Source organism: Paucisalibacillus globulus (assembly GCF_900184735.1).
Lineage (GTDB): Bacteria > Bacillota > Bacilli > Bacillales > Amphibacillaceae > Ornithinibacillus > Ornithinibacillus globulus_B.
Map to the genome: position 1 here is coordinate 1 of NZ_LT855390.1, position 55,634 is coordinate 55,634.

Sequence of the window (55,634 nt, forward strand, 5' to 3'; positions counted from 1 at the left end):
ACCGCCAAAATGGGTAAATCTAGTTTAGGAAATGGAAATGATTTCAAAAAACTGGTTCCAAGCAATTTTCAATCGCTTAGAACCAGTTTTTTATTACTTTCTGGCTAGTTTTGTCCCAGCCTCTTTTGTTTAGGTGCCTGTGTTTAGGTGCCTGTCACTCCCCGGAAAAGCTCGCTTTTTGTCGAACAAAAGTTGTTTGGATGCTTATATTAGACCATGTTCATTCGACAAAAAACGGGGAGTGACAGGCACCAGTAGAAACAGGCACTAATAGAATAATAAAGATAGCAATACGATACGATTATCATTATAATAAGAGATAGATGAATGAAGAGGAGACTAAACTATGTCCGAGAAAAAGAAGCTTAGTACCAGAGAAATTGTACAACAACAGTTGGAGCGTAAAAAGCAGGCTCAAGCAAATAATAAAAACTCTAAGCATGGTAATGGCTCAGCGAAGAATATGCAAAGCCAACTTGCGAAGAAACCAAGTATGACTCGCCGTAAAATGGGCAGTTAATCATTGATTTAAAAAAGCATCTTACTATCATAGTGGATCACTTTATATAACGGACTAATAGAGACATGGATTCATGTCTCTATTTTGTTATTCTGTGTTAGCTCCCTCGTATAGAGGGCCTAAGTATTTATCTGAATTCTGAAGCTATAATCGGTTTAGGCAGTTGGGAAACCAAACTAAACATGCAATTAATCATCTATCTCAGCCTTGCCTTCTTTCCGTAACTTTTGTAGAGATGTAAGCATGAGATTGATTTCTTCATCGGAGTGTCTTTCCCATGAACCTAATTCCGCAATTATTTTCAATGGAGACTTGGATCGATAAGAACGTGTTGGGTTTCCGGGAAACCTTTTGTCTGTTAAGTTCGGATCATTTTCAAAATCCCCTAATGGTTCTACAATATAAATTCTTTCTTTTGAGCCAGAAGTTGCTAATTCTGCTCCCCATTTAGCAGCATCTAATGTTGCAGTAAAATAGATATAGTTTGATCTTTTATCCTGGTAATTGGATACATACTTCGGTTCTAATAGCTCTCCAATTTTCAGTTCTGCTTTAGTACCATGAAAAAAAGGCCCTTTATCTAAGACGTCTTTATTGTCGTTCATACGGATACACCTCTTTTTAGATTTGTGTATAACAGTATAGTATGGGAATGATAAAAAAAGTAGTCTATAAATAACTTATTAATAGTAGTATAATATAAGTAGAGAGAATAATATCGAACTAACAAGAGTTACACAAGGTGATCCAGATCCAGGGGGTCACCTTTTTATTTTTATCCAAAACATACCTATATAAAAGTGCTAATAAGGAAAAGGAGGAATGAAATGGAGGAGTATTATTGGGATACCCAGCTGGAATATCTTAAAAGAACAAGAGACTTATATTACAATGATGACTATCTGGAGTTTTTAGTAAAGAGCGTTTGGAAGATTTCAAAACCAGTGCATATGATTGATTTTGGTTGTGGTTTTGGCTATCTGGGGCTTAAGTTATTACCCCTTTTACCAGAAGGATCGAAATATACAGGAATAGATAAAGGGCAACAACTTATTAATAAGGCGAAAGAGTATTTTCGTGATTTTCCTTATGAAACGGAATTTTTTGTAGCGGATACAGAAGCGATTGAATTAGAGAGCAAGTATGATGTTGCAGTGTGCCATGCTTTTTTACTGCATATGTCTAAATCCAAAAGTATGCTACAAAGAATGGTGGAATCTGTAGTTAACGATGGAAAAATAATATGCTTTGAACCTCACTGGATTTCTGGTATGTCTTCATATGAGATTAGTGGATACAACCAGTCACAACTTGTTCCACTTGGAATTCTACAAAAATTATTTGAAGAGACATCCAGAGGTGGTAAGGATGGAAATGTTGGAGTGAAAGTGCCACAATACCTATCTGAACTGGGCGTCAAGAACATTGAGTGTAGAGTTAGTGATAAGGTTAACTTCCTCCATCCAGATAAAAATCAACAAGAAAAGGAACAATTATTTTCTTCACTTAAAGAAGAAGGAGTAGGTGCAAAGCCAGTAAATAAAGATCAGTTTATGGACAGTTTGATAAATTGTGGGGTTACGTTTAAGCAAGCAGAGCAACAATATGAGGCTGAACTTTTATTTTCACAACTATTTAACATGGAGTCTTCTTTACTATACGCACCTAACATGAAAATAACTTATGGAGAGATAAAAAGGAGGTAATTGAAATAGGGAATCTAAAAAAAGGTTATGGATTAGATTCTAATGGCTTTATTGTAAGTGATGTTCATAGAGACAAGATTGAAGATGTCTATATGAGTTGCATTCGTGAAACTGTTGAGAGGTTAAGAAGTTTATTTCCCTTTGAGTTACATAGTGTTTATGTGTACGGTAGTGTGGCTAGAGGAGATGCGGTTGCAAAGAAATCTGATTTAGATCTTATCGCCATGTTCCATACCAAACTTAGTTCTGGTAAGTTAACGGAATTAAAGAATCTTGCAAGTGAACTTTCTTATAAGTATCAATCATTAGTACGAGAAGTGGGAATTGCTGTGGCATATTATGAAGATACGGTTGACCCTGCCAATTATTACGAAAATGCATTTATAAAGGAACTCAGTGTTTGTGTATATGGAGAGGATTTAGGTGTACGATTTGGTCCTTATAAACTGACATCAGAAATAGCTATTAGTTTTAATGGCGATATTGAAGCAGCGCTTACTAGGACGATAAAGAGGATGGAATCGGCCTCTAAGGAAGAGTTTAAAACATACACTCAAGGCTTCGCACGTAAACTAATTCGGACCTACTATTCCATGGTTATGGTACGTTCTCAAGTGTGGTCGACACGACTTCACGAACAGACTGAAGTCGTTGTGCACCACTTTCCAGAAAAAGAATCTACTATTCGTACGTTACTAGATTGGATAGAAGACCCACCGATTGACCGTGAGACCGTTAGCCACCTGTTTATACGTGAAGGCAGATGGGCTAGTGAAAACTTTATAAAAGAAGCCAAAATTCAAGGTTAGCCAATTGGTTAAACTAGGCCCTTTCATCTGATTAGATAAGATCCAATATTTCACTAGGCGTAGACACCTGATAATCTGGTTTTTCTTTCTTTACTACTTCAATAGAATCATAACCCCAACCAACCCAGATAATTTTTACTCCAGTTTTTTGACAAGCTAGAATGTCTCTTTGTTCATCACCGACATAGATTACTTCCGATGGGTTTAGGTTATGTTCTCGAAGATATCGGTTAAGAAGCTTATCTTTGCCAAGAATGCTACTGGAGCAAAGAACGTTATCGATACTTGTGATATTATTGCGCTTTAAAAAGCTTAGAATATTTTCTCGAGAATTAGAGGAGATAATACTAGTTTGGTAGCCTTTATGATCAAGTTGATGCAGCATATCTTTGACACCATCGAATAACCTTAACTCATGTAATGATTTATGGTAAAGGTTGTATAACTTTGGTGCGATGATCGGCACCTTATACATCGAAAAATCTAATTGTTTAATTCGTTGCTTAAGGGAAAGTTTCTTAAGGATCTCAACATCTGAAGGTTGAATCTCTTTTAAGTTATATTTCTTGGTAAGCGAATTCCAACTCGATACTAGAATTTCTAAGGAATCCACAAGAGTTCCATCAAAATCAAAAATAACATGTTTTATCATTTTACAAGCACTCCATTCAATTACATCAAAAGAAGGAGAATAATGATATCCGTCTCCTTCTTGTTTACCTTACCATATATGTGAGTTATGCAAAATTGTTTACTGACTTATTTGAGATAAAATGTGGAACCATCTTGTACGGTAACATCGTCACGTTTTTTCACTTCCTTCATCAATTGAAAAAGGGCCTTGTCCTTTTGCTTTGCCTCAATCATACAGTCTAGTTGAGGAACTGATCCTTTTATCTCATTTAGAAAGCTGAAAAACATCTCAACATCGACAAAATCGGAATGATGGCGGAATTCTTTCTCACTTTTTGGACTGGATATGTGCATTTTAATTGGAAGTGGTGAGTGCTCCCAGGTTTGAACAACAGAATCCCAATGCTGTTGCCAGTTCGAATCTTGATGATGAGCAAGATGATGATGATAATCGAAGACCAATGGGATATTAAGCTTCTGACAAAGGTAGAGCGTATCCTCTAATGTGAAAGAAGTATCATCATTTTCCAACATAATCATCTTTTGAATCCCTTTTGGAACATCCATCCAAGCATCGACAAATTGCTCCAATGATTTTTCTGTATCTTTATAGTTTCCACCAACATGCATGACCGCCCGGTGCGTTGGGTCTATGCTCATTCCTTTTAGAATAAGATAGTGCATCTTTAAGGTTTGTAGGGAGTTTTTAAAGACCTCTTTCTTAGTAGAATTTAATAGTACAAAGTGGTCTGGATGGAAGTCCACTCTTACATCATGTTCCTTGATGAAATCCCCCAGTTCCCGAAGTGACTTCCTCAATGGCTTTATATAATCCCAATCAGGTATTTCCTCATGATTGGCTAACGGTATTAATCGGGAGGTTAACCGGTAAAAATGTATTTCGGAAGCTACATTATGTTTTAATAACCGCAATGTATTATGTAAGTTCGAAAGTGCAATCCGTTCCAACTTTCGAATAGCTGCATCTCGGTCCGTTAATTTTTGAAATTGGGCAAAGGTCATGGTCTGTGATGGGGATGCATTTTGTAATTCCATACTCATCGCAACATAACCAAGTCTTACAAGTGTCAAGGCCATCAACCTCCAGTTGTTAATACTCTACAGATGCCCCAGATAACCGTTTTACACCACGAATCTTCGCAATATCTTCCACCAATTGGAGCATGGCCAGGTTTTTCTGTTTTGCTTCGATCATGATGTCAAAATCTCGATTCAATTCTTTAGCTATCTTTAAAAAAGGTTGGATAAACACCAAATCAACGTAATCGGCATGTGAACGAAAGGCTGATGCTGACTTTGGTGAAGATATATGAACCTTTGGTGGGATGTCTCGATGGCTCCATGTGTTAAAAATTCGTTCTAAGTAATTCTCAAGCTCGACCTCCCCTTTATTCGCCATATAATGATGATAATCCAGAGTCATGGGAACTTTCTCTTTCTCACTAGCCTCCAACGTTTCTTTTACATCATAGGTCTTATCATCATTTTCCAGTGTCATATAATACTGTACTTTATCCGGCAACTCTTTCAAATTCTCGTGAAAGCGTTCTAATGTCTGTACCTTATCTCCATATGCTCCACCAATATGGATGTTCATGATAGAGGTGTTAAGGACACCCATTGCTTCAAGCATACGGTAATGGTATTCCATATCCTGTACAGCGTTTTTGGTAACTTCTTTTCGTGGGCTTGTAAAAAGCGTATACTGCCCGGGATGGAAACTTGTTCGAATTTGATATTTTTTTATTAGCCTACCTAATTCCTTCCACTCCTCTTTAAACGGAGTAATATAGTCCCAGCCAGCCTCAGGATGAGTTGCGAGAGGGGCAAGCATGCTTGAGAAGCGGTACAGCTCGATTTCATGGGCGATATTGTAGCAAAGTATTCGTTTCGTATGATGTAAATTTTGAGCGGTTACTGTTTTAAGGGTATCCAAACGTTCCTCCTTAGGGAGCTTGGAATACCGTGCGAAGGTTAATGTTTTAGAAGGACTTGCATCCCATAAGCCAAGTGCATTCGCAACATAGCCAAATCGTATCTTCATCTAGGCAGCCCCTTGATTTGGATGATTGATAATGAATATCCTTATATTTTGTTAGCGAATAATTTCTTATACGTTGTTTCGCATTTCCTTTCTATAACTCGTAAAGGTCTGGAATAGTAACAGGGATTCAGTAAAGAATAAAATAAGTAATTTTGGAATGGAGGTTAATACATGAAACAGAGAAAACTACCAGCATTATTAATAATATTTCTTATACTAATTCCATTAACTACTCAGGCTCATGTGAAGTGGTTTACAGAAGTAGTACCACAGAAAGAATCGATAGAAAATATTCTCTCTCCGTTCTTTATGTTCGTTGCGTTGCTTGTTTCTGTGTTATTAGGTATCCTGCCTCAACTACTCCCTAAAATTATGGAAATCCCTTACGCGAAGAATGTTGATAAGAAGCTAGATAATTACCGGGTTTATTCAAGAGATATATTAAAATATGGAACAGCATTAGCATTAATTATTCAGGTTTTTTCTCATACGCTTTTTGCACCTGAGTTCGAGCTAGTAGAAACATGGGAGTACATAGTAGTTTGGGCTGCTATTATCCTGCTATTGATCCCTTTCCACTATGCTACAAAGGTGGGAGCGTTTTTAGTGCTACTTCTATTTATTAATGTTGTAAATGATGTCGGTATCTTTCATATGCTTGATTATGGATTTTACTTGGCCATCATATTCGTATTAATTATAGGGAAAACAAAGTTGGAAAAGTGGGGGTTCCCTTTTCTTTATTTAGGAACAGGGCTATCACTTTGCTGGGTTGCGGTAGAGAAATGGGTCTACCCTTCGATGAGTCTAGATATTATTCATAATCATGGTGTTCCAACGTTTGGATTTCCACCAGAAGCATTCATCGTCTTAGCGGCATTTATCGAATTTGTAGTTGGATATTTATTAGTTGTTGGTGTATTAAATCGAATACTAGCGTTTGTTTTGACATTAATCTTTTTCTCCACAACAATGCTGTTTGGTTATACGGAAATTATTGGACACTTCATGATTCATATTGTGTTAGTCATCTTTATCATTGAGGGGGTTTCGTTTTATAACCCACCTATTCGAATACATAAGTCCATTATTGATCAGGTAATCTTTGTATTCTTGAACTTCATCTTTGTTCTGGCAACATTTATCTTAATTTACTATAGATTTGCCTAGTGTTGAAAGATAGTACCCGTTAAAACTGATCAATCAAATTGAAGCGCGTAGAGCAGTAATTGTTTAGAAAAGTGCAGGGTCTACCTGCCTATTGAATAGCTGACTAAAGTCAGGGGCATTTCAAAAAAATGCCCCTGTTATTTAGTTTTTGAATGCCTTCTCTACCGGACACTATACATGCCTTTATTAACCAGGGTATTGATTAACTGAGCCATTTCTCTAGGGGATTGTGTCATCCCATTTTCCATCCACATTTTGAGCACTTGAACACTGCCACTGACAATGAATGAGCTGATATATGCTAATTTTTCTTTGTCAGAATCGTATACTTCCATCCAGTTCTTTATAATAAACCCTTGCGCAACATCCATCACTTTTCTGTGGAAAGAAGAATCTCCACTTTCATTTAGTAGAATCTGGCATTCCTCATGCTTTGTAGCAAAGTATGTCAATAGTCTTTCTGCCATGTGGATTGCTTCATCTTCATCTTCCTCTTGTACATTTAACTCACTTAAATATCGATTCAAATCGTCAATAAGTTCATTCTCAATTTGTGTGAGTAATGCATACTGATCTGTGTAATGAGCATAAAAGGTCGAGCGATTCACATCGGCTATCTGACAAATCTCTTTGACTGTAATTGAGGAAAGCGGCTTTTCCTTTAATAACTTCAATAAACTATCCTTTAGAACCATTCGTGTATATTTCTTTCTTCTATCCAATTTATCAGAAGCCATGATTTACTCCTCCTAAAATTTTAGTAATCCAACATGATTATATAAAGTGTTGGGTAATGTACTTAATTTACAAAACTGTTTGTTGTAAAAACAACACCGTGTTTTATATAATAATATAGTGGATTTTTTGTTTAGGCAAGAAGCATAGCTCTAGGCGCACCTGCGCTTTTCGTAATGAAAGGGTGAATAATGATAGATATTGCAGCACAGATCATAAAACATAAAAAGCCCATCGTGATTTCCTTTATTCTAGTTACATTAATCAGTGTTATTGCACAATTTGGCGTTTCTGTTAATTACAATATGGTTGATTATTTACCAGAAGATGCGCCATCAACTACAGCACTGGAACTGATGGAACAGGAATTTGATGGGTCTGTTCCAAATACTAGAGTCATGGTAAGTGATGTGACGATACAAGAAGCACTGGACTATAAAGATAAATTAGATTCGATTGCTGGTGTTTCTGATGTAACCTGGTTGGATGACGCCATCGACATTAAGACACCTATCGAAATGGCCGATAAGGACACAGTCGAATCGTACTATAAAGATAATAATGCCTTATTTACTTTCAGTGTTGCTTCAGGAGAAGAAGTGAAGGCAACAGATGCTATTTATGAACTGATTGGTGAAGAGGGTGCCATTTCTGGGGAAGCATTAAATACCGCTACACAACAAAAGATGGCAGTGACGGAAACCATGTATGCAGCAGCATTATTGGTACCAATTATTGTTCTAATTTTAATTCTATCAACCACGTCATGGATTGAACCGGTCTTCTTTTTAACCGCAATAGGTGTTTCAGTCCTTATTAACTTAGGGACCAATATTTTTCTCGGTGAAGTCTCCTTTGTTACTCAGTCGGTTGCACCGATATTACAGCTCGCTGTTTCACTGGACTATGCAATCTTTCTCTTGCATAGCTTCTCCGATTACCGACAAAAGGTGGAAGATCCCAAAGAAGCAATGCGTTTGGCAATGAAGCGGTCCTTTCCGGCAATTATTGCCAGTGCATCCACTACCTTCTTTGGATTTATCGCTTTATCGTTTATGGAGTTTGAGATTGGTTCAGATTTAGGGCTTAATTTAGTAAAAGGTATTGTCTTAAGCTTTATCAGTGTAATGGTCTTCTTACCAGCTCTGACGTTAATGTTTTACAAATGGATTGATAAAACACAGCATAAACCACTACTTCCTGCATTTAGAAATATTGGGAAGCGGGTCGTTAAGGTAAAGATACCAAGTTTACTGATTGTGTTTATTCTTATTGTTCCAGCATTCTTAGCGCAAGGTCAAACCAACTTTATTTATGGAATTGGTGAACAACCAGAATCAACTCGTGCTGGCAGTGATATTGTGAAGATTGAAGAGGTATTTGGTAAGAGTACCCAAATGGTACTACTTGTACCTAAAGGGGACTTAGGAAAAGAAGAGAATCTAGTTCAAGAATTAGAAGGACTAAAGCCCGTAAAAAGTGTACTTTCTTATGTCAACACAGTAGGTGCCGCTATACCTCCAGAGTACTTGGAAGAGTCCATAACCGAACAATTCTTTTCAGATAATTATAGTCGAATCATTCTACAAACTAATACAAAAGCAGAGGGTGAGGAAGCCTTTGCATTTATTGAAGAAGTTCAGGCAATTGCAGAAGGCTATTATGGTAATGAGGTCTATTCACTTGGAGAAGCTGTGACACTGTACGATATTAAGAATGTCGTCCAAAAGGATAATTCGATTGTTAATGTACTAACGGTTGTTACAATTGCTTTTGTGCTATTGATTACTTTTAAGTCCATCACATTCCCGCTCGTTCTGTTGCTTACAATACAGTCAGCGGTATGGATTAACTTATCGGTACCATACTTTACGAATTCTTCTTTGGTTTTTGTAGGCTATTTGATCGTCAGTACGGTGCAACTTGCAGCAACAGTGGACTATGCAATACTATTGACCGAAGCATATAAAGAAAATCGAAAAGAAATGCCTGCCTTAAAAGCAATTAAAGTAACACTCGATGAGAAGATATTCTCGATTGCTATATCAGCTTCTATATTATCAAGTGTTGGTTTTATTCTATGGATTACATCCTCTAATCCGATTGTATCTTCTATTGGATTATTACTTGGAAGAGGTGCTTTACTGGCATTTATTATGGTCGTATTCTTATTACCGGCTATGCTAGTCGTGTTTGATAAAGTCATTGAAAAGACAACTTGGAAAGCAAACTACTATAAGGGGAAATGATGATGAGGAGAATGAAAAAGATACTATTTGTATTACTGGCTGTTATCCTTGTGTTGCCGTCATTTCTTGTAACTGCTAATACAAATGGCAGTAACTCAGATAATGATAAAGTCCAAGGAGAAGGAAAAATTGCTTCTAAGGATGAAGTCGTATACGCAACATTAGATGCAAGTGGGAAAGAACAAGATATATATGTCGTAAATTCATTCGATATTACGAAAGCTGGTACAGTAACAGATTATGGTTTCTATTCCAACCTGAAGAACCTAACCGATTTAGATGAATTAGAACAAACGGACAATGCGGTTCAATTTACTGCATCTGAGGGCAAATTTTATTATCAAGGAAATATTAATGAAGCAACACTCCCTTGGGATATAAAGATTACTTATTTCTTAGATGGTAAGGAATTCTCTCCAGAGGAGTTAGCTGGGAAAGATGGCCAAGTTCAAATCCGAATGGAGACTAATGCCAATAAGCAGGCAAACCCAGTGTTTGGTGAAAACTATTTATTGCAAATCTCCCTTGCCCTTAATTCAGATATCTATAGCAATATCCAAGCTGAAGACGGTATGATTGCAAATGCAGGAAAGAATAAGCAAGTAACGTTTACGGTAATGCCAGAAGAGGAAGCCGTACTAGTGTTAGAAGCGGATGTCACAGAGTTTGAATTAGATGGTATAAACTTCACTGGAATTCCATCTACCATGCCTATTGAAGCTCCAGACATGGATGAAATGACAGGTGATATAACCACATTATCTGAAGCAATAGCAGAAATAAATGATGGTGTTGGAGAATTAAATAATGGAGTCTCCGAACTAAATAGTGGTGTTACAGAATTAGTTGATGGATCGAAGCAATATCAAAATGGTATGGTATCACTTGATCAGTCTTCAGGTGAACTAATTAGTGGGTCAAAAGAGATCAATCAAGCATTAGAGATGTTGAATAACTCCCTCAACACGACTGAGGAACCGGAATTAAGTGGGATACAGGACTTAATGGGAGGACTCAAGCAGCTATCAGATGGTCTTGGTGAGGCAGCTTCAGGATTGGAAATTCTTAAACAGAACTATGAAGACTTAATTCTACAATTAGATAACGCGATGAAGGCAATCCCAGCTTATGACATTACAGAACAAGATATACGTGATTTAGAATCCAGTAATGCAGATCAAGAAATTATACAACAACTTCTTGATACCTATGAAGCAGCAATGACTGCAAAAGAAACCTATGCAGTTGTTGGACCAGGTGTAAAAGGCCTGAATGAACAACTAGTACTTGTAGTTAAGTCGCTCAGAGAGATGGCGGCTAATGTAGACCTGATGAATGATGAGCTTGCTTCTTCTCTGGAAGAAAATGATATGGAAGGCTTAGTTGCACTGCAAGAAGGAATAGCAAAGTTAGCTGCTAATTATGATGCATTCCATTCTGGCTTACTAGGTTATACAGATGGTGTTAGTAAATTGTCTGACTCTTATCAAGAACTACACAATGGTATAACAGTATTGTCTGGAGGAACTAGCGAACTGGAAAGTGGTGTTAGTGAGCTTCATGACGGGACAAATGAGTTACATGAATCAACTAGTAATCTACCAGAACAGATGACAGAAGAAATTGATGGTATGATAGCGGAATATGATAAATCAGATTTCGAAGTGGTATCATTTGTCTCCAGTAAAAATGAAAAGGTAAATTCTGTACAGTTCGTCTTTAAAACAGAAAGCATAAAATACGAAGAACCAGAAGTTGTCGAAGAACCAATTGAAGAAGAAAAGGGGTTCTGGGATTTATTTTTGGATCTGTTTAGATAAGAAGGTAATGGAGGTGCCAGTCCTATCGGATTGGTACCTTTTTTCCTTTGTGTCTGTAGAGTACCCAATGAAAATATGAAACTTTTTATAATAGGAAAGAGTACTATAGTAAGAAGAACCGTTACTTTATCCTCATAAAAATTGAGCGGATTGAATAAAAAAAGAAAGATAAACTCAAACAGGAGAGAGGTGAGTTAGTTGACATATAAGCGGGTTTTCATGGTCTTTTTATGCTGTACACTATGTTACGGTTTATTGATGCAACTGGATGTAATAAAAAAGTTGGATCTTCTTGTTAATAAATGGTCCTATACCCTCTCCAATACCGTGACTGATGTTTTTTGGCGATTGTTTACTTGGTTAGGTGATACAGAAACACTAGCTCTTTTATCTGTATTGATGATTATATTTCTGTTTTTGCAAAAGAGAATTCAAGAAATGATACTATATATCTCCGTTATCACTTCAGGAGTGCTGATTACATTTCTTCTTAAAGTTATCATACAAAAGGAACGACCAGGAGAAGTCGAGTATATCGATTTCTTGGGGTTTGGTAAGGAGACAATTTCCTATAGTTTTCCAAGTGGGCATGCAGTAAAAAGTTTATTATTGTTTGGATTTCTAATCTGGATGATACGGAAAAACTATCTTAAGAACCAATACACCATAAGTTTAACATTACTTTTGCTAATAGGAATTATATTCTGTGGCATCGGACAGATTTTTCTCCATGAACATTATCTAAGCGATGTAATAGGTGGATATTTAATTGGTATTACAATTCATTCCTATTCATTATGGTTGTATTATTGGTGGAGAGAGAAACAGAAGCAATCTACTTTACCATATAGAAATGCACAGTAAATATCGGACATGGAGGTGAGTGCCACCTCCATATTTTCTATTTTAATAAATTGTTAATAATTTAACAAGAGTTAATTTAGAAGTACACCGTAAAATAAAGATGGAGAACTCGGAAGATGGTGGTGAATAATAATGACCATTAAGAAACGTTTACTCATATCGAACATCGCTATGATTATTATACCTGTACTGTCATTTTTCGGTATCGAAATCATATTGGGTTATTTGATGTTTTATATTTTTGATGGGATGACAGAAGGAGAAAAAATAAATATATTTCTTTCTACGAGATTGATTAGTTTATTAATTGTATTAATTCTTACCAATGGCCTATTAACCTACTTTGTTGCCAAAAGTATTATTAAACCAATTCAACAACTATCAATGGCTGCAAAGGAAATTGCCGGTGGAAATCTTGATTTTTCTGTAGAAGTAAAGGGAAGTGATGAAATTAGTCAATTAGCTTCATCATTTGAGACCATGCGTAAAAATCTAAAAGAAACAGAAGCCATTAATATCAACTATGAGAATAATCGAAAAGAATTAATAGCCAGTATTTCACATGATCTAAAAACGCCAATTACTTCGATTAAGGGGTATGTAAACGGAATTCGAGATGGTGTTGCCAATACTCCAGAAAAAATGGATAAATATATGGTAACGATTTCGAGGAAAGCAGATGAGTTAGATCATTTAATTGATGAACTATTTATGTATTCAAAACTCGACTTGAATAAGGTACCATATCATTTAGAACGACTAGACCTCCATGCTTACCTAGATGATTATGTAGAGGAATTACGCTTCGATTTGCAAGGGAAAGGTGCCCTTATCCGATTCCATGTAGATGAACAAGAGGATTATCTGGTGAAAGCTGACCGTGAAAAGCTGAATCGAGTAATTGCGAATATAATAGTAAATAGTTTAAAGTATATGGATAAAAAGACACAAGAACTTGATGTATTCCTTTCCACTACTCCACAATTTATTCAAATTCAAATAAAAGATAATGGAAGCGGAATTAACACGCATGCACTTCCCCATATCTTTGATCAGTTTTACCGTACAGATGCATCAAGAAATTCCTCCACGGGTGGAAGTGGAATCGGATTAGCAATTGTTAAACGTATAATAGAGGACCACGGTGGTAAGGTTTGGGCTGAAAGTGAAGAAGGAATTGGGACTAGTATATATGTTACACTTCCCAAAGTAGGTGAGGAATCATGAAAAAAATATTAATTATTGAAGATGAGACAAGCATTGCCGAATTGGAACGAGACTATCTTGAGGTTAACGGATTTGAAAGCATTATTGCATCTACAGGTGAAGAAGGGCTTCAAAAAGCACTGTCCGAAGATTATGATCTAATATTACTTGATCTTATGCTCCCAGGTATCGACGGATTTGAGTTATGTAAGCAAATTCGTAAAGTGCGTGACATTCCCATCTTAATGGTCACGGCAAGGAAAGCAGATATTGATATAATTCGTGGATTTGATCGCGGGGCAGATGACTATATTGAAAAGCCATTTAATCCGAATGAGTTAGTTGCACGTGTAAAAGCGCACTTAGCTAGATATGAAAGACTTGTTAAACAACATCAACCAAAGAAGGAAATTCAGTTTAGAGGCCTATCTATTGATCAAAACGCACGTCAGGTATTTATTCATAACAAAGAGGTTCAATTAACGGCCAAGGAATTTGATTTATTATTGTTTCTAGCTATGAACCCTAATCGGGTGTTTAGTAAAGATGATTTATTCGAACGTATTTGGGGTATTGATTCCGTTGGAGATATTTCCACCGTAACCGTGCATATACGAAAAATCAGAGAGAAGATTGAAGTTGACCCCTCTAATCCAGAGTTTATCGAAACCATTTGGGGTGTTGGGTATCGATTCAAGTAGAGATTATCAATTTATTTATTTGTTTGCCTCCTCATGTTATAATGAGGAACTTGAGATAATAATAGCTTTTACTATTAATAGTACGGATGCCAAGAAAAGTCTCCGCCTATTGGTAAAATAGGGAGTGTAGGATAATGAATAAACGATGGTCAATCGATAAAATCAAAGAATTTGTTGAGAAGAATTCAGATAGTAAGCTTCTTACGACAGAATATCATGGTTTTTCTCAAAAGTTATTGTTTAAATGTGCGTGTGGTAACAACTTTGAAAAAACGTTTAAGAAATTCAAAGATAACAAACAACGTAAATGTGAAGTGTGCCAACCTCCAAAAGCATCACGCTAATGATATGCAAATAACAAAAGTGCCTTTTTCCATAAGGAGAAATTGGCACTTTTATTATGCTAGAATATAGAATGGAATTATTGTTTCCAATACAATGGATAGAAACTGCGCGGTAACCACTGCTAATCTCCCAAATAATTAATGGGTATAGTGGTATGATTCCGCTCCGGCAGAATACTCCGCTTTCCGCGGGCCCGGCCTCAGCCTCCTCGAGGAAAGTTCGCCTCTGCGGGGTCTTCGGACACGTGCTATTCCCGTAGGACAAGGAAGGCTTCGGCAGCATAATCATCGCACGAAGAAAATTGCTCTTTATTTTCGAGGAGTCTCCGTATTCTGCCTGCGCTAGTTTAGGTTTTCTATTTATAGATAGTTGTTGCATTATGTTTTTTTGATATGAATACTGTTAATATATAACATTCTAATCCAGCGAAGGAAATACACGGAGACTCCTGCGGGAGGATAGGCATCGGTGAGACCCCGCAGTGCGATAGCGCGAGGAGGCTCACCAGCCGCCCGCGGAAAGCGGAGTGTATTTCCGTAGCGGGTATGATGCTCTATCCAAAATGCTTATCTTACAGCACAGTTTCTATAAAACGTGTATTAATGCAAACTAAATTTACGAAGACGGATAGTCTAATCTAAATTATATTAAAAGTGAGGATTTACTATGATTGCAAAGACAAAAGAGGATATTAATGGTTTAAAAGAAATTGGCAAGATTTGTGGAGCGATTCGAGATGAATTAGTTCAAAATACAAAACCAGGAATTACCACAAAAGAACTTGATGAAATAGCTGCTACAATGTTTGAAAAAGCAGGTGCTCAATCAGCACCAAAAGGGGAATATGATTTTCCAGGCTATACATGTATTAGTGTGAATGAAGAAGTTGCACATGGGATTCCAGGGACTCTAATCATTCAGGAAGGAGACCTTGTTAATATTGATGTATCAGGTTCTAAAAATGGGTATTTCGCAGATACAGGCATCTCCTTTGTTGTAGGAAAAGGTGAAGATATTTTACAAAAAATATGTGATGTTGCTAAAGAAGCCTTTGATGCTGGACTAGAGAAAGTACAACCAGGTTCGAGAACAAGTGCTCTTGGGAAAGCTGTAGAAAATGTAGCGAAGAAGCATGGCTTAACTGTGATTAAAAATCTTACTGGACATGGCGTTGGCCGTTCTATCCATGAAGCACCAGATCATATCCTCAACTACTTCTCTCGCTGGGATGACGAAATCTTAGAAGAAGGTATGGTTATTGCGTTTGAGCCGTTTATTTCCACATTGGAAGAGGAAGTCTTTCTGTCTGAAGAAGATGGCTGGACCTATCTAACTGATGAAAGTGCTGTCGCTCAATATGAACACACAATCATTGTTACGAAGGAAGGACCGATTGTTACTACATTGTAAGAGAAAATAATAGTAATAGGGAATGGTGATTTTTTTTCACTTTAATGAAAAGCACGAAGAATGTTTTCAAATATATCTTCGTGCTCCCATTATATTTATTTAAGGAAAGGGATTAATTGTCCAGGATAACATAAACATCACGATTAAAAAGAATCCTAAATAAATACCTAAGCTTAGACCCCATAAGCCAAGGGACCTGCTATTTTTATTTATGGTTGAGATTATTCCAAAGGCCAAAGTAATACATAACCAAAGCGAGATGTTACTTCCTATTGGTACATTTAATCCCCATAATAGTGATAGGTTAAGAAACACCAAGGAAATAAGCCCCGTAATTATGCTTAACCAGCCCATCCACAGGAACACTCGTTGTTTTACCGTTGCCAATTCCATAATTTCACCTCACCAAGTTTTATATGACGTACTATTTCCGAATTCTTTAATTCCTCAATTTCACTCTTTGGCCCAGTGACCACCACACCATAAGTTTTAAATCCATTTTTCTCTATATAATCAATCCGTTCTTCTAATTCAAGGTTTTTATGGGGGGAGACTTCAACAGCTATGTCTTCATAAGGCTTGAGTTCTTTTAACATAGTTAGAAATGTTTCTTCATGTGAAACTGAATCTCGAAATGGAGACCAGTTTGTTTGGTCTGGCTGAACAGGATATCCGATTGGGGAGACAACGTCTCCATCCTTGCTTAGCATAGTTTCTTCTGTTCCTGTATAGATTGCTGCCCAAGTCAGATCTATATTGCTCATCGAATTTTCTACTTGATCAACTGAATATAAATCTGTTAAAGAGATATATGCCTCAACTACAGTTTCCTCTGGTAAACCGGAAAGCACACGCCACTCCTTTTCACTATTGAATTCTACTAGCTGTTTTGGATGTGCTAACCACTGGTTAGTTTCAGTCGGGTATTTAGGGTATATCTTATCTAAATGAGAATAAGTTCTATTTTTTACTAGGTCATTGAAAATAAACTGTAACTCATAATCTTTTGCTGGATAAAATTCATCACCAATCTGTTTGTGTTGTTCGAATGTTAAGTTCATGGAGAAAAGGGAAAAATTCATATCAAATTCCATTTCTTCTAAAGTAGTATTTGGTTCCGTAATATAGAGAGTTTTACTTGTGACATCCATCAAGGTAGTTGATTTAGTTCCAAATGCATAGTAGGCATACGTCATCATATAGCAGGTTGGAACGATTAATAGGAGTACGGTTAAGGTGGAAAGTATTAACCTCCATTTGGATGATTTAATTGCACGTTTTAGGGTTTGTGGCCCTTTTTTAGTTTGTTCTAACCCATCTTCTTTAGCTTTTTGGATTAATTTTTCATATGGATTCATTTGTTTCCTCCTTTGTTAATATTTCTCTCATCTTTTTTCTTCCCCGTGTTAAATGGCTTTTTAAAGTATTTAATTTTAGATTTAAGATATTTGCTGCTTGCTGATATGTACAATCGTGTAAGTCACAAAGTAGTATAGCTTGTTTCTCTATCGGTTTAATATGATCTAAGTATCGCAATAACTCCATGAACGAGTCTTTTTGAACCATAACATCTTCAGGATTGTTCCAATCAACCTGGTTAATTTCTTCGGACACTACATTCCTTTTTTCTTTTCTGATACGATCAACAAAAGTATGATAACCAACCTTAAATAGCCACGGCTTAATTTCCTTAATATCGTGTGTTAATAACATTAAGTGGGCTTTAGTAAAGGTTTCTTGAACCAAATCCTCTGCTTCAGAATGGTTTCGTGTTAAGGAGAATAAATAGCGATATAAGTCATGAAAGTACGTTAAGTATATTTGTTCAAGTTCCATCACTTCCCACCTTTCATTCTACCCACGTTTAACAACTCTAAAAAGTTGCAGAAACAGGCAAAAATCTTCAACGGTAATTTTCGATAGTTGATATAAATTATACTAGTAAACTAGTTTTATTTCATTTTGATGAAAAAACATCGGGAATCACTGATTTAAGACCTTTTTAAAGCATTCTTAATAAATCGTTAAGAATTAACTAAGAGTCTGTTTAGAAAGAGATTGTAATCTATATGTAGCGAAAGAAAAGGAGTTGTTGAAAGTGAAAAAACAATCACTTACAAACGTTAATAAACTAGGAAGATTACTATATCTCATTCTCATAATGGTCTTCTTTTTATCCATTATCACTCAGTTCTTTTTGGCAGGATTATCCATATTTGTAAACCCGGTTAATTGGGTAAAGCATACAACTTTTATCCATTTGTTTGGCTTTAACATCCCTGTAATCTTACTTTTACTCGCATATATTGGGAAGCTTCCTAGATGGGCATATTGGCATATTTTTGGTCTCTTAGTTGGGGTATTTGGAATGTACTTTACCGCCAATATTACTGCCATCTATTCTTGGGTGGGTGCCCTACATCCAATCATTGCCATCATATTATTTGGAATCTGCTATCAAGCAATTATGAAGACAACTAAATTGATTTTTAACAAACAGAAGGAGGAAAAGTAACATGAGAACATTTATCGCAATCATTGTTGGACTTATCGGAGGTTTTATCTTAGGAATTGCTTTATCAAGCATTATTGGGGTCACTGGAATTATGTTTTTGGATAAACCAATTGGGATTAAATATTTATCCTACTATACAGCAGTAACCTGTGCCATTGTTGTACCGATAATAGATTCTAAAAGAAGTGTATCGAGGTAAATTGTTTTAGTTTTCATTGGGACTGAAAGAAGGAGCTTATTTATAAGCTCTCTTTTTTTTGCCAAATGGATTATCCCTTCTGGAAAGCACGGATAATAAATTTACAATTGTAATCATTGAAAAATGTTATGATTAACCTAGATTATAATAAACGGAAAAAGTACTAACAATATGATGGCTTAAATTATGACCCGGGATGAAGGCGTATCATGATTATGCCAACTCATCCGTTTTACCCCTAAAAAACGATATCAATCTATCATTAAATACCGTCCAAACTTTTAAAACCCATATACCTCTATATCAATTAGCTACCAAGTAATTACTCCAGAATCTTAATCCGAATAAAAAATGAATACAATATTCCTCTAAAAGGGATAAATCTGCTTTATCTTAATTTAAGTCAATGTAAGGATGATGTTTAAAAGTAAATTAATATAAAGATGGAATGAGGAGGATGGAGATGAAGGCAATCATTTCAAGTAAATACGGGGGTCCTGAGACCTTGGAAATACAAGAAGTAGCAACACCAGAGCCTAAACCAGATGAAGTATTGGTAAAGGTTTGTGCAGCTTCTATTAATTTTGGAAATATCGTGTTACTAAGAGGAAAACCAGCGGTAGCAAGATTGGTGTACGGGCTTAGGAAACCAAAATACCCAATTCCAGGTGGCGACATCTCAGGAATAGTTGAGGCTGTAGGCAATAAAGTAACAGCGTTCAACATTGGTGATGAAGTATATGGAGACCTTTCCAGTAGTGGATGGGGTGCTTTTGCTGAGTATGTTACAGTTCCAGAAAAGGCAATCGCACATAAACCTAGTAATCTATCGTTTGAGGAAGCGGCGGCAGTACCAATGGCGGGAGTTTCGGCTTTACAAGCCATACGTAAGGTTGGAAAAGATATTGCTGGTCATAAGGTTCTAATTCAGGGGGCGTCAGGTGGGGTAGGTACGTTTGCACTCCAAATTGCTAAAAGCTATGGTGCCGAGGTAACAGCAGTGGTTAGTACGAGAAACGTTACGAATGCATACGAGCTTGGTGCTGACCATGTTATAGATTACAAAAAGGAGAAGCTAAACAGTCACGCTCAATTGTATGATCTCATCATTGGTGTAAATGGCTCCCACTCTATATCAACTTATAAACATATTTTGACCACTAATGGAATAGTTGTTTATATAGGAGGTTCAAACAGCCAACTATATGAAACGATGTTGTTTGGCCCACTGGTTTCGATTACAGGAAAGAAAAAAATCTATCCATTTATGCAACAAGCAAATCAACAAGATTTGGTGTTGATGAAAGAGTTGATAGAAGCGGGGAAAGTAAGGCCATTTATTGATAGAAGGTATTCATTACGTGAGGTTCCAGAAGCATTTACGTATTTTGAAGAAGGGCATTCTCAAGGAAAGGTTGTAATATCGATACCATAAAGGGGGATTGTGATGGAAAGTATTATTACGAGAAACTTTAAGGAAACACGTGAAGAGCTAATTAATCTGATCAAAGGATTAAATAATGAAGAACTTAACACTAAGGTCAGTGAAGAACGCTGGAGTATTGGTCAAATATGCCATCATTTAGCTTTAGTAGAATTAGCCACCGTGAAGGCGGTGAAGTGGGGGCTAAAAGAAGAGAAAGACACGAAGACAGATCCAAAAGATATTAGTGACATATTAAATCGGAATAGGAAATTTACAGCGCCTAAAGTGGTAGAACCTGGAGGGGGGCCATTTGAAGTTCTGGAAATAGTGGAGATATTAACTAACGCCAGGAAACAATTATTGAAGACTGTTGAAGATTTAGGAGATTCTAAAGCATTAACTGAAAAGTCAGTAGTCCACCCAGCTTTTGGACTACTACCTTTATTTCAATGGGTGGAAGCAGTTCCATTACATGAGAAGCGACATTTGGAACAAATAAAAGAAGTCCTCACAACGAACACTACCCCTTAGAATTAGTAATGAAATGTAAAGAAGGTACCAGTCCTGGATTGGTACCTTTTCATAATTTAATCCGTTTTATGGTAATTCCTTGTCATGTTAAACAATGATGTAACAAAGGAATAACCTGTGAATTGTGGGGTTAGGAATTTGCTTGATTCCATGAGACGGACTTTAACTGTATCTGGAGTATATGGAGGTGAGGCTTGTAGTAATAAGGCTACTATTCCGGAAACTATTCCAGTAGCCATCGATGTTCCTGTTAGTGTGAAATAGTGGGGACCAACTTTGTTTTGTGGCTGTTGAATAGTTGTTGTGGAGTTTGGCGATTGTAAGGATATAATGTTTGTCCCAGGTACAGCGATATCAGGCTTAATGAATCCATCTAATGTTGGTTTGCTACTCGTGTACTCACCAGGAGTATCATCTTGTTCGTGGATAGTATTCCTATCGTTTGTTGCACCAACCGTTAAGATAATAGGATCATATCCCGGAGTGTCAATCGTTCCGTTTGGGCCTGAATTTCCTGCAGCTGCCACTACAACAATACCGGCACGCCAGGCTTTTTCGCATGCAAGGGCGAGAGGATCATTGACATAGGAGGTGGTTGGTGGTGCTCCGAGAGAAAGATTAATTACACGAATTCCAAATCTAGAACGATTTTCTATTGACCAATTGATACCTGCAATAACATTCGATAACAGACCATTACCTTGACTATCTAGTACTTTTACTCCAACAACATTTGCTTCTGGAGCAATTCCACTGTAATTCCCACCCGAAGCAGAGCCATTTCCAGCTATAGCGCCTGCTACATGAGTTCCATGTCCATTGTCATCGTAAGGGGTAGTTCGGCTATTTACAAAATCTTGAAATCCAACAATTCGGTTTGTAGGATAGGTCAAATCATAGTGTGGAAAAATTCCTGTATCAATGACTGAAACGGTAATTCCTTTCCCTGTAAGACCATGGAATTGATTTGTATGTTTTGCACCAATGGTTGCTGTTGCCACATTAAGATTAGAGCGAACTGAGTAATCGGGACAAATATATTCTACATCACTGTGTTCCATGAGGTGCCGAATGGTTTTAGGGCAGAAACGGCCAGTAATCTGGTGTATCTCTCTTAAATGATAAGTTGGTTGATCAGTACGTTGTAACGGACATAGTTCTGAAACATGTGTAGCTTTACACTTATTATTTAAGACAATAACAACTCCCAGTTGATCATGATCATCCATTTCATTTAACATGGTCGTTATTTCCAAATTTGTTTTTTTCATCGATATACTATCTCCTTTATAATAACGAATTAGATAGAAAATAAGAAGACAACAAGGAGTAATCACTTGCTGTCTTTACTTTTTAAAACGTATAGGATTCTCCTGAAAATATAACTGGACCACTTACAATTGCATCTCCAAGCAGACCTTCTACTGCAACTGTAACAGAATACCCATGGTATCCAGGGGGGACATTCGTATCGACAACATGGAAAGATATATTTTGGTTTTGGTTCAGTGTAATAAGCACTTGTTGTCTCACCGTTGCAATAACCTCTGAATTATCTCGAATAACTCGAAAAATTAATGTAGGACTCAGTAGTGTTGCCTGAATACCGATAGTCGCATTTAGAAATACCCTGTTAGGATTGTTCGGTACAGCTATACCGAAAGCGGCAAGTCTAACAGGTGTGTCAGCTACATTGACACTAAAAGGGGAATTGCCATTTGAAGGCACACTAGAACCGACAGAAACAAGAGTGGCCATTTCATCACCTCCTCCCAATTAATCATTACAGAAAAGTAATGAAAGATATCGAATCAAAAAATACTTATTCGTACTTTTTTAATTCTGAGCGTAATAATTCAACTACTTCTGGCCGACTAAATTGTGGTGGTGGTAAAATACCATTTCGTAGCATTTCCCTAACCTTCGTACCAGAAAGATATAAATGAAATTCTGTATGATGGGGGCAAGTTTTAGAAGTGGCCATGTTTTCACAAATCCTACAATAAAAACTATGTTCAAATGGTAAGATTTTAATTTCAATTTCATTTGGATGAAAATTAGAAAAGATCTGCTGTGCCTCGTATGTTCCATAATAATTACCGACTCCTGCATGATCCCGACCCACTATGAAATGGGTGCAGCCATAATTTTGCCGGACAAGCGCATGGAAAACAGCTTCTCTTGGCCCAGCATAACGCATCGCAGCAGGAAATACCGATAGAAATACACGGTCTTTCGGATAATACTTGTTCAATAATACTTTATAGCTATTCATTCTGATAACTGCAGGAATATCATCGGACTTTGTTTCTCCTACTAAAGGATTGATAAATAAGCCATCGACGGTTTCTAAGGCTGTTTTTTGTATATATTCATGAGCTCGGTGGATAGGATTTCTTGTTTGAAAACCTACTACGGTTTTCCAATTATTATGATGAAATGTTTTTCTTGTTTCGAGTGGGGTTTTATAGTCATGAATAATTTCAGGGATTTTCGGTGGGGCTTTTACTAGTGTGATAGGGCCGGCTAAATAAATATTTGGACGTTCCATCATTTTTTTGATACCTGGATGATTGGAATCAGTAGTTGAATAAACAGCTTTAGCTTCTACAACCTTATTGACCTTGTAAATTTCTTCAAGCTGTATAATTCCGTAAATTTCGTTCTGATATTTTAGTTTAACGGTTTCTCCTATTTCAAGCGTATTTGCGATCACTTCAGGTACAGGAAGTGTAATGGGAATCGTCCACACCAACCCATTCGATAACCGCATCTTATCTAATACAGATAGATAATCCGTTTCTTTCATAAATCCGTTTAGTGGGCTATACGTACCATTAGCAATAAGTTCGAGATCGGAGAGGGCCATCGCGTCAATTTCAACCTCTTTATCTATATCTTTCGTATTTAAGTTTACATCTACTCTGTTTATAAGAAATCCACCATGAGGTTTTATAAGTGTCAAATCGAATCCACCTTTCAAATCTGGTTTAGTTTAACTTGTTTCAATAAAAATGAAACTAGTTTTTGAACAGATTGTTCTATTGAAAGTTCACTAGTATCTATCGTTATATCTGGATTTTTTGGTTCTTCGTAAGCTTGGTCAATTCCTGTGAACTCTTTGATTGCTCCTTTTCTCGCTTTATTATAAAGACCCTTTGGATCACGCTTTTCACATTCCTCAAGGGTACACTTCACGTATACCTCAATAAATTCATCAGAATTAAAAATAACTCTAGCATTTTGCCTATCTTCTTCAAATGGTGAAATTAGTGCCGCTATGACCACTAATCCTGCATCAACCAAAATTTTACCAATTTCTGCTGTTATTCTATTATTTTCTCTTCGATCCTCAACAGAAAATGATAGATTTTTATTGATGCCTTTCCTAAGATTATCTCCATCCAAAATATAAACACTTATTTCCCTATTCATTAATTCACGTTGAAGTCTATCTGCAATCGTAGATTTTCCAGATCCCGATAGACCTGTGAACCATAACATGACACTTTTATGCCCGTGTAACTTATTTCTGTCTTCCTTTGTAATGGTCGATCGTTGGTAAAAGATATTATCATCGCTATTATTGTCTGGCATATATATCATCCTTTATTTTTAGTTAATAGAAAATGCCTTAACTATTGAATAGTAAATTACTAATATAATGATCCATTCAAATCAAAGGTCATTTTTTCTCGGGTCCCTATACTTTATGTCGATATATAGTGTTTGTATATTGTAGTTGCCTTATATGACACCTATTTAGTCTAGTTATTTCAATCATTTTATATAGTCTTTTTGCTAAAATAAAAGATTTGCCTAAACCATTAAAATCAATGGAGCATAAGGTATGTAACAGAATGACACTAAAAAAAGATTAGGAGCTTTGTATATGAAAATAATGACAATTCTTGGAACAAGGCCGGAAATCATAAGGTTAAGCATCATTATTAAAAAACTAGATAAACTTGCTGATAAACATATACTCGTTCATACTGGCCAAAACTTCACCGAGAGTTTAAGTGATTTGTTTTTTAAGGAGTTAAAATTACGCAAACCGGATTTTATAATTCTTAACGAGCAGCATACGTTAGGAGAACAGTTATCCGCCATCTATAAAGGGTTAGAGCAGATTCTCTTGAAAGAGAAACCCGATAAAGTTCTTGTCCTAGGTGATACAAACAGTGGGTTAAGTTCAATTCTAGTAGAACGAATGGGTATTCCTGTCATTCATATGGAAGCTGGTAATCGGTGCTTTGATTTAGAGGTACCTGAAGAAAAAAACCGAAAAGTTATTGATGCAATCTCCAGCTTTAATCTCCCTTATACACCCCAAAGCAAAGAAAATCTATTAAAAGAAGGTATAGCCAGTCACCGCATTATTATTTCTGGAAATCCCATCAATGAGATTCTGCAATATTATAATGAAGAAATAGAAAAAAGCAGCATTCTTGAACAATTAGGACTAAATAAAGAAGAGTATTTTTTATTAACTGTACACCGTGCAGAGAATGTAGATCATGAATCCAGACTGAAGGAAATTCTGAAAGGTATCAATAACATAGCGGATTCCTATCAGAAACGAATTATTTGTAGTATCCACCCCAGAACAAAGTCGCGTATTGACCAGTCATCTTTTATGAATATGCATCCAAAAGTTGAATTCTACGACCCATTTGGCTTTTTTGATTTTGTTAAACTTGAGAAAAATGCATTATGTGTTTTAACAGACAGTGGAACAGTTCAAGAAGAATGTTGTTTATTTCATGTACCTACTGTTACTATCCGAAAAACTACGGAACGTCCTGAAACGGTAGAGTGTGGAAGTAATGTTGTTTCAGGTATCCATGCTAAACAAATGATAGATTGTGTTGATGTCATGCTTAACATGCCTACTACTTGGGAAATACCAGAGGGTTATCAATATAACAATGTTTCAGATCGAGTAATTAAAGTGATATTCGGAGGAATGGAAAATGTTTAAAAATAAAACTATTTTAGTTACAGGTGGAACTGGTTCTTGGGGATATGAATTAGTAAGACAATTACTGGAATTCAACCCAAAGAAAATTAGAATTTTTTCACGAAATGAATCCAATCAATTTACAATGAGACAAGAGTTTGATAATAATCCTCGATTGGATTTTATTATTGGCGACATTAGAGAAAAAGAAGAACTGTTAGACGCATGTCAAGGTGTTGATTATATTTTCCACTTAGCTGCACTAAAGCACGTGCCGGTATGTGAGAACCAGCCATTAGAGGCACTAAAGACAAATGTCAATGGAACACAACATGTTATTGATGCAGCTATCGCTTGTCATGTGAGTACCGTCGTATATATATCAACTGACAAGGCATCAAATCCATCCAATTTTTATGGGCTATCGAAAGCCATGGGTGAAAGGCTAATCATTCATGCCAATACATTGACTGAAGATACAAGGTTTGTATGTATCCGAGGTGGGAATGTTTTGGGAACAAACGGTAGTGTTATTCATGTGTTTAAAAAACAAATTCAAGATAAAGGGAAAATTGGTATAACAGACATGAATATGACTAGATTCTTTTTAACTTTAGAAGAGGCTATTAAACTAGTTTTTAAAGCTACACGTGAGAGTGTGGGTGGAGAAATTTTTGTGATGAAGATGCCAGCCTTCAAAATAATAGATTTAGCACATGTATTAATCGAGGAAACAGGAAAGGAAGATGTTGATATAGAAAACCTAGGGGTCAGACCTGGTGAAAAGATTCATGAACTATTACTTTCCGAGTATGAAAGCAAAAACACAATTGTCTATGATGAAGAGTATTTCGTTATATTGCCAGCCATTCATATTCAAGGGATTACCGAAAAATATGCTGATTATAAACCTGCTAATCTCATTAACTATAATTCAAGTAAAGAATTATTGAACAAGGAAGAGATTAGAGCAATGCTCAAGAAAGGTAGGTTTATATAATGAGGTTATTGATATTGGGTGGTGAAGGTATGGCAGGGCATATGTTGGTGTCATATTTTCAAAGCAAGAAAGAGTACACTGTTTATTACACATCCAGGAATCCTCAGAATCGGGATGCGATATATTTAGATGTGACCAATCAAGCTAGGCTTGAGGAAATAATAGAAGAGTTAGAGCCTGATATTATTATCAATTGTGTAGGTCTATTAAACCAAAAGGCAGAGGAGAATCCTCAATTAGCTTTTCAGATTAATAGTATTCTACCGCATCAGCTAGCAAAACTTGCAGATAGACATAATGGGAAGCTAATTCATATTAGTACAGATTGTGTATTTTCAGGTAGTAAAGGAAATTATACCGAGAGTGATTCACCTGATGGTACCTCCGTTTATGCTCACACCAAAAAAACTGGGGAGATAATCGATGGTAAACATTTAACTATTCGAACTTCCATTATTGGTCCCGAATTAAAAGAAGATGGAATTGGATTGTTCTTATGGTTTATGAAGCAGAGAGGCGAAATTAATGGATACGATAAAGTATTTTGGAATGGAGTGACAACCCTTGAACTCGCAAAGGCAGTTGAGAGTTTTATAAAAGCGGAGGTTAAGGGGCTTTATCATTTGGGAATGGAGGATAAGATTTCAAAGTACGAACTTTTAAAGTTGATGCAGGTTATCTTTCAGAAGGAAGACGTTACGATAATACCCTATTCCCAAGTTGTGATGGACCGGACAATTAAGAATACTAGAAAGGACTTTGTTTATCATCCTCCCAAATATGAAATTATGTTAACGGAACTTAGAGATTGGATGGATGACAATGAAGAGTCAGCCTAAGCTGTTAATTACCGGTGCTGCAGGATTTACAGGAAGGCATGCCTGTCAGTTTTTCGATAAAAATGGTTATGAGGTAATTGGTGTGGTCAGATCCCTCGATAATCATCTTGCCAATAAGTCAACAGTTCCTTGCAATTTGGTAAAAAAAGATGAAGTGTTTGACGTTGTCAAGCAAGTCAAACCAGATTATGTTCTTCATTTAGCTGCTAAAAATCACGTAGGTGCATCCTGGACAGATCCAGTCCAAACAGTCGAAACAAATGTATTATCAACCCTATATTTAGTAGAGGCCATACGGCACGTAAATCCAGACTGCACTATGATTACAGTAGGATCAGTTTTGCAATATGACCCACAAAATATCAATACCCTAACTCACCCCTATAGTCTCAGTAAAACACTTCAAAGTATCATCTCTCAAGCATGGGAATCCCTGTATAAAGTAAATATTATATCAGCTAAACCATCAAACCTTATTGGACCAGGACAATCAAATGGTATTTGTTCCATTCTAGCTAAAAAAGTGGCTGGAATGGAACAATTGAAAGAAGATAGCAAAATAGAAATCTCTAATTTAAAAGCTAGGAGGGACTTTCTAGATGTTAGAGATGCTGTGAGGGGATATGATTTTCTATTTAGATTCGGAAATAGTGGCGAAGAATATGAAATTGCTTCAGGCGTTACACATTCTTTAGAGGACGTTATTCATTTTCTCAGCCAACTATCAAAAGTTGAATTTACAGTCCGTGCACAAAGTAATGAGGTGAGCGATTACTACAAGGGAAACACTGAAAAAATTTCTCAACTTGGTTGGCGGCCCCAAATATCGTTTAATCAATCATTATCAGATATTCTTAACTATTACCGTAAATTACCTTAGAAGAAAGTAAAAATAACGCAAATAGGAGTTGGTTTAATTGAACAAAGAGCTATTACTAAAGAATTTGATTAAAACAAGGATGCCTAATTACCATAAAGACTTCCCAATTATTCTTTATTGGAGTCAGAAAAGTGGCTGTACGACTTTGTTAAAATGGTTTTTTGAACAGTTAGGAATACTGGAAGAAGCAATGAAATATAGCCCATGGATACATTACTATGAATCACAGGTTTATAAAAATGGTACTTATCCTGAAGAGCTTATAGAACATATTCTTTCAGGTCAAAAGGATTCCTATAAACTGGTTCGTAATCCTTATAAAAGGGCTGTTAGTCAATTTCTAATCTTTCCGACAACAAGAGGCTTACCTGAATGGGAAAGAGAATGGGAGCAAATACGTGAGTTTTTCTATGGTGATAAAGCCAGTAAGCGAGGAATTACATTTAAACAATTTTTGATTTATGTCAGAGACTACCCAGGAGTAATTGATGATCACCTCAAGCCTCAATATCTGGATGGTGAAGAGAATTTTGTTCAGGACTATATTTATCTAGAACGCTTCTCAACTCAAATTAAGCAAATAGAAAAAAAATATGGCTTGAAAACATTGGATATCTCTCAACTATCCAAATCTCCCCACCACTATTCTGAAAATATGAAACTACAAGGTAACTTTGCAAACTTTGAGGTCGTCATCGATACATTCGAGAAATATAAACAGTTTCCAACTTATGAGAGCTTCTATAATGAGGAAACCCTATCTTTAGTTAATAGTATCTATCAAAAGGACTTTGAGGTTTATGGATATAAGATGAATAGTCTATGAAAGGAGTTTTGGAATTGGTAAATAACATTCCTCTAGTTACAATCATCATCCCCTTTTATAATTGCAACTTTATTAGCCACGCAATAAATAGTGTATTACGGCAAACTTATAAGCAGATAGAAATTATTCTAGTAAATGATGGGTCTTCAGAAGAATATAAAAATCAATTAAATCCTTATCTTTCAAAAATAACTTATATAGAACAAACAAACCAAGGGGTTGCAGCAGCTTTAAATCAAGGCTTAAAACATGCAAATGGAGATTATGTTGCCTGGCTTAGTTCAGATGATCTTTTTGATAATAAAAAGATTGAAGTACAACTCGAGTACATGCTTGAGGATCAACTTGATATTAGTTTTACCAATTTTAATCACATTAACGAAAATGGACTAATTACCAACCATAATGTAGGAAAAGTATTTGCTAATCCATTAGATGTGGTGGAAACAATGAAAAGTTTTTGTCCAATCAACGGATGTACCGTGATGATGTCCAGAAAAGTTTGGGAAACTGTAGGAGATTTTGATGTGAAACTCAAGTATGTCCAGGATTATGATTATTGGATTAGGACATCATTCCAATTTCCCATTCATTACCTCCATTCGACATTGACCAATTATAGAGTTCATAGGAATATGGGAACTAAAAAACATTATAAAGATCAGATGAAAGAATTCTATCATATAAGAGAAAAATATAGAGTAGAACTAGATTTATTACTATCCAGATTGAGGGGAGAGTCTGATGTTTAATCATCCTTTTGTATTTAAAGGGGATGAGTATATATCATATTCCCAAATTGACAAAGAATGTAAGAACAGTTTTACCTATCAAGTTTGCATTTTACCTGACCCTGCAATCGTAACAGAGAATTTCTCCTTTCTGATTGCACCTGATTTTGTTGAGACGGGCTCCTCAGTAGTTGGGATAGGGATGAATGGCCATGAAATTAGGATTATCGAATACGACGGAATAGATTATCACACCATATTAGTAGTCCATGTAGATGTCTCAGATTGGAATGATTTAGTCCTCGTGTACAAAAATAAAAAACCTTTATTATATATCAATGGCAGGCTTATTGCAGAGGGGAATCCAAGTCCATTTCACGATGTGTATCCTTCTAGTAGAATAGGAGGAAATGAAAAAGGAGAATGCTTTCGCGGAAAAATACAATCTATTAAACTGTGGAACGAAAGTCTAACTCATCAAACTATTCTTCATCTAGAAGAGAGTAATCAAATTGATGATGGAAGAATTATATGGGGAAAGAACTTTTTAAATGGACGAACATACCAAAATGGTGAATTTTTTTCTCCTAAAGCCACCGTTATAATGCCAACTTTTAATAAAAGTGAGGAAATACTATTGACGCTTTATTCCCTAGAATGTCAGAGCTTCAACAAAAGCGAGTTTGAGGTTATTATTTGTGATGATGGTTCAGGGGATAATACATTAAATATGATTAGAGATCATACTTTTTCGTTTTCAATAACCTATATACGTTCAAATGAAAACATTGGCAGGCCAAATATGAGGAATTTGGGACTTAAATTAGCTACTGGGGATGTAATTATATTTTTGGATGCTGAAATCCTAGTTAAACCAGACTTTATTGCTCGGCATTATCATGCTCATCTGCAGAACAATCGATTAGTTGTTAGTGGCAGTTTAGTGTTACATGGAGTCTATACCAAGTTTCATCCTGAATTTAATCAGGATCAAATTAAACAACTCGAACAGATACTCCAAAATAATCAACATAAACATTATAATCTTCAAGAGATTATAAAAGATAACAAAGTGTTTACGTTTTTAACGAAAGAAAATGTGTTAGAACAATCCTATACTCATTACTCATTTGAAAAGTCATTTGCCCAAATCTACCGAGATAATTTATTTAAATACTATGGGAATGATTTAAAAGGCTTTCACTTTCCATGGATTCTCTTCTGTACTGGAAATGTTTCAGTCAGAGCTAGAGGGTTTCAGGAAGTTGGATTATTTGAAGAGTTCCCGGGGTATGGTTGGGATGATAATGAAATGGGGTACCGATTCTATAAGAAAGGGTATTCGTTTCTCAATCATACGAATTTGATAAGTTTTCACCAAGAGCATCCTGTGGCATCCTCGAACTCCAACGATGCGGTAAGAAACTTTGTTAGAATGTTTAATAAGTATCAAGAAATTGAAATGAGAATTTTTGCTTTGAATTTTGTAGGAATTGAATTATATCCATTAAACAATCTACTAATTGCCTTTCTAACATTAGAAAACAAATACCCGACTCGGTTTCTAAACTTTAAAGAGCTTTATTACTATTTGCTGGAGTCTATAGCTCAAAAACTTTGGGTGGGTGAAGAGATGACTAAACTTGCTAAAGGTTGTCCAACTATTCGAGCCCTTGCAGAAAAGGAATGCGAAGAGCTTTTGCAATTAGAAGAATTTAGACCATTAGCTAATAATTTTAAATATCTAATGGATTTATAATAATAGTCCAATTGGTTAGTAATACACGGTTGATAGAAACTGTCGATAACCCCTGTCAAATAATGAGTGTAGTATTAATATACCGCTCCGGCAGAATACTCCGCTTTTACTGTCAGCACAGGGGCGACATCTGCTCGAAAAGACCGTCGCAGTGTCTACCTTGCCGCGGGCCCGGCCTCAGCCTCCTCGAGGGAAGTTCGCCTCTGCGGGGTCTTCGGACACGTGCTTTTCCCGCAGGAGTCTCCGTATTCTGCCTGCGCTAGTTTAGCTTACTGGTTTTTGTTTGTTATTGAATCATGTTATTGGTTTAAGAGATTCTAAAAGCTTTTTAATTGTTACTAGCGAAGGAAATACACGGAGACTCCTGCGGGAGGATAGGCATCGGTGAGACCCCTAAAGAAGTAAGCGCGAGGAGGCTCACCAGCCGCCCGCGGCAAGGTAGACACTGTGAGGTACTCTCGAACAGATGTCGCCCCTGTGCTGACAGTAAAAGCGGAGTGTATTTCCGTAGCGGGTATGATGCTCCCCAAAAAGAATACTAGCCGCACAGTTTCTAATAAATTATGTATTTAAAGAAGCATATGTATTAAAAACAGCTAAATGATCAAAAGCAGCGTGATTGAAGATTAGAAATCTACGCTGCTTTTAACTGTTTTTCATGCTTGTGATCGTTAAGTTAGATTGCTAATCATTTTCCTGAATTCTGAACTATACGTATCCATACTAAATTCCCTCTTTACATGATGGACTGCTTCTGTACGGATGTGATCTCGTAAAACTTGATTGGACATTAAATCCTTTGCTTCTATAAATGCCTCTGAAATATTTCCAAGATTATAGTATTTGCCGGTTTGGTTATGAATGATGGAATTACTAACACCATCTGATCTGGTTGACAAAACCGGGCATTTGCAGCTCATAGCTTCAACAATGGCGTAGCCAAATCCCTCGGTAATGGATGTGGAACATAATAAACCACCTGAGTCTCCAATAAAGGAAAAATATTTGGGCATTTCTTCATGGGGGATGTTGGAAAGAAGTTTGATATTGTTTTCTAGGTTTAGTTCTGCTAAAACCCGATAGAATTTTTCTCTTTCTATAGGTGAAGACAACGTTGGGTCTTCGAAAATATATAATTGAATAGTAGGGTTGTATTCATGAATTAGCTTATGTCCAATTTGCAAAAATTCATGCCAATTCTTGTTTTCTTCAATTCTACCAATCCAAGCTATTTTAGGATTTTTACCAGGAGCCATATATCGATAACCAAAATGTTCTGTATCTATACAATTATTCATGACGAATGTTGGAGGTAAGTCCGAAATGGTCTCGAGAATGGATAGGATATGTGGTGTTTTCGATACTAATATGGCGTCGGCGTTTTTTGAAATGAATGGTGATATTCTTGGGAGTTCGATTTTGGCTGTTTCCTCTTTCCCTAGGCCCTGTATTTCATAAATTAATAGACCTTTGTATCCTAAATTTTTGAATCTAGATAGTCCATGAAAGTCAGAAGTGATGACAATCGCTGTATAATCTCCATCTTGAATTATACGTCTAATTTCATGGTCACTATTTGTTATAAAGATGCGTCCTTCATGGTGATTGACTAAATCTCGCTTTTTCTCATAATACAAAAAATCGCAATTAATTCCTCTTTTTTTTAGAGCAATTGCTCTTTGACGGTTTAACGTTTCTACTCCACCGCTTGGGAGATAATAAACAAATAGGATATTCATGCCTTTTCCTCCTGAATCCTGAGCTTATTTCATGAAAAATGAGTATTAAAAATTAATCCCAAATCTTTGGAAGTACCAGTCATCTGATTTTTTTCGCCTCTGGAAATAATCTCTTCTCTGTTCTAAAGCACCATCTTCAAGCACAAGTCCTTCTATTTCCCTAACCCTAGAATGAATAATTAATTTTCTGCACTGTTGAATTCGTTCCAAATTAAAATGCGAATAGGCTAATTTAAGAATATTGTAGTAGAAGTCACTGTATTGTACCTTGTAGGGGTGTTGATTTCTGAATAAATGAAGGATCTTTACAGTCGGCACAACGTGACATTGATAACCAAATAACCATAATTTAATAGAGAATTCTACATCTTCATGCCCCCATGTTTTAAACCCCTTTTCAAAACCACCAACGTTTTTGAAAACGTTCATGCTAATTGCCAAACAGGCTCCAGGTAAGATAGCAACTTCACTGATTTCATCCTTTATAGTATTCCATTTAATAGTAAAATTTGGGTTAAGGCTTTGCCCATAACCAAAGAATTGATCATTATCAAATGCTCCGATAGCAGGAGAAACAGCATCACTTAAACCAGATAATAGAGGTTCCAAAAGATGATCAATCCACCAGTCTTGAAATTTCAGATGGGCATCGCAAAACACTAGGTAATCCCCAGAAGCATGAGCGGCACCTAAATTCCTAGCATTAGCTGCCCCGATTCCTTCTGTTTGAATGAGGGTTACTTCATCATTCTTATTATAATTAGCTAAAAAGTCACAGCAATGATCTTCTGAGGCATCATTGATAACAATTACTTCAAGCGTATAGTTTGTTTTTTGGGCAAATAGGGAGTCCAACGTATTTTTAAGGTTTTCCCCCTCATTTTTAACGGGGAAAATGATGGAAACCTTCACGGGTAAAATTACCTCCTTAGTTTTTTAAATGGATCAACTGCTGTACCACCGGAATGAAGGGGATTTAGGTTAGAGAAATCGCCTGGATTTGATTGATAGTGAGATTTTGACAAAGAGGGAGAGCTGTTTTCATGACCTTGTTTTAAAGTGGTTGGTGCAGTATTGGAAGATAATTTTTGCCAGTTATGATTTGGATTTTGATGTTGTGGATTTAAACGATGGTTCTGTCTATTTTCTTGAACCTCTATTTTATTTTGTTTTTGTTTAATTAAATCATAAGGAAACTGAAATTTTGGTGCTTCATTAGCTGTTTTTTGAGGTAGCTTGATTTTCTGCTTCGAATCATTAAGAGATGCTTCTAATTGTTTATGCATGTTTTCTTGTTCTTTTAGCTTTACTTTCAGTTGTTCAATCTCATCAGATAACTTCACTTTTTCCTGTTTATACATTTCCAGCTGTTGTTTCGTATCCTTTATTACATCCTTAAATTCATCTACCTGTTTCCTAAATGATTTTTCCTTTTCAATCCCTTCTAGGTTTAATTGTTGCACTTCATTTCTTAATATCTCTTTTTCATTTAGTAAATTTTCAACCTTTTGAGCAAACTGGAGTTCCTTTTCTTTGCTACTGTCCATTAACTCCTTCGTACGTTGTTGGTAAGATTGCTCCTTTTCCTTAAAGTCCTTAACCTTATCTCGTAATAATTGGAGCTCCTTTTCGTTGGATTTCTCTTTCTCGATTGGGATTGTCTGAAGGCGGGAAATTTCTTGATTGAGCTGCTGCTCTTTTTCTTTATATTGGCCAATAGTTTCCTGTAGTTGTTGTATTTCTTGATTCTGAAGCTTCTCTTTTTCTTGTAACTGCTCCAGTTCTTGCTGGAAGGATTCCTCTTTTTCTTTTAAGAGGGATTTTAGACTTTCTATTTCCCGGTAAGATTTTCCTGACCTTTCACTACGACGATTATTGGGTTTGCTTTCTAACCTTTCATATAGTTCTTGGAATCTTGACTGCTTTTTTTCAATGCTCTTCAATCTTTTTCTTTGCAACTCATTTTCCAATACTAGATTTGCATTGGATTCTTCCAGTTTGGAAATGATATGTGATTTATTCCTGAGTTTTTTCTCGATTTTAGTATTCTTATCAGCGATTTCATTTATTTTTTCATATTCTCTCTTATATCTTTCCGTTTCTCTTCTAAATTTATCTACCTCAGCTTTTAAATGGCTAATCATTTCCTCCATTTCGACTGCAGTCGGATAATCCTTATCATATTTCATAGATTCAGCCCCATTACTTTTATATTTCCTAACATTTAAAACACATCCTTCAATATTAATAATATGATAATTATATAACTATGCCATGCAGTTAGAACTAGCGCTCCAAGCTATTAAGAATGTAGTATCCTTCTTAAAATATGCTTATATATACTAAACAGTGAGGGCCCTTTATCTAGAAAAGCCCCTTGAATTGTTAACATTTGGCGATATATTTTCATAGAATAATTATGTATAAGATAAGGTATTTATCATATACATTGGAGGTGTAAGAATGGACCTTTATCTAGGTGACAGCAGAGTTTGTACCATACCGGATGAGTCATTTCCTGCTATCTATTACTGTTTTCTTGAGTTAGGCTTTCAGATAGAAATGAATAGGACGGATAGAAGAGTTACCGTACTTCCGGGTTTAAATAATAAAATCATTCAATTAAAAAAGGATCAATTATTAAAGACTACGTTACGAAGAGAAAAATTTGAGGATCAACTGCTTCAATATATTGAAAAAAGCTTATCGAGTTGCGGTGTTCAATTAGCAGATTCAGAATCTGAACAGGCAGAGCTCACTTTTTCCATAACCGCCAGTCAAATACAATATATAAATCAGCCTATTTTAGAAATCTACTATGATAAGGGCGATGTTGAGGAAGAATGGATTAAATATATAAAGGTAGAATGCCAGAAGTTGAATATAAAGTTTTCCATGTACAAGTTAGCAAATAATAAAGACTATCAAACTGTGAAGGTGCATGTTATGTATCCAGAAGTGATAGAGGATACCTTTTGGGAAAGTATAGGCGAAAATATAGCATGTATGCTTTCAATTGGCTTAATTAGTAAACTTCGAAAGAGTTATCATTTATCTCTATTATCGATTTTCCCATTAGAAGTATTTTTAAAAGATTTCATACAATCAGGGAATTATCAGCTAGTAGAGTCAAATAAACAAACAAATCTAGTAGAAGACGGAATAGAAACCATAGATGATCAAATAGATAGCGTAGAAAAAGAAAAGAATCAATTAAATTATGGGATAGATACTCTAGCTGATGAATCACCATCTCAACTTGAAGAATCTATTAAACAAGATAATCGCTCAGATGCTGAAGCATTCTTTGACTATCATTTATTAATAGATGATACCAATAAGAAAAGTCCGAAAATATTTGGTAGTTTAACTATAAAAAATACTGGACTAGAATCTTTAAAAAACCCAATAATTTGTTTTCGAATGACCCCCGCCGGTAGCGTTGGCATTATAGGTCAAATTCTGCAACCTAATACGATCCAAACACAAGGAGTTCAAACTGCAGAAGGACCAAAAGGTTGGCGATATATGAACGAAGATTGGCAGAATGAAGCAGATGAAAAGGGGGAAGTATGGGTCTGCCCCGTTCATGAAATAAATACCGATCCAGGAGAGTATATTCAATTGCCAAATATTCAAATGACTGTAAAAAGTCTGGAGGAAGTCAAAAATATTAAAGTTGAAGCCTTTATTTTTTTTGTTGAGCATGGCCTGGAAATCGCAGCAAATAATAAGATATCGTTATTATTAAATAGAGGTTAGGTCAATCAATTGATATTACTAAACCCGGGGTATGGATAATCCCATACCTCGGGAAAGAATGTTATTACTTTTTCAATTTGATAACTAAAGAGTTTACTTGATTTTGTTCCATTTTATATGCTTTTATATCCGGAACTTGGTTTTGTAAGGAAACAATTACATGGCTTAATTCGGGGTAATTGTTGTAGTGTATATCTCCTCTGGAAGGAATAGCAGGTGCAGTGGGATGAGAATGATATATTGCCAAGACATTTTCATTCTTCATCGAAATTAAATGGAATACCTTCTTTATTTCGCTCAATGACATGGAAAAGGAGACCGTGCTCTGATCTATATTTTTCATTGGCCATATGGTGCAGATTATTCCGTCCTTTCCAGACAATAGACCACAAGCTTCTAAAGGAGATTCCTTCTTACAATGGTAGATTAACTGATTATAAACATGATTTGTGAAAAAAATAGTATGATGTCTTTTAGCGTTTTTAGCTACCTTTTCCACAACAGCTTTTTTTAATGGGAGTTTGGACTTTTATTTTAGCAGGATTAACCCTTTGACTCTTATTCGTTTTAAGGTTAGACATTCCTAATTTTTTTCTTACCTTTTTGGTTAACTTTCTATTATTCATATATAACCATCTCCTTGGCATTATCCATTTCGCCTTGATGTTTCTTGGATTAGATGACTTTCAAGTAAACCAGGAAGAAGAAAGTTCTTTTCCTGGTATGACACTAAATTAATGATGGAGAAGATACTTTCTTCTATATTAAAAGTTGTTACAAGGTTCAACTTCTACCTCAAGATCTAAATACGTAGCCTCATTTAGAGCAATTGTAACGATAGCAGTTGGACTTGTTATTGTTAAGGTTACACTGTCACCATTCGGATCAGAATCTGTCATTCTTAGAGTAAATGTTGCGTTTTCCGTTGTTCCTCTTGAAGGTGAGAATGTTCCGTTTCCTGTTATGCTTAATCCGTTAGTTCCTACAGGTGTCGGTTGATTAAAATCGGTAGCTCTAAATCTGAAGCTTTGATCTCGCTCATCGTCAATTGTACCGGTTGGAGTTGGGCCTGGTGTATCAAGGAATTCAACAAGGATACTGCTTTCAGATAGTCTACATTCATCCCCAATTAATGCGGTGAAATTAAGCTCTCCAGTTGGAGTAGTTGTAAACACCTGTCTTGCGGCTACACCGCCAACTGCTTCAGCACCTTCGATATAACTAATTGTAGCTGTTCCTGTATATTCCGCAGCCCCTTGAACGGTAGTTGTTGGTGCAGGGAAGAATGTTGGACATTGCGGTGGGTATGTTGGATACGGACAATCAGCTTCTTGGCTTTCGATAGGAATAATTTCACGAGGACCACAAAATCTTGCTTGAACTTCTAATGCAACATCAGCTTCTACACGAACTGACGGACAAAGAACAACATCAAGTACTACAATATTACCTAGCATTTGGTTTAATAACACATTACATTGTACTTGATAGATTTGACAGTTGATTTCTGTGCCTTCAGGGAAGCAGAGGATTACGTCCTCTACATAGTTGACAGAACTTACAAAGTTACATCCTGGTAACGGTACCCCATTACATAAGAATTCTACCCTAACTTGAACTTGAAATGCTAAAGTCACAATCTGTGCTCCAGGTACACCAATATCAGTAGGGACTGCTCCTACTAAATCACAACTCCTGCTATCTAAAACTTCTGAGCAAGTAGCGGTAATTACATTACCCTCTGCACGGCAGGCTTCAATTTGTTCTAGACATTCTGGTGGAATTGTAACATTTGTTCTTTCACGATTGGTAAGTGTAACCCAGTCATAAATTTTGGTTACGCTTATACATTCAGGACCAACCGGATTAGGGTCAACTTGTTGACCTCTGATTGTTTTAATGTTTCTTGACATAAAACACCTTTCCTTTCTTTAAGTTCTAGTATTTAAATTCCATAACATCATATGAGGTAGTCATATTAAAGGCTACAAATATACTAATAAATAGGCTTAATACAGGCTACTACCATAAGGTGAATAAAAGAGTTACTAGTAAACACCTAGAATTAGAATAGTACTAAAAAATAGTCAAAAAACATCATCTCAATGACGCGGGAACTCGATTGGGCTTATGAAAAAATAGGTTGATTTATACCTAAAAACCCATTGTGGCTTAGTGTGATACTGGCAGAAAAAGGGCGATTCTTTTTGGAATAAAAGAACCGACCCCCTAAACTTCCTACTAATCCACTTATCTTTAAATAGGCTCTTAGTCCTATTAACTGCAACCCTATCTTGAGTGAACATTAAAATAATTGAAAATGACTATCAAATTGTTTGTCAGTTGATAGTCATTTTTAGAATAGTATCGTATCGAAAAGACTATAGAAATCAAATCCTAAAGACCAAGAATTTATCGTCACCTTGGGGGCTGGGATTATACCTCAGCATTTTTTGTGTTAAAAATGGAAGAAATAATACCATGATAGTGCTATAATAAAAAATAAGTTGTTTTGAATTTTCAAACATTAGGTGGTCGTTAAGATGTCTAAATCTCAGCTAACAGAAATAAAACCAAAACGTATGGGGTCTAAAATAATTCTAGGAGTGACACTATTACTAATATTTTTTATTGGTGGGTATGTGCTTAACATATACAATGGCGTGAAGGAAACGATTAATGCGCAAATGTATCAACCAGTACCATCGATTGATCAAATCCAATCAGAGAAGAAAATTGCTAATAAAGAGCCAATCAATTTTTTACTATTAGGTATAAACAAGCAATATGGGGGTAAAGGGACTGCAGAAACGCTCCTCGTTTTATCCTTGGATCCTAAGACAGAATCTCTGAATCTAATCACTATTCCTAGAGATACACGAGCAGAAATAGTTGGAAAAGGAACAGAGGACCGAATCAATAAAGCCTATTCTCACGGTGAAGCTGATATGGCCATTGCATCCGTTGAAAATCTACTGGGTATGGAACTGGATTATTATATTCAACTCAATCTTGCTGGAGTAAGCGACCTAATCGATGGACTTGGTGGAATTACGATTAACAATGAACTAGACATTGATATAGAAGAACTAGACATCAAACTAACACCTGGAGAACTACACTTAAGTGGTACACAAGCATACCGCTATGTCGAGATGCTCGCAAATTACGAAGGTGATGAAATAGACTTTACGGCAATACAGGATGAGATTTTTGGAGCCATCATCCAAAAAAGTACTACCTCCATTACGATTAATAAACTAGAAACCTTCGCAGATTTTCTCGGAGACAATCTAACAACTAATCTTGATTTTCAAAATATAGAATATCTACTACAAAATTACACCGCAGTACAGAATAATGTCACTCAGTATGTGCTAGATGGTCGTAAAGAGATAATCGATGATATGAACTACTTCATTGTTCCAGAAGAGGAAATTAAGAAGGTACAACAGATGATAGAGGAAGAAGATTTAGAGATTTAAATTAAAATGAGATTTATATTAAAATGTATGAAGTTTAAATAGGATGCATTGTTGAAAATAAAAGGTACCAGTCCAGGGGATTGGTACCTTTTGTTATGGAGTTGGGCCTTATACGTCATGCTGAACTAGGTTTCTTTGTGAAATGACGAATGGGCAGTCCCTAAACATTATTTCGGACTTGGATTCTTTGTGAAATGACAAATGAGAAGCCCATGTACATCATTTTGAACTCAGTTTCGTTTAATAAAGATAAATGAGCCTGTTTTATACTTTGTTTTGAGCTTAGGTTATTCTTGAAATGATTAATTACAAGACTCTATAAATCATTCTATCCTTATCACCCTAACAAAATGATGTTCAACATACAAAGGCCACTCAAATACTACTGGTTATACTCTTTTTCTGTTCCATCGGTAAATTTTATCTCAAGTTCTAGTTTTGTAAAGTCGTTATTTAAGTCAAATGCAGTCAACACTTCGGATATTACGGCTTCATTTTCCGTATTTTGATCAAATGTTAACTCTTCAAATATTGGTCTAAGCTTTTCAAATGCCTCATCACCGCTTAAACGCTCGTCGTTGACTGTATCCTTATACTCGGCCTCCATACCATCATTTTCATTCTCATAATCCACATCAATCTCTTTGTTATCCTGATAATCAATATCTAAATCGAAACTAGTGAAATTAAACAATGGATCATCTTGACCGCTTTGATCGTCTTGAACATCTTGATTCTGATTATCATCGCTTGTATCATCACTTGCATTATTATTGTTATTATTATTTTCATTTTCATTCTCTACCGGTGCGTTGTTAGGAGGATCTGTTACATTATCCTCATCATTATTGCACCCTTGTAGCACTAGTAGGATTGCCATTGAATAGAATAAAACCTTAAATATTTTCATCATTTTCCTCCTTTTATAGAATAGCTTCTCCAGAAAACAACAAAATCATAAATAAAAATTAATAGAAATAAGCAATCGCTAGTAGTCGGTTAAGCATAGATTATCAATTTTATAAAAGCAAATTGACGTTAATAGTAAATACTTTGCTATAATGTAAAATACCAAGAAAAAGATGAATTCTGTATACTCTGACGTATTTTGGGGGATGTTGGTTGAAGAATTTCTAGGACGGGATGGAATATTATGCGTAATATGATAGGGAAGATGAAAAAGAAGGTAAAAACTTCTAGAAGTTTTCTTTTAGGTTCTGGTTTTTTATTTGTTGGTTCACTGGTGAAAGCTTATATTGATACGAACATTTTCAAAGTTAATTACGTTCCATTTCAAACAAGAAAAATCCCCAAGGGCACTAGTTTTTCTATTTTACAAGTAACCGATGTTCATAATAAATTTTTTGGTCATCGCAATAAAAAATTGATTGCAACAATTGAGAATTTAAATGCTGATTTTATTGTAATAACCGGGGATCTAATCAATAGAGGTACAAATGATTTTACCAACATCTTTTCTTTCGTTACAGAAATCGTAAAGGTAAACCAAAATGTATTTTATGTAACGGGAAACCATGAACTGGGAAATGAAAATGTAGAGGTGTTTTTGAGGGGACTTAGTGAGTGCGGTGTTAAACTCCTTAGAAATCAAAACATGCCAATTTCAATAGGCGAATCAGTTATTAATCTTGTAGGAATTGATAATGAATCCACTAATGATGAGGATCTTGATCTAGCATTTAGAGATATAAATAATGAAAGATATACAGTATTGCTTTCACATTCGCCCAGTGTGGTAGAAAATTATGCTGCTATTCCAGCTGACTTGATATTGAGTGGACATACGCATGGGGGACAGGTAAGATTTCCATTCATTGGGGCTATTGTTGGACCAGACAATAGTTATTTTCCTGAATTAGATAAAGGAATATTTGAATTTGGTGATGAGCAGTATTTGTATATTGATAGTGGGCTTGGAACAACAGGGTATCCAGTTAGATTTATGAATCAAAGTCAGGTTAGTTTCATTGAGGTAAGAGGGGAAGGATAATAGTCTTCATGGATAAGAATACAAATGGTACACAATGGAATATACAGGAAGTTAAACGTTTAAAAAAGAAGCAACTAGTTCAAAACAATATAGTAATGCTGCTATTATTCGTGCTGTTTAGTTATCTTGCAATAATCGGAAATCCTTCTGCCCTATTTGGAGTATTTTGTTTACTTTTATGGATAATTTCTGCTATTACGTTTTATAGCCTAAAGACTAGAAAACCTATTGGTACAAAGACAAGTAGATATATACAAGTATTTGATAGAAATCGTTTGGGTGATAAACGTTGGAAACGAAGAAAGATAATTGAATTTATAATCATCATTATTATTAGTATTCTGATAACAATTTTAATAATTGTTATGGATATTAGCGCAGTAAGTTTTGATTTTCCTATGAATGCAATCCCATTTATTGGGGCTTGGGTAGGCTATAATATAGGAGAGGTTTTCGGAATGAAAAGTTTGTAAGGCAAACCGAAAACTCTTAACAAGGCGGTGGAATCTTGGAAAATACTTTAATAATGAAGACAGATACATCCGTTTCTTTGAACTTTTTAATTTACATACAAAATATTTACCTAAATCAACATGAATCTGAAGTAGGAAAAAGATTTCCTTATTTGCCAATTAGAATAACATTCATGGAAGAATTTGAATCGAATTTTAAAGAGCTGTGGAATGAGATTTCACAACGGATAGCAGATGATCATATAGTAGACGGAAGAATATTTTATGAAAACCATGATATGTTTTGTCAGAAATTATTCATTAAGGACAATAATAGTTTAAAGGATTTTAATGAGGTTTATCATACATTCAAAGTATGGTGGAATAGTTTTGCAGGTCATTTTACCATGGGACGGTCTATAGATGAGGTAGGGCAGAGTTTATATTCAGAGTTGGGAGCTTTATTAGTACAAAAAGGAATAAAACCACAAAAGGAATTAACGATTAATCTAATTTATGATGAATGTTTAGTAGCCAACACAGAAGCCACTCCATATTTTGCTATTTTACCGATTAGAGATTTCTTTGTTAAATACAAAGAATTAGTACCGAGATTAGAGGCTTGTATTGACTAAACTAATTGGTGTAATTGTGTTATAAGGTGATTCATTTGGGTCACCTTGTTTTTTATTGTTAGATTGTTAGTGTAATCATTGATTAGAAAATGTGTGGTAACTACTCCTAAAATATATGAGTATAGTGGTATGCCACCGCTCCGGCAGAATACTCCGCTTTTACTGTCAGCACAGGGGCGACATCTGCTCGAAAAGACCGTCGCAGTGTCTACCTTGCCGCGGGCACGGCCTCAGCCTCCTCGAGGAAAGTACACCTCTCTAGGGGTCTTCGGACACGTGCTATTCCCGTAGGATAAGGAATGCTTCGTCAGCGAAATCATCGCACGAAGAAAATTGTTCTTTATTTTCGAGGAGTCTCCGTATTCTGCCTGCGCTAGTTTGGGTCTTCTAACTTTAAGTTAGAAAGTAATTATTTTGTTGATTTTAATTGCCTATATTTTTTTCACTCAATACTAGCGGAGTGTATTTCCGAAGCGGGGAAGTTGCGCTATCCATAATACTTACTTACCGCGCAGTTACTTCATACGGTGAATAAATGCAACTAACATTTTGTAACTATACTATCCGATAAAATCAACTCTGTAAGGCTATTTAAACTTGATCACTAACTACAACACTATCCTCAGATTGAGCTTCTTCCCATCCTTTACAAACATCCACCCAATTTTTTGCATAAGAAAACTTAAATAATTCATCACAGGTCAACTCGATTGCTGAGTTAGTGCTCCCACATGCTGGAAAGACTTTTTCAAAACGTTTCATTGATACGTCCAGATAAACATCCAATTCATTGGCCAAACCGAATGGACAAACTCCACCAATAGGATGTCCTGTCTGTTCCAACACTTCATCAGGTGAAAGCATTCTAGCTTTGAAGTTGAATGTTTGGCGGAATTTCTTATTATCAATTTTTGCATCACCAGCAGCAACAACTAGAATAGCGCTATCTCCTTCCCCTCTGAACGAAAGGGTCTTCGCAATTTGGGCTGGCTTTACCCCAATCGTATTTGCAGCCTCTTGAACCGTGGCACTTGAGGTATCAAACTCCATAATATCGTGCTCACGATTCCACTGTTTAAAATGGGCTTTAACACTCTCTAATGACAATTTAACTCATCCTTTCCAAGTATATTAAGAGGAATCATAGCATGGTTTTAGTGGGGAAAACAATTATTAAGTTTAAAATAATTAAAAATTTGGTAATTTCTATAATTTGTTGTTATGAATAGTCGAGTAGGTATGCCAAGGGACCTGTCCCCATGGCAACCTGAGCAACCTGCCCAAACATAGCCCAAGCTAGACGAATATCCTATTGGTGAAGAGAGAGGAGAGGGTTCTAATGAATCAACATAATCAATTGAATCAGGCATTGGAGCGCGATATAAAAGGACAATGCCAGCAGTATATGAACTATCATGTTGTTGCACAAATGAATGATGGGACACAGTTTGATGGTATTATTGAGGGAATGGATGATCATGGTGTAACCATGTTAATTCCGGAAGATGTGGATCCACAACAAATGGGGGAAATTAGAGATAATAGACAATTTGGCTATGGTTATGGCTACGATGATTATGATGGTTATGGTCAGCCACGTAGAAGAAGATTTCGCAGGTACCGTAGACAACAATTCCCATTCGGTCTATTAACTAGACTCTTCCTTTATCCATACTACTCACCACTTCCTTACTACCCATTCTATCCTGGATATTAATTCAATAATAATAGAATAGAAATAGAAAATAAGAAGTCGACACCTTTTAGTGGTTTCGACTTTTTGTTATTCAAGGTATAGGCTTTTTCCTAGTATTTTAGTAAAATAGAACTTTGTCATTTTGTTTTATAGGAGAGATTATATTGACTAGGAAAACCTATTTTTATAAATTCTTAGAACCTTTATCAAAAGAATTAGCAACAATTGCACGCGAATTGGAGAATAGTATTTTTACAAGTCCACGTACCATGCTTACCCATGCTAGAACATTTATGGAGGCAATAGTGGATAAAGTGTTAGTTACGGAACATATGTCATTCGAAACATATACTTCGTTACTAGACAAGCTGGATATTCTGGATGAACAAGGAATTATCACAAGAGAGGTAAGAGATGCTCTCCATCTAATTCGTAAAAATGGAAATCTAGCTGCACATGATGTGCGACCATTCCGATATTCGGAAGCATTATTATCTTGGGAATCTCTACATACTATTGTTTCTTGGTATGTAGAGGTCTATGGACCACTTGAGATGAAGACTCCGGACTATCGTGATCCGGAGCCCAGTGTACAAGAAGCATATGATATGACGGAGTTACAAATTCGCTTTGAAAATATGGAAAAGTTATTTAAAAATTCCTTCCAGAAATTTTTAATGCAAACTCCTGAAGACACGGAAGTTGCAGCCACGGTCCAGGAGGCAGTAGGTTCACAAGAAGAGGAAAGTATCATTCCTGGTATGACTACTATTAGAACCATACATTACGGGACAGAGTCGATACAAGTACCACATTTTTTAAGAGATGCTTTTTTATTACCGCAACGGTTTGAAAAGTCTGAGCTGTTCTTGATTCGTCTCGGTGGGGAACAACAGGCCCGTATCATGAGCGAATTGCCGGAAAACCTAGAAGGTCTTCATACGTATGTAAAGCGATATAACGATACAAATGATAGAAATTTGTTTGAAGAGTTAAAGACGTTTATTGAAGAAGAGAAAAAGCGTCGAGAAATAAAACTAAAAAGACCTGGAGAACTATTTTTATTTTACAAAGCAGACTATATGATTATTACCGAGAAATTATCGCAAGTTCCACTGGATAAAAATGAGTTTGAAGGTATACCAAGTCTATTAAGGCAATTGAATGAATTTGGAATTGAGTATGTAGGGCAGTTGCCACAAGAACTAGTTACCTTAGCAAAATATCGTAATGTAGGAATTGGTACCGTGGAGAAGTTGTTTGAACAGTTAAAACGCAGGGTGAGGCATTAGGATATGTTCTTTCGTAATTGAAAGAAATATATTAATCGTGTATGATTAAATCGTACACGATTAATATGAGGAGGAATCATAATGACTACTGTTTATGACTTTACCGTTAAGAAGGCAAATGGATCTGAACAATCATTAAAAGACTTTGAAGGAAAACCGCTTATTATTGTGAACACTGCTAGTAAATGTGGATTAGTGGATCAGTTTAAAGAACTACAAGAATTATATGATAAGTACCGAGATCAAGGGTTAATGATTTTAGGGTTCCCTTGTAGTCAATTTAACAATCAGGAATTTGATAATATCGAGCAAACTACTGAATTTTGTCAATTAAATTATGGGGTAACATTTCCTATGTATGGGAAAATTGATGTAAATGGAGAACATGAGGAACCTTTATTCGGTTATTTGAAATCTGCAAAAGGTGGTTTCCTCTCCAAAGATATCAAATGGAATTTCACAAAATTCTTAGTTGACCGTAATGGACAGATAGTGGAACGCTATGCACCAACTACAAAACCAGAGAAAATGGAAAAAGATATTCAAAAGTTATTGTAATGTAATCGGGGGATGAGTTCATTGGAAGACTTTTTAACATTAGACAATCAACTTTGTTTTGCCATTTATGAAACGAACAGTCAATTTACCAAACTATATTCAAACGTACTTCATCCCTTTGGTATCACCTATCCACAATACTTAGTCTTATTAGCCTTATGGGAAAAAGACGGGCTTACCGTCAAAGAATTAGGCGACAGATTGAATTTAGGTACCGGTACGTTAACACCAATGCTAAAACGAATGGAAGCAAATGGTTGGGTGAAAAAAGAGCGAGCCTCTCATGACGAGCGAAAGGTTTGTGTTTTTACTCAACCAAAAGCAAAGAAAGAAAAAAAATCAATTAATGAAGCCATTACAAAAGAAGTGTTATCTTGCAACATTGAATTAGCGGAATATGAACAACTGTTACAGCAACTGAGAGTCTTGCAAGGAAAGTTAATGAATAGATAACAATTTATAGTACGGGCTATTATATGTGTTACTGCTTCTTTTTTACAGGCTCCTTTAAAATAAAAATGTCCATTCCTTTACTTAACGAGGAATGGACATTTCTTAGTTGTTCAGTATTATTCTTGATAACTGTTAATCATATTGGACATATGTGCGTACGAACCACCAGCACGCAATGCCGATGACACCATAATAGCTTCTGCTAATTCTTCACTAGTTACCCCATGACGGCTGGCATTCTTCGTATGGACGTCAATACAATAAGGGCATTGTGTAGCAGTTGCAACTGCGACTGCAATGATTTCTTTAAACTTAGTACTTAGCTTACCAGGTTTAGTTGCAGCAGCACTGAATGCTTGGTATCCTTTGAATCCAGCACTAGCAAAATTCCCTAATTGCCCTAAACTCTTTAAGTTGGACCGGTTATATAATGAATCCGATGCTTCCTTTTCATTTGCGTTATGAACATGAGTACTGTGTGTGACTGCTCCACCAGCTTCGACTGCTGCAGTTACAAATACAGCCTCCGCTAATTCCTCTAATGTTGCACCTGCTTTTTTCGCTTTTTTTGTATGTGAATCAATACAGTACGGACACTGTGTAACATGTGTGATTGCAACTGCAATGATTTCTTTCTCTTTTTGGTTCAGTGCTCCATCTTGAAAGACGGCTGCGTTAAATTCATTAAAAGCCTGTAATTGTTCTGGAGCTAGATCCTTAAGTTGGGCTAAATGTTTGGTGTGTTCTTTGGAATACAAGTTCAAATCTCCCTTCAAGTATTGGAAATATCCTGCATGATACAAGCTTGTACAGCTTAATGGTAACACGTAAAATTAACTATTATAAACTTAGTGCTTATAAAACATGTTCCCCATAAAAGAGAGTATTAAACGAAATCTATTATAAAAAACTACTTCTCTCCAACATACTTTACCGCTGCCATATGAGTACGTGATAACTTAATGACCTCTTCGATAAATTCTTCCTGAGATGCTGTGAAACCTGTACTAATCCAATGCAACAAAAGCCCATAAAAACCATAAGCGGTGTAACGTGTAAAGAAATCCATGTCCACTGGCATATTGTTGATCGTTTTAAACCGGAACTTCTCTTGATAGATTTTCAAGATTGTTTGCGGAAATTTCGTATGCAATTCCGGAAGGGTATCTTGATAGGTAATCAACTCAAAAAAGTTCCGATTCTCATAGATATAGGAAATAATTTCAAATGACCTGGCGTTTAACTTTAGTGTATTGACCTTTTTAATTCTTTCATATGGTTTTGCAACGGCTTCTTCTAAACCATTAAGCATGGAATCTAGTAAATCCTCTGCTAAATAGAATTTATCATGATAATGGATATAAAAGGTACTTCGATTATATTTGGAATGGTTCACAATATCTTTGACGGTAACAGCTTGGAAACCTTTTTCTTTAATTAAGTCAATGAGAGCTAGTTGTAAGTGTTCTTTTGTTCGATTCTTTCGTGGCGTAATAGTTTTTTCCACCATCCTAGATCCCTCCAGATGTATACATTTTGTGAATTAAAAGTGTAAGTAATAGACAGACATAATCATAGTGTCTATTAAGTAGACAGTACCCACTTTTTTAATGATTGGATTCTCCTTGAACCGGTAATACAATAAGAATGTAAACCTTTTCAATAGTAATTGGTATCATATATATTATAACAGGGGGAATAGACAAATGGGTAAATTACAAGATAAAGTAGCAGTTATCACGGGTGGAGTATCTGGTATTGGTGCTGCAACAGCACGTTTATTTGCATCTGAAGGGGCAAAATTAGTATTAGTAGATTTCAATGAAGAAAAAGGTGCTGCTTTTGAAGCTGAATTAAAGTCAGAAGGAACAGAAGCTTTATTCGTAAGAGCAGATGTTACGAGTGAAGATGATGTGAAAAATATTTATGAAACAGCAGTATCTAAATTCGGTAAAGTAGATATTTTATTCAATAATGCTGGAATTGGTAATGTAAAGCCAACTGAAGAATTAACTTATGCAGAATGGAGAAAAATTGTAGAAGTTGACTTAGATGGCGTATTCTTAGTTGCACAAGGTGCAATCAGAGAATTCTTGAAAGCCGATGGTGGTGTTATTGTTAATACTGCTTCCATGTACGGTTGGGTTGGAGCACCTGGTAGTGCAGCATATAATGCAGCAAAAGCCGGTGTCGTGAACTTAACTCGTTCTCTTGGACTAGAATATGCAGAACGTAATATTCGTGTAAATGCATTATGCCCAGGATTCATTGAAACACCAATCCTAGGGGAAACAGATAGAGAATTCTTAACAAACGCAACACCAATGAAACGTCTAGGTAAACCAGAAGAAATGGCAAAAGCTGTCCTGTTCATGGCTAGTGATGATTCTAGCTTCATGACTGGTAACTCTCTAATCGTTGATGGTGGATATACTGCTCAATAATAGGTGAAATAGAAGAACCCATTTTGAACGTTGTTCAGAATGGGTTCTTTTTGTGTGAAAATAATCTCCTTATATCCTCATAGAGATGCGCCCTAACATTATTAAGGAGCGTTTATTTTTTTTAGTTATCAGCCATAATGGTAAGGAATACGTTAGGGAAGTGGTAAGAAGATGGAATTATCAGAGTTAATCTTTCGGATAGCAATAAGCTTTCTAGTTCTTTTTACAGTAGCTAGGATTCTAGGTCGAAAAGAGATTAGTCAGATGACCTTTTTTAATTTCATTTCGGCAATATCAATTGGATCCATTGCTGCAAATCTAGTAGCAAATTCAAATCTTAGTATCCAAAATGGGATTATTGCTTTAGTCGGTTGGGGAGTATTCACCATATTAATGGATATGATTGATATTAAATCAAAAGCATTACGAAAAGTGGTGACGGGTGACCCAACCATAATCATAAAAGAAGGAAAGATTGTTCATAAGGCTCTCCGTTCTAGTAGATTAGATTTGGATTCTTTAACTGCAATGTTGAGACAAAAAAACATTTTTTCCATTGCGGACGTTGACTATGCTATTTTTGAAACAGATGGAAAACTCTCTGTATTACCTAAAGAACCGAAAAAGCCGTTAACAAAATCAGATATGAACGTACCAAATACACCAAAAGTATATCCCATTCCAACCGAGGTCATATCAGATGGTAAAGTCCTCACATCAAACCTACATAAGCTAAGACTTGATTTGAACTGGCTAAATCAGCAATTAAACTACCAAAATATTAATAATGCCTCTGAAGTACTCTACGCCCAAGTCCAGACTGACGGAACGTTGTATATAGCTATAAAAGGGGATGCGCTATCTAAAGATAGGAAAGACGCATAGATTCTCTTAAATATAATAAGCCTGGTTCTATCATGACCTAGGATGGGAAGAAACAGACCATGGCTATGTGGATTATGCCGTGTTTAAAACAGTTGGAGTACTATTATCCCTCTATCCGATTGAGAGATTAGCAAATGGTACGGGATTAGACATTATTACATCAAAATATGTTTTTAAAGGTGTTACCCTTGCAATTAATGTGGACGAACCTGATCAAGTTGATTCCATAATTGAAAAGGTTAGAAATGTAGGTGGGACCATTTTAAGTGAACCAAATGACGCATTTTGGGGTGGGCGCTCTGCTTCTTTTGCAGACCCAGAGAATAATATTTGGGAGGTTGCTTTCAACCCAGATTCAACATTTGATGAAAGAGGGGCAATGTTAACTATATGAAAAAATGATTCTAAATACCCTTCCTCATGTATTTTAAATGGATAATAATTGAGTATATTGGCCCTACAGGGAGATTTATGTAATAACCTGGAAAATAAACTACATAATATGTCCATAAAAAAATTGTGACATAGGAGGGGAGTTAACTTGAAGAAGTTATTATATCCAATTCTACTAAGCCTACTCATGGCATTATTTCTGAATCCATTTTTCCAGCCTCAACAGGCATTTGGAGAACCTAACTATACGGATATTGCTTCTACAGACCTGGTGGTTGAGGATGCTGACGAGGGATTTTTAGAAGATATCTCGAGTTGGTTTGATGGTTTGTGGGAGAATATTGATGATGCGATAGATGGTGTCAAAGAAGCGTTCGGTGAGATATTCGATTTTATTGGCGACCTAATTGGGTCTATTGATGAAGCAATAGCAGTATTTACAGAGGACACGAGTGAAGAGGAAGCAATAAATAATCTCAACGATACTCTTGACCAGGCGGAAGAATTTATAGAGGATATAAAGAATATCCCTCTTGAGCCAAAGGAAAATATTGTATACCGTGTAATACGTGAGGACGAGGATCCAGATAAGGGTATATTTGCAAAAGCACCGGAAAGAGAAGAAATCACAATAGCAGGTCATGTCAACAATGGAAGTCGGCCTGGTTTTAAAGGATCGAAATATATTTCCACAACAAAGAGCTTCCAAGTAGCATTCGAAAATGCAACGAAGAATATTAATGATGGAAATAGTTCACAGGATCTCAGAATTATACAAATAGATTTGAATAAGGTAACGAATAAGTATTATGATTTAACAGATCCGGAAACTCAAGATAAATACTTAGTAAGCAAAGCAGGAAAGCCTTGGCAAAGGGTAAGGAATTATGCGAATAAATCCCAGGAATTGTTGATTGAATACTCCATCCCTAAAGAAGCCATCACCATACTTGGTAGACCTTCCGAATTTTTGGGTGATATTGGTCCTGGAGAATCGAAATAGGAGTGTTTAACGTCATGAATGAGTCCGTTTTGATGGAGGAATTTATTGAGTCAGAAATAAATATGCTTACGGAACTTCGTATGGGCAATGGCCTAGACCGCAGTGAATATGAGAAATGTATCCAAACATTTAAAGATTTAAGTTCCTGGTGGAAAAAGGAAGACTCTATTCCAGAGGAAGCAGTTCTTACCATAATGGAAATCTATGCTGAACTCTATCTGTTTGCAGGTAATTATAAGGATGATGAAAAGGAAGCGATAATCGAAGCAGCAGAACATTTTAAAAAGATGAGAGAACAGTTCCTTTCGAATGAGGTCATGCAGGAGCACGATCAAGATAGTTTAATACGAAACTTAGTGAAAGCGATCGGGGAAAATAATGGTTTCTTCGTTCAGTTGGAACAAGGGAAAGGGATGAATGAAGAACAATTCGAAAAGATATTCCTCGAACTTGAGCATGTTACTAATGAAATTAGCACTTGGGAAAGGATTCCAAAGTCGATTGTTACCTTACTTATTTCCTTTTATGAAATGACTTTATATGTGGATAAATATAAGTATGACTTCAACATGCCATTAGAAGCAGACAAGATTTATGATGCTTATGAGAGAGTATTTGCACAAATAGCTGGATAAAAGTTGAATAGGACCGATTACTAAGTAAAATCCATTTTGAACAATAGTTCAGAGTGGATTTTTTTGTTGAATAGTAAATGTAAATGATGTATTGGTTAATATTTACAATATATTTTCGGTGAAATGGAATAAAAATTTATTGCAAAACGATAAATAACCTGTTAAAATAAATTTCGTAAACAAGTTATGTGTGAGGTGTTTTATATGAAACGAGGTTCAACCCTCTTTTTAAAATTAGCTCTAATTATTGTAGGAATTCCGGTTCTTGTATTGGCTGTTGTTGGAGGAATATGGTTATTAAATAATCCCGCAAATCCAGACTTTGCCCATATTCTATATCCTATTGTTGGTGGTATGTATGTATCCATAATACCGTTCTATATGGCATTCTATCAGGCGTTTAAACTATTAAACTATATAGACAGAAATCAAGCTTTCTCACAAATTTCTGTTGATGCTTTAACGAAAATCAAGTATAGTGCTATTATATTCAGTATTGTGTACGTAGCAATTATTCCATTTGTTTATATCATAGCTGAACTTGATGATGCCCCAGGTCTTATCATAATCGGAGCGATGCCTATATTTGCTTCCTTGGTAATTGCAGTATTTGCTGCTGTTCTCCAGAAGCTATTACAAGAGGCAATCAATATTAAATCAGAAAACGATTTAACGGTCTGAGGTGAATACAATGGCTATTATTATTAATATAGATGTAATGTTAGCAAAACGAAAAATGAGCGTAACAGAACTTTCCGAGAGAGTCGGAATCACAATGGCGAATCTTTCCATTCTAAAAAACGGCAAAGCGAAAGCAATCCGGTTATCAACGTTAGAAGGAATTTGTAAAGCGCTAGATTGTCAGCCTGGGGATCTTTTAGAATATAGAAGTGACGAAGACAACCAAGGCAAGTAACTAATCCAATACAAAATACTATACTAAAAGAATCTGAGGTGGGGACCATGGTAGGAGAAAAGAAGATTTATATTCTTTTAACAGATACAGGAACTGCATTTACAAGATTGATAAAGTCCTATACGAAGAAACCCTATAATCATGCCTCCATCTCCTTTGATGCTGATTTAAGGGAAGTCTATAGTTTTGGGAGAAAGACACCAAAAAACCCATTTATTGGGGGATTTGTTAGAGAGGATATTCAATCTGTCTTATTTAAGCAAGCCGATTGTGCAATATATTCGTTAACCATTTCAGAAGAAGACTTTCAAAAGATGCATCGATTTATCCAATTAATTGAGTCCAATAAAGATTATTACCGATATAATTTAATTGGATTATTCGGTGTCATGGTTAAAAAGCCGATTAAAAGAAAGAATGCATTCTTCTGTTCTCAATTTGTTGCATCTGTTTTAAAGGAAAGTAATACGATTAATTTTGAAAAAGATGTATGCTTGGTTCAACCAAATGATATACTCGGAGTAGCTGATTTCGAATTGGTTTATGAAGGTAGATTGAGAGATTATCAACAAGGGGCTATTGGTGAGAGAGTTCATACTTCTCTTCCTGTAGTTTTATAAAGAGTTTGTAATCATACTAATAAGAGCGAGAAGTCCATTAGATGACTTCCCGCTCTTTTTTTATCTTTTAAGGTCAACTAGTTAGGCTGCCTAAACTTCTAATATCCACATTTCCACCAGAAAGTACACAGACTACTTTCTTATCCTGAACTCCTAATTTCTTACTCATCGCTGCAGCGACTGTAACAGCACTGGATGGTTCAATAAGTTGTTTCATTCTTTCTAGGACAACTTTCTGTGCCAACCTAATTTCTTCCTCCGAAACAAGTACTAGGTCATCCAAGTATTTTTGGACGACAGGAAATGTTATGTGACCAGGATGACTTGTTCTGAGGCCATCTGCAATGGTTGTGGTTACTGGTATGGAAGTTATTTTACCATGTTGTAAAGATAGATAGGTGTCATGGGCAGTCTCTGGTTCTACTCCAATCACTTTTACCTTAGGTTTCTTTTGTTTAACGGCAGTGAGTATGCCAGATATTAACCCACCACCTCCAATTGGAACCACGATTACGTCTGTATCATCTAATTGCTGTCACTTTGAACGGTATTTTGCGCATATTTTAAATACTATTTTGCACGAGATGAAATATAAAAATCTATCTTCATGTAAAAGATAGATTTTAATAATTACTTGATTCCGATAACTAAACTGTCTCGTGCAGCTTCAACAACTTCTGTTGTAATGGTTTCAAGATTATTAATTTCAAGTATCCTTTCAATCTGGGTGAAGAGTCTTTGTATAAGCCTGAA

The 55,634-nt window shown here is 35.9% G+C and carries 59 protein-coding genes and 3 pseudogenes; 39 read left to right on the forward strand and 23 right to left on the reverse strand.

The window, feature by feature from the left end:
- Nucleotides 1-346 precede the first annotated feature (346 nt).
- Nucleotides 347-520: a hypothetical protein gene (locus tag BN999_RS20590; RefSeq protein ID WP_176481931.1), complete on the forward strand. Its 174-nt coding sequence runs from the start codon at nt 347-349 to the stop codon at nt 518-520.
- 188 nt (nt 521-708) lie between these two features.
- Here BN999_RS20590 and arr read toward each other — a convergent pair whose 3' ends face one another.
- Nucleotides 709-1,125: an NAD(+)--rifampin ADP-ribosyltransferase gene (gene arr, locus BN999_RS09255; protein ID WP_096271106.1), complete on the reverse strand. Its 417-nt coding sequence runs from the start codon at nt 1,123-1,125 to the stop codon at nt 709-711.
- Between the two features lie 222 nt (nt 1,126-1,347).
- On the opposite strand from arr, the gene BN999_RS09260 reads away from it, so the two are divergent.
- A complete protein-coding gene (locus tag BN999_RS09260) occupies nt 1,348-2,226 on the forward strand; it encodes a methyltransferase (protein WP_096271107.1) in 879 nt (292 codons plus the stop codon).
- A gap of 92 nt (nt 2,227-2,318) precedes the next feature.
- Nucleotides 2,319-3,035: a nucleotidyltransferase domain-containing protein gene (locus BN999_RS09265; protein ID WP_141249052.1), complete on the forward strand. Its 717-nt coding sequence runs from the start codon at nt 2,319-2,321 to the stop codon at nt 3,033-3,035.
- A 31-nt stretch (nt 3,036-3,066) separates the two neighbouring features.
- Here the strand turns inward: BN999_RS09265 and BN999_RS09270 are convergent, their stop codons facing one another.
- The 3 genes from BN999_RS09270 to uvsE (BN999_RS09280) all read right to left on the reverse strand — a co-directional run bounded on the left by BN999_RS09270 (nt 3,067) and on the right by uvsE (BN999_RS09280) (nt 5,733).
- Nucleotides 3,067-3,687, reverse strand: coding sequence for an HAD hydrolase-like protein (locus BN999_RS09270; protein ID WP_255247430.1), 621 nt, complete (start codon nt 3,685-3,687; stop codon nt 3,067-3,069).
- 107 nt (nt 3,688-3,794) lie between these two features.
- Nucleotides 3,795-4,760: a UV DNA damage repair endonuclease UvsE gene (gene uvsE / locus BN999_RS09275; protein WP_096271109.1), complete on the reverse strand. Its 966-nt coding sequence runs from the start codon at nt 4,758-4,760 to the stop codon at nt 3,795-3,797.
- A 19-nt stretch (nt 4,761-4,779) separates the two neighbouring features.
- Nucleotides 4,780-5,733 (reverse strand): UV DNA damage repair endonuclease UvsE, encoded by a 954-nt coding sequence (gene uvsE, locus BN999_RS09280; RefSeq protein WP_096271110.1) that lies wholly within the window; start codon nt 5,731-5,733, stop codon nt 4,780-4,782.
- Nucleotides 5,734-5,904: 171 nt separating this feature from the next.
- Here uvsE (BN999_RS09280) and BN999_RS09285 point away from each other — a divergent pair, with 171 nt between their 5' ends.
- On the forward strand, nt 5,905-6,903 hold the full coding sequence (locus tag BN999_RS09285; RefSeq protein WP_096271111.1) for a DoxX family membrane protein: 999 nt from the start codon (nt 5,905-5,907) through the stop codon (nt 6,901-6,903).
- A 161-nt stretch (nt 6,904-7,064) separates the two neighbouring features.
- Here BN999_RS09285 and BN999_RS09290 read toward each other — a convergent pair whose 3' ends face one another.
- Nucleotides 7,065-7,640: a TetR/AcrR family transcriptional regulator gene (locus BN999_RS09290; RefSeq protein ID WP_096271112.1), complete on the reverse strand. Its 576-nt coding sequence runs from the start codon at nt 7,638-7,640 to the stop codon at nt 7,065-7,067.
- Nucleotides 7,641-7,829: 189 nt separating this feature from the next.
- On the opposite strand from BN999_RS09290, the gene BN999_RS09295 reads away from it, so the two are divergent.
- The 7 genes from BN999_RS09295 (at nt 7,830) to map (ending at nt 16,233) form a co-directional block, all read left to right on the forward strand.
- Nucleotides 7,830-9,887 carry an efflux RND transporter permease subunit gene (locus BN999_RS09295; RefSeq protein WP_096271113.1) on the forward strand — a complete coding sequence of 686 codons (2,058 nt, stop codon included), beginning with the start codon at nt 7,830-7,832 and terminating at the stop codon, nt 9,885-9,887.
- A gap of 2 nt (nt 9,888-9,889) precedes the next feature.
- A complete protein-coding gene (locus BN999_RS09300) occupies nt 9,890-11,707 on the forward strand; it encodes a hypothetical protein (protein WP_096271114.1) in 1,818 nt (605 codons plus the stop codon).
- A gap of 282 nt (nt 11,708-11,989) precedes the next feature.
- Nucleotides 11,990-12,571 carry a phosphatase PAP2 family protein gene (locus tag BN999_RS09305; RefSeq protein ID WP_176481932.1) on the forward strand — a complete coding sequence of 194 codons (582 nt, stop codon included), beginning with the start codon at nt 11,990-11,992 and terminating at the stop codon, nt 12,569-12,571.
- Nucleotides 12,572-12,703: 132 nt separating this feature from the next.
- Nucleotides 12,704-13,798: a HAMP domain-containing sensor histidine kinase gene (locus BN999_RS09310; protein ID WP_096271116.1), complete on the forward strand. Its 1,095-nt coding sequence runs from the start codon at nt 12,704-12,706 to the stop codon at nt 13,796-13,798.
- Nucleotides 13,795-14,478 carry a response regulator transcription factor gene (locus BN999_RS09315; protein WP_096271117.1) on the forward strand — a complete coding sequence of 228 codons (684 nt, stop codon included), beginning with the start codon at nt 13,795-13,797 and terminating at the stop codon, nt 14,476-14,478. Before BN999_RS09310 ends, BN999_RS09315 begins: the two co-directional genes overlap by 4 nt.
- A 134-nt stretch (nt 14,479-14,612) precedes the next feature.
- Nucleotides 14,613-14,822: a hypothetical protein gene (locus tag BN999_RS09320; RefSeq protein WP_096271118.1), complete on the forward strand. Its 210-nt coding sequence runs from the start codon at nt 14,613-14,615 to the stop codon at nt 14,820-14,822.
- A 667-nt stretch (nt 14,823-15,489) separates the two neighbouring features.
- Complete coding sequence (map, locus tag BN999_RS09325; protein ID WP_096271119.1) at nt 15,490-16,233, forward strand: type I methionyl aminopeptidase; 744 nt, start codon at nt 15,490-15,492, stop codon at nt 16,231-16,233.
- A 374-nt stretch (nt 16,234-16,607) separates the two neighbouring features.
- On the opposite strand, the gene BN999_RS09335 is transcribed toward map, so the two are convergent.
- Both BN999_RS09335 and BN999_RS09340 read right to left on the reverse strand, forming a co-directional pair.
- Complete coding sequence (locus tag BN999_RS09335; protein WP_096271121.1) at nt 16,608-17,591, reverse strand: anti-sigma factor; 984 nt, start codon at nt 17,589-17,591, stop codon at nt 16,608-16,610.
- Nucleotides 17,578-18,069, reverse strand: a complete 492-nt coding sequence (locus BN999_RS09340) for a sigma-70 family RNA polymerase sigma factor (protein ID WP_096271122.1) — start codon at nt 18,067-18,069, stop codon at nt 17,578-17,580. Before BN999_RS09340 ends, BN999_RS09335 begins: the two co-directional genes overlap by 14 nt.
- 262 nt (nt 18,070-18,331) lie before the next feature.
- On the opposite strand from BN999_RS09340, the gene BN999_RS09345 reads away from it, so the two are divergent.
- The 4 genes from BN999_RS09345 to BN999_RS09360 all read left to right on the forward strand — a co-directional run bounded on the left by BN999_RS09345 (nt 18,332) and on the right by BN999_RS09360 (nt 20,904).
- Nucleotides 18,332-18,748 carry a DUF6220 domain-containing protein gene (locus BN999_RS09345; RefSeq protein WP_096271123.1) on the forward strand — a complete coding sequence of 139 codons (417 nt, stop codon included), beginning with the start codon at nt 18,332-18,334 and terminating at the stop codon, nt 18,746-18,748.
- Between the two features lies 1 nt (nt 18,749).
- Nucleotides 18,750-18,947 carry a DUF5957 family protein gene (locus BN999_RS09350; protein ID WP_096271124.1) on the forward strand — a complete coding sequence of 66 codons (198 nt, stop codon included), beginning with the start codon at nt 18,750-18,752 and terminating at the stop codon, nt 18,945-18,947.
- A gap of 463 nt (nt 18,948-19,410) precedes the next feature.
- Nucleotides 19,411-20,382, forward strand: coding sequence for an NAD(P)-dependent alcohol dehydrogenase (locus BN999_RS09355; protein ID WP_096271125.1), 972 nt, complete (start codon nt 19,411-19,413; stop codon nt 20,380-20,382).
- Between the two features lie 12 nt (nt 20,383-20,394).
- Nucleotides 20,395-20,904 (forward strand): DinB family protein, encoded by a 510-nt coding sequence (locus tag BN999_RS09360; RefSeq protein ID WP_096271126.1) that lies wholly within the window; start codon nt 20,395-20,397, stop codon nt 20,902-20,904.
- 56 nt (nt 20,905-20,960) lie between these two features.
- On the opposite strand, the gene BN999_RS09365 is transcribed toward BN999_RS09360, so the two are convergent.
- From BN999_RS09365 to cysC, 4 genes are all read right to left on the reverse strand, one after another.
- Nucleotides 20,961-22,175, reverse strand: coding sequence for a S8 family peptidase (locus BN999_RS09365; RefSeq protein WP_096271127.1), 1,215 nt, complete (start codon nt 22,173-22,175; stop codon nt 20,961-20,963).
- A gap of 82 nt (nt 22,176-22,257) precedes the next feature.
- Complete coding sequence (locus BN999_RS09370) at nt 22,258-22,662, reverse strand: hypothetical protein (RefSeq protein WP_096271128.1); 405 nt, start codon at nt 22,660-22,662, stop codon at nt 22,258-22,260.
- A gap of 64 nt (nt 22,663-22,726) precedes the next feature.
- Nucleotides 22,727-23,869 carry a sulfate adenylyltransferase gene (gene sat, locus BN999_RS09375; protein ID WP_096271129.1) on the reverse strand — a complete coding sequence of 381 codons (1,143 nt, stop codon included), beginning with the start codon at nt 23,867-23,869 and terminating at the stop codon, nt 22,727-22,729.
- A gap of 14 nt (nt 23,870-23,883) precedes the next feature.
- The gene (gene cysC / locus BN999_RS09380; RefSeq protein ID WP_096271130.1) at nt 23,884-24,501 is read right to left on the reverse strand and encodes an adenylyl-sulfate kinase; all 618 of its coding nucleotides are present in this window, start codon (nt 24,499-24,501) and stop codon (nt 23,884-23,886) included.
- Between the two features lie 295 nt (nt 24,502-24,796).
- Here cysC and wecB point away from each other — a divergent pair, with 295 nt between their 5' ends.
- The 7 genes from wecB (at nt 24,797) to BN999_RS09415 (ending at nt 31,902) form a co-directional block, all read left to right on the forward strand.
- A complete protein-coding gene (gene wecB, locus BN999_RS09385) occupies nt 24,797-25,888 on the forward strand; it encodes a non-hydrolyzing UDP-N-acetylglucosamine 2-epimerase (protein ID WP_096271131.1) in 1,092 nt (363 codons plus the stop codon).
- The gene (locus BN999_RS09390; RefSeq protein WP_096271132.1) at nt 25,881-26,867 is read left to right on the forward strand and encodes a polysaccharide biosynthesis protein; all 987 of its coding nucleotides are present in this window, start codon (nt 25,881-25,883) and stop codon (nt 26,865-26,867) included. Before wecB ends, BN999_RS09390 begins: the two co-directional genes overlap by 8 nt.
- The gene (locus tag BN999_RS09395) at nt 26,867-27,706 is read left to right on the forward strand and encodes a dTDP-4-dehydrorhamnose reductase family protein (RefSeq protein ID WP_096271133.1); all 840 of its coding nucleotides are present in this window, start codon (nt 26,867-26,869) and stop codon (nt 27,704-27,706) included. The genes BN999_RS09390 and BN999_RS09395 overlap by 1 nt, the downstream gene beginning before the upstream one ends.
- Nucleotides 27,690-28,586 carry an NAD-dependent epimerase/dehydratase family protein gene (locus BN999_RS09400; RefSeq protein WP_096271134.1) on the forward strand — a complete coding sequence of 299 codons (897 nt, stop codon included), beginning with the start codon at nt 27,690-27,692 and terminating at the stop codon, nt 28,584-28,586. The genes BN999_RS09395 and BN999_RS09400 overlap by 17 nt, the downstream gene beginning before the upstream one ends.
- A 79-nt stretch (nt 28,587-28,665) precedes the next feature.
- Nucleotides 28,666-29,412, forward strand: coding sequence for a sulfotransferase family 2 domain-containing protein (locus tag BN999_RS09405; protein ID WP_176481947.1), 747 nt, complete (start codon nt 28,666-28,668; stop codon nt 29,410-29,412).
- Between the two features lie 14 nt (nt 29,413-29,426).
- The gene (locus BN999_RS09410) at nt 29,427-30,164 is read left to right on the forward strand and encodes a glycosyltransferase (protein WP_096271330.1); all 738 of its coding nucleotides are present in this window, start codon (nt 29,427-29,429) and stop codon (nt 30,162-30,164) included.
- On the forward strand, nt 30,157-31,902 hold the full coding sequence (locus BN999_RS09415) for a glycosyltransferase (RefSeq protein ID WP_096271135.1): 1,746 nt from the start codon (nt 30,157-30,159) through the stop codon (nt 31,900-31,902). Before BN999_RS09410 ends, BN999_RS09415 begins: the two co-directional genes overlap by 8 nt.
- Before the next feature lie 671 nt (nt 31,903-32,573).
- Here BN999_RS09415 and BN999_RS09420 read toward each other — a convergent pair.
- The 3 genes from BN999_RS09420 to BN999_RS09430 are packed head-to-tail and all read right to left on the reverse strand — an operon-like array spanning nt 32,574 to nt 35,830.
- Nucleotides 32,574-33,641, reverse strand: coding sequence for a glycosyltransferase family 4 protein (locus BN999_RS09420; RefSeq protein WP_096271136.1), 1,068 nt, complete (start codon nt 33,639-33,641; stop codon nt 32,574-32,576).
- Between the two features lie 45 nt (nt 33,642-33,686).
- Entirely contained in the window at nt 33,687-34,553 is an 867-nt protein-coding gene (locus tag BN999_RS09425; RefSeq protein ID WP_096271137.1) for a glycosyltransferase family 2 protein, read from the reverse strand.
- Nucleotides 34,554-34,561: 8 nt separating this feature from the next.
- Nucleotides 34,562-35,830 (reverse strand): hypothetical protein, encoded by a 1,269-nt coding sequence (locus BN999_RS09430; protein ID WP_096271138.1) that lies wholly within the window; start codon nt 35,828-35,830, stop codon nt 34,562-34,564.
- A 274-nt stretch (nt 35,831-36,104) separates the two neighbouring features.
- Between BN999_RS09430 and BN999_RS09435 the strand changes: the two genes are divergently transcribed.
- Nucleotides 36,105-37,403, forward strand: coding sequence for a hypothetical protein (locus BN999_RS09435; RefSeq protein ID WP_096271139.1), 1,299 nt, complete (start codon nt 36,105-36,107; stop codon nt 37,401-37,403).
- Nucleotides 37,404-37,467: 64 nt separating this feature from the next.
- Here the strand turns inward: BN999_RS09435 and BN999_RS09440 are convergent, their stop codons facing one another.
- The 3 genes from BN999_RS09440 to BN999_RS09445 form a co-directional block, all read right to left on the reverse strand.
- Nucleotides 37,468-37,902, reverse strand: a complete 435-nt coding sequence (locus tag BN999_RS09440; protein ID WP_096271140.1) for a Mov34/MPN/PAD-1 family protein — start codon at nt 37,900-37,902, stop codon at nt 37,468-37,470.
- Nucleotides 37,886-38,029 (reverse strand): hypothetical protein, encoded by a 144-nt coding sequence (locus BN999_RS20595; protein WP_176481933.1) that lies wholly within the window; start codon nt 38,027-38,029, stop codon nt 37,886-37,888. The genes BN999_RS09440 and BN999_RS20595 overlap by 17 nt, the downstream gene beginning before the upstream one ends.
- A gap of 138 nt (nt 38,030-38,167) precedes the next feature.
- Nucleotides 38,168-39,316, reverse strand: coding sequence for a hypothetical protein (locus tag BN999_RS09445; protein ID WP_096271141.1), 1,149 nt, complete (start codon nt 39,314-39,316; stop codon nt 38,168-38,170).
- 630 nt (nt 39,317-39,946) lie between these two features.
- Between BN999_RS09445 and BN999_RS09450 the strand changes: the two genes are divergently transcribed.
- A complete protein-coding gene (locus BN999_RS09450; protein WP_096271142.1) occupies nt 39,947-40,888 on the forward strand; it encodes an LCP family glycopolymer transferase in 942 nt (313 codons plus the stop codon).
- 382 nt (nt 40,889-41,270) lie between these two features.
- Here BN999_RS09450 and BN999_RS09455 read toward each other — a convergent pair whose 3' ends face one another.
- Complete coding sequence (locus tag BN999_RS09455; protein ID WP_176481934.1) at nt 41,271-41,798, reverse strand: YusW family protein; 528 nt, start codon at nt 41,796-41,798, stop codon at nt 41,271-41,273.
- Nucleotides 41,799-42,062: 264 nt separating this feature from the next.
- Here BN999_RS09455 and BN999_RS09460 point away from each other — a divergent pair, with 264 nt between their 5' ends.
- Genes BN999_RS09460 through BN999_RS09470 form a run of 3 tightly spaced genes read left to right on the forward strand, consistent with a single transcriptional unit; the run spans nt 42,063 to nt 43,986 of the window.
- Nucleotides 42,063-42,899 (forward strand): metallophosphoesterase, encoded by an 837-nt coding sequence (locus BN999_RS09460; RefSeq protein WP_096271331.1) that lies wholly within the window; start codon nt 42,063-42,065, stop codon nt 42,897-42,899.
- Between the two features lie 8 nt (nt 42,900-42,907).
- Entirely contained in the window at nt 42,908-43,372 is a 465-nt protein-coding gene (locus tag BN999_RS09465; RefSeq protein WP_096271144.1) for a hypothetical protein, read from the forward strand.
- Nucleotides 43,373-43,425: 53 nt separating this feature from the next.
- Nucleotides 43,426-43,986 carry a hypothetical protein gene (locus tag BN999_RS09470; RefSeq protein WP_255247431.1) on the forward strand — a complete coding sequence of 187 codons (561 nt, stop codon included), beginning with the start codon at nt 43,426-43,428 and terminating at the stop codon, nt 43,984-43,986.
- A gap of 591 nt (nt 43,987-44,577) precedes the next feature.
- On the opposite strand, the gene BN999_RS09475 is transcribed toward BN999_RS09470, so the two are convergent.
- Nucleotides 44,578-45,093 (reverse strand): YbaK/EbsC family protein, encoded by a 516-nt coding sequence (locus BN999_RS09475; RefSeq protein ID WP_096271146.1) that lies wholly within the window; start codon nt 45,091-45,093, stop codon nt 44,578-44,580.
- 232 nt (nt 45,094-45,325) lie between these two features.
- Between BN999_RS09475 and BN999_RS09480 the strand changes: the two genes are divergently transcribed.
- From BN999_RS09480 to BN999_RS09495, 4 genes are all read left to right on the forward strand, one after another.
- Nucleotides 45,326-45,703 (forward strand): hypothetical protein, encoded by a 378-nt coding sequence (locus BN999_RS09480; RefSeq protein ID WP_096271147.1) that lies wholly within the window; start codon nt 45,326-45,328, stop codon nt 45,701-45,703.
- A 143-nt stretch (nt 45,704-45,846) separates the two neighbouring features.
- A complete protein-coding gene (locus BN999_RS09485; RefSeq protein ID WP_096271148.1) occupies nt 45,847-46,974 on the forward strand; it encodes a DUF4145 domain-containing protein in 1,128 nt (375 codons plus the stop codon).
- An 81-nt stretch (nt 46,975-47,055) separates the two neighbouring features.
- Complete coding sequence (locus BN999_RS09490) at nt 47,056-47,532, forward strand: glutathione peroxidase (RefSeq protein WP_096271149.1); 477 nt, start codon at nt 47,056-47,058, stop codon at nt 47,530-47,532.
- A 12-nt stretch (nt 47,533-47,544) separates the two neighbouring features.
- A complete protein-coding gene (locus tag BN999_RS09495) occupies nt 47,545-47,985 on the forward strand; it encodes a MarR family winged helix-turn-helix transcriptional regulator (protein ID WP_176481935.1) in 441 nt (146 codons plus the stop codon).
- Nucleotides 47,986-48,101: 116 nt separating this feature from the next.
- On the opposite strand, the gene BN999_RS09500 is transcribed toward BN999_RS09495, so the two are convergent.
- Nucleotides 48,102-48,743: a carboxymuconolactone decarboxylase family protein gene (locus BN999_RS09500; protein WP_255247432.1), complete on the reverse strand. Its 642-nt coding sequence runs from the start codon at nt 48,741-48,743 to the stop codon at nt 48,102-48,104.
- Nucleotides 48,744-48,895: 152 nt separating this feature from the next.
- The gene (locus tag BN999_RS09505; protein ID WP_096271151.1) at nt 48,896-49,495 is read right to left on the reverse strand and encodes a TetR/AcrR family transcriptional regulator; all 600 of its coding nucleotides are present in this window, start codon (nt 49,493-49,495) and stop codon (nt 48,896-48,898) included.
- Between the two features lie 196 nt (nt 49,496-49,691).
- On the opposite strand from BN999_RS09505, the gene BN999_RS09510 reads away from it, so the two are divergent.
- The 8 genes and pseudogenes from BN999_RS09510 (at nt 49,692) to BN999_RS09545 (ending at nt 54,881) form a co-directional block, all read left to right on the forward strand.
- Nucleotides 49,692-50,429, forward strand: coding sequence for an SDR family NAD(P)-dependent oxidoreductase (locus tag BN999_RS09510; RefSeq protein ID WP_096271152.1), 738 nt, complete (start codon nt 49,692-49,694; stop codon nt 50,427-50,429).
- Nucleotides 50,430-50,600: 171 nt separating this feature from the next.
- Entirely contained in the window at nt 50,601-51,314 is a 714-nt protein-coding gene (locus tag BN999_RS09515; RefSeq protein ID WP_096271153.1) for a YetF domain-containing protein, read from the forward strand.
- A 37-nt stretch (nt 51,315-51,351) separates the two neighbouring features.
- Nucleotides 51,352-51,708 (forward strand): annotated as a pseudogene (locus tag BN999_RS09520) (VOC family protein); the annotation flags it as partial.
- Between the two features lie 147 nt (nt 51,709-51,855).
- Nucleotides 51,856-52,710 carry a DUF7587 domain-containing protein gene (locus BN999_RS09525; RefSeq protein ID WP_096271155.1) on the forward strand — a complete coding sequence of 285 codons (855 nt, stop codon included), beginning with the start codon at nt 51,856-51,858 and terminating at the stop codon, nt 52,708-52,710.
- A gap of 14 nt (nt 52,711-52,724) precedes the next feature.
- Entirely contained in the window at nt 52,725-53,345 is a 621-nt protein-coding gene (locus tag BN999_RS09530; protein ID WP_096271156.1) for a hypothetical protein, read from the forward strand.
- A 204-nt stretch (nt 53,346-53,549) separates the two neighbouring features.
- Entirely contained in the window at nt 53,550-54,026 is a 477-nt protein-coding gene (locus tag BN999_RS09535; protein WP_096271157.1) for a DUF2975 domain-containing protein, read from the forward strand.
- A 10-nt stretch (nt 54,027-54,036) separates the two neighbouring features.
- The gene (locus BN999_RS09540; RefSeq protein WP_096271158.1) at nt 54,037-54,261 is read left to right on the forward strand and encodes a helix-turn-helix domain-containing protein; all 225 of its coding nucleotides are present in this window, start codon (nt 54,037-54,039) and stop codon (nt 54,259-54,261) included.
- Nucleotides 54,262-54,308: 47 nt separating this feature from the next.
- Complete coding sequence (locus BN999_RS09545; protein ID WP_096271159.1) at nt 54,309-54,881, forward strand: hypothetical protein; 573 nt, start codon at nt 54,309-54,311, stop codon at nt 54,879-54,881.
- A gap of 73 nt (nt 54,882-54,954) precedes the next feature.
- Here the strand turns inward: BN999_RS09545 and BN999_RS09550 are convergent.
- Both BN999_RS09550 and BN999_RS20860 read right to left on the reverse strand, forming a co-directional pair.
- Nucleotides 54,955-55,401 (reverse strand): annotated as a pseudogene (locus tag BN999_RS09550) (pyridoxal-phosphate dependent enzyme); the annotation flags it as partial.
- Between the two features lie 110 nt (nt 55,402-55,511).
- Nucleotides 55,512-55,634 (reverse strand): annotated as a pseudogene (locus BN999_RS20860) (AAA family ATPase); the annotation flags it as partial.

Bases quoted from the DNA above. Each gene is read 5' to 3' on its own strand.
- BN999_RS20590 (WP_176481931.1), top strand. From the start codon at position 347: ATGTCCGAGAAAAAGAAGCTTAGTACCAGAGAAATTGTACAACAACAG.
- arr (WP_096271106.1), bottom strand. From the start codon at position 1,125: ATGAACGACAATAAAGACGTCTTAGATAAAGGGCCTTTTTTTCATGGT.
- BN999_RS09260 (WP_096271107.1), top strand. From the start codon at position 1,348: ATGGAGGAGTATTATTGGGATACCCAGCTGGAATATCTTAAAAGAACA.
- BN999_RS09265 (WP_141249052.1), top strand. From the start codon at position 2,319: ATGAGTTGCATTCGTGAAACTGTTGAGAGGTTAAGAAGTTTATTTCCC.
- BN999_RS09270 (WP_255247430.1), bottom strand. From the start codon at position 3,687: ATGATAAAACATGTTATTTTTGATTTTGATGGAACTCTTGTGGATTCC.
- uvsE (WP_096271110.1), bottom strand. From the start codon at position 5,733: ATGAAGATACGATTTGGCTATGTTGCGAATGCACTTGGCTTATGGGAT.
- BN999_RS09285 (WP_096271111.1), top strand. From the start codon at position 5,905: ATGAAACAGAGAAAACTACCAGCATTATTAATAATATTTCTTATACTA.
- BN999_RS09290 (WP_096271112.1), bottom strand. From the start codon at position 7,640: ATGGCTTCTGATAAATTGGATAGAAGAAAGAAATATACACGAATGGTT.
- BN999_RS09295 (WP_096271113.1), top strand. From the start codon at position 7,830: ATGATAGATATTGCAGCACAGATCATAAAACATAAAAAGCCCATCGTG.
- BN999_RS09300 (WP_096271114.1), top strand. From the start codon at position 9,890: ATGAGGAGAATGAAAAAGATACTATTTGTATTACTGGCTGTTATCCTT.
- BN999_RS09310 (WP_096271116.1), top strand. From the start codon at position 12,704: ATGACCATTAAGAAACGTTTACTCATATCGAACATCGCTATGATTATT.
- BN999_RS09315 (WP_096271117.1), top strand. From the start codon at position 13,795: ATGAAAAAAATATTAATTATTGAAGATGAGACAAGCATTGCCGAATTG.
- BN999_RS09320 (WP_096271118.1), top strand. From the start codon at position 14,613: ATGAATAAACGATGGTCAATCGATAAAATCAAAGAATTTGTTGAGAAG.
- map (WP_096271119.1), top strand. From the start codon at position 15,490: ATGATTGCAAAGACAAAAGAGGATATTAATGGTTTAAAAGAAATTGGC.
- BN999_RS09335 (WP_096271121.1), bottom strand. From the start codon at position 17,591: ATGAATCCATATGAAAAATTAATCCAAAAAGCTAAAGAAGATGGGTTA.
- BN999_RS09340 (WP_096271122.1), bottom strand. From the start codon at position 18,069: ATGGAACTTGAACAAATATACTTAACGTACTTTCATGACTTATATCGC.
- BN999_RS09350 (WP_096271124.1), top strand. From the start codon at position 18,750: ATGAGAACATTTATCGCAATCATTGTTGGACTTATCGGAGGTTTTATC.
- BN999_RS09355 (WP_096271125.1), top strand. From the start codon at position 19,411: ATGAAGGCAATCATTTCAAGTAAATACGGGGGTCCTGAGACCTTGGAA.
- BN999_RS09360 (WP_096271126.1), top strand. From the start codon at position 20,395: ATGGAAAGTATTATTACGAGAAACTTTAAGGAAACACGTGAAGAGCTA.
- BN999_RS09365 (WP_096271127.1), bottom strand. From the start codon at position 22,175: ATGAAAAAAACAAATTTGGAAATAACGACCATGTTAAATGAAATGGAT.
- BN999_RS09370 (WP_096271128.1), bottom strand. From the start codon at position 22,662: ATGGCCACTCTTGTTTCTGTCGGTTCTAGTGTGCCTTCAAATGGCAAT.
- cysC (WP_096271130.1), bottom strand. From the start codon at position 24,501: ATGCCAGACAATAATAGCGATGATAATATCTTTTACCAACGATCGACC.
- wecB (WP_096271131.1), top strand. From the start codon at position 24,797: ATGAAAATAATGACAATTCTTGGAACAAGGCCGGAAATCATAAGGTTA.
- BN999_RS09390 (WP_096271132.1), top strand. From the start codon at position 25,881: ATGTTTAAAAATAAAACTATTTTAGTTACAGGTGGAACTGGTTCTTGG.
- BN999_RS09395 (WP_096271133.1), top strand. From the start codon at position 26,867: ATGAGGTTATTGATATTGGGTGGTGAAGGTATGGCAGGGCATATGTTG.
- BN999_RS09400 (WP_096271134.1), top strand. From the start codon at position 27,690: ATGAAGAGTCAGCCTAAGCTGTTAATTACCGGTGCTGCAGGATTTACA.
- BN999_RS09405 (WP_176481947.1), top strand. From the start codon at position 28,666: ATGCCTAATTACCATAAAGACTTCCCAATTATTCTTTATTGGAGTCAG.
- BN999_RS09415 (WP_096271135.1), top strand. From the start codon at position 30,157: ATGTTTAATCATCCTTTTGTATTTAAAGGGGATGAGTATATATCATAT.
- BN999_RS09420 (WP_096271136.1), bottom strand. From the start codon at position 33,641: ATGAATATCCTATTTGTTTATTATCTCCCAAGCGGTGGAGTAGAAACG.
- BN999_RS09430 (WP_096271138.1), bottom strand. From the start codon at position 35,830: ATGAAATATGATAAGGATTATCCGACTGCAGTCGAAATGGAGGAAATG.
- BN999_RS09435 (WP_096271139.1), top strand. From the start codon at position 36,105: ATGGACCTTTATCTAGGTGACAGCAGAGTTTGTACCATACCGGATGAG.
- BN999_RS20595 (WP_176481933.1), bottom strand. From the start codon at position 38,029: ATGAATAATAGAAAGTTAACCAAAAAGGTAAGAAAAAAATTAGGAATG.
- BN999_RS09445 (WP_096271141.1), bottom strand. From the start codon at position 39,316: ATGTCAAGAAACATTAAAACAATCAGAGGTCAACAAGTTGACCCTAAT.
- BN999_RS09450 (WP_096271142.1), top strand. From the start codon at position 39,947: ATGTCTAAATCTCAGCTAACAGAAATAAAACCAAAACGTATGGGGTCT.
- BN999_RS09455 (WP_176481934.1), bottom strand. From the start codon at position 41,798: ATGAAAATATTTAAGGTTTTATTCTATTCAATGGCAATCCTACTAGTG.
- BN999_RS09460 (WP_096271331.1), top strand. From the start codon at position 42,063: ATGAAAAAGAAGGTAAAAACTTCTAGAAGTTTTCTTTTAGGTTCTGGT.
- BN999_RS09465 (WP_096271144.1), top strand. From the start codon at position 42,908: ATGGATAAGAATACAAATGGTACACAATGGAATATACAGGAAGTTAAA.
- BN999_RS09470 (WP_255247431.1), top strand. From the start codon at position 43,426: ATGAAGACAGATACATCCGTTTCTTTGAACTTTTTAATTTACATACAA.
- BN999_RS09480 (WP_096271147.1), top strand. From the start codon at position 45,326: ATGAATCAACATAATCAATTGAATCAGGCATTGGAGCGCGATATAAAA.
- BN999_RS09490 (WP_096271149.1), top strand. From the start codon at position 47,056: ATGACTACTGTTTATGACTTTACCGTTAAGAAGGCAAATGGATCTGAA.
- BN999_RS09495 (WP_176481935.1), top strand. From the start codon at position 47,545: ATGAGTTCATTGGAAGACTTTTTAACATTAGACAATCAACTTTGTTTT.
- BN999_RS09505 (WP_096271151.1), bottom strand. From the start codon at position 49,495: ATGGTGGAAAAAACTATTACGCCACGAAAGAATCGAACAAAAGAACAC.
- BN999_RS09510 (WP_096271152.1), top strand. From the start codon at position 49,692: ATGGGTAAATTACAAGATAAAGTAGCAGTTATCACGGGTGGAGTATCT.
- BN999_RS09515 (WP_096271153.1), top strand. From the start codon at position 50,601: ATGGAATTATCAGAGTTAATCTTTCGGATAGCAATAAGCTTTCTAGTT.
- BN999_RS09530 (WP_096271156.1), top strand. From the start codon at position 52,725: ATGAATGAGTCCGTTTTGATGGAGGAATTTATTGAGTCAGAAATAAAT.
- BN999_RS09535 (WP_096271157.1), top strand. From the start codon at position 53,550: ATGAAACGAGGTTCAACCCTCTTTTTAAAATTAGCTCTAATTATTGTA.
- BN999_RS09540 (WP_096271158.1), top strand. From the start codon at position 54,037: ATGGCTATTATTATTAATATAGATGTAATGTTAGCAAAACGAAAAATG.
- BN999_RS09545 (WP_096271159.1), top strand. From the start codon at position 54,309: ATGGTAGGAGAAAAGAAGATTTATATTCTTTTAACAGATACAGGAACT.